At 74.3% G+C, this 56,519-nt stretch carries 46 protein-coding genes, 1 tRNA gene and 1 pseudogene (1 of these 48 only partly in view); 14 read left to right on the top strand and 34 right to left on the bottom strand.

What is annotated here, in order from left to right:
* Nucleotides 1-679, bottom strand: partial view of a MerR family transcriptional regulator gene (locus ACIF8T_RS29610; RefSeq protein WP_400039170.1) — the 5' portion only. The gene continues 86 nt to the left of window position 1, outside the view; 679 of the gene's 765 nt are visible here — the first part of the coding sequence; the start codon lies at nucleotides 677-679; its stop codon lies beyond the left edge, outside the window.
* A 119-nt stretch (nucleotides 680-798) separates the two neighbouring features.
* On the opposite strand from ACIF8T_RS29610, the gene ACIF8T_RS29605 reads away from it, so the two are divergent.
* Together ACIF8T_RS29605 and ACIF8T_RS29600 are read left to right on the top strand one after the other, a co-directional pair.
* Nucleotides 799-2,097 (top strand): ion channel protein, encoded by a 1,299-nt coding sequence (locus ACIF8T_RS29605; protein ID WP_400039169.1) that lies wholly within the window; start codon nucleotides 799-801, stop codon nucleotides 2,095-2,097.
* A gap of 83 nt (nucleotides 2,098-2,180) precedes the next feature.
* Nucleotides 2,181-3,584: a glutamate decarboxylase gene (locus ACIF8T_RS29600; protein ID WP_400039168.1), complete on the top strand. Its 1,404-nt coding sequence runs from the start codon at nucleotides 2,181-2,183 to the stop codon at nucleotides 3,582-3,584.
* Nucleotides 3,585-4,455: 871 nt separating this feature from the next.
* On the opposite strand, the gene ACIF8T_RS29595 is transcribed toward ACIF8T_RS29600, so the two are convergent.
* From ACIF8T_RS29595 to ACIF8T_RS29575, 5 genes are all read right to left on the bottom strand, one after another.
* Nucleotides 4,456-5,211 carry an ABC transporter permease gene (locus ACIF8T_RS29595; protein ID WP_400039235.1) on the bottom strand — a complete coding sequence of 252 codons (756 nt, stop codon included), beginning with the start codon at nucleotides 5,209-5,211 and terminating at the stop codon, nucleotides 4,456-4,458.
* Between the two features lie 5 nt (nucleotides 5,212-5,216).
* A complete protein-coding gene (locus tag ACIF8T_RS29590; protein ID WP_400039167.1) occupies nucleotides 5,217-6,182 on the bottom strand; it encodes an ATP-binding cassette domain-containing protein in 966 nt (321 codons plus the stop codon).
* A gap of 117 nt (nucleotides 6,183-6,299) precedes the next feature.
* Nucleotides 6,300-6,941 carry a PadR family transcriptional regulator gene (locus ACIF8T_RS29585; protein ID WP_400039166.1) on the bottom strand — a complete coding sequence of 214 codons (642 nt, stop codon included), beginning with the start codon at nucleotides 6,939-6,941 and terminating at the stop codon, nucleotides 6,300-6,302.
* A gap of 79 nt (nucleotides 6,942-7,020) precedes the next feature.
* The gene (locus tag ACIF8T_RS29580; protein ID WP_400039165.1) at nucleotides 7,021-8,481 is read right to left on the bottom strand and encodes an aldehyde dehydrogenase family protein; all 1,461 of its coding nucleotides are present in this window, start codon (nucleotides 8,479-8,481) and stop codon (nucleotides 7,021-7,023) included.
* Between the two features lie 118 nt (nucleotides 8,482-8,599).
* A complete protein-coding gene (locus ACIF8T_RS29575) occupies nucleotides 8,600-9,424 on the bottom strand; it encodes a helix-turn-helix domain-containing protein (RefSeq protein ID WP_400039234.1) in 825 nt (274 codons plus the stop codon).
* Nucleotides 9,425-9,806: 382 nt separating this feature from the next.
* Here ACIF8T_RS29575 and ACIF8T_RS29570 point away from each other — a divergent pair, with 382 nt between their 5' ends.
* Complete coding sequence (locus tag ACIF8T_RS29570; protein ID WP_400039164.1) at nucleotides 9,807-10,310, top strand: ATP-binding protein; 504 nt, start codon at nucleotides 9,807-9,809, stop codon at nucleotides 10,308-10,310.
* Nucleotides 10,311-10,397: 87 nt separating this feature from the next.
* Here the strand turns inward: ACIF8T_RS29570 and ACIF8T_RS29565 are convergent, their stop codons facing one another.
* From ACIF8T_RS29565 to rpmG, 5 genes are all read right to left on the bottom strand, one after another.
* Nucleotides 10,398-10,682, bottom strand: coding sequence for a DUF397 domain-containing protein (locus ACIF8T_RS29565; protein WP_400039163.1), 285 nt, complete (start codon nucleotides 10,680-10,682; stop codon nucleotides 10,398-10,400).
* A 507-nt stretch (nucleotides 10,683-11,189) separates the two neighbouring features.
* Nucleotides 11,190-11,423 (bottom strand): 30S ribosomal protein S18, encoded by a 234-nt coding sequence (gene rpsR / locus ACIF8T_RS29560; protein ID WP_400039162.1) that lies wholly within the window; start codon nucleotides 11,421-11,423, stop codon nucleotides 11,190-11,192.
* Between the two features lie 6 nt (nucleotides 11,424-11,429).
* Nucleotides 11,430-12,560 (bottom strand): CobW family GTP-binding protein, encoded by a 1,131-nt coding sequence (locus ACIF8T_RS29555; RefSeq protein ID WP_400039161.1) that lies wholly within the window; start codon nucleotides 12,558-12,560, stop codon nucleotides 11,430-11,432.
* Nucleotides 12,561-12,564: 4 nt separating this feature from the next.
* Nucleotides 12,565-12,813: a type B 50S ribosomal protein L31 gene (locus tag ACIF8T_RS29550; RefSeq protein ID WP_400039160.1), complete on the bottom strand. Its 249-nt coding sequence runs from the start codon at nucleotides 12,811-12,813 to the stop codon at nucleotides 12,565-12,567.
* An 8-nt stretch (nucleotides 12,814-12,821) separates the two neighbouring features.
* Nucleotides 12,822-12,986 carry a 50S ribosomal protein L33 gene (gene rpmG, locus ACIF8T_RS29545; RefSeq protein ID WP_030284084.1) on the bottom strand — a complete coding sequence of 55 codons (165 nt, stop codon included), beginning with the start codon at nucleotides 12,984-12,986 and terminating at the stop codon, nucleotides 12,822-12,824.
* Between the two features lie 62 nt (nucleotides 12,987-13,048).
* On the opposite strand from rpmG, the gene rpmB reads away from it, so the two are divergent.
* The 4 genes from rpmB to ACIF8T_RS29525 all read left to right on the top strand — a co-directional run bounded on the left by rpmB (nucleotide 13,049) and on the right by ACIF8T_RS29525 (nucleotide 15,069).
* Complete coding sequence (gene rpmB, locus ACIF8T_RS29540; RefSeq protein WP_400039159.1) at nucleotides 13,049-13,285, top strand: 50S ribosomal protein L28; 237 nt, start codon at nucleotides 13,049-13,051, stop codon at nucleotides 13,283-13,285.
* Nucleotides 13,286-13,420: 135 nt separating this feature from the next.
* Nucleotides 13,421-13,726: a 30S ribosomal protein S14 gene (gene rpsN, locus ACIF8T_RS29535; protein ID WP_400039158.1), complete on the top strand. Its 306-nt coding sequence runs from the start codon at nucleotides 13,421-13,423 to the stop codon at nucleotides 13,724-13,726.
* A 220-nt stretch (nucleotides 13,727-13,946) separates the two neighbouring features.
* Complete coding sequence (locus ACIF8T_RS29530) at nucleotides 13,947-14,444, top strand: hypothetical protein (RefSeq protein WP_400039157.1); 498 nt, start codon at nucleotides 13,947-13,949, stop codon at nucleotides 14,442-14,444.
* A gap of 97 nt (nucleotides 14,445-14,541) precedes the next feature.
* Nucleotides 14,542-15,069: a DUF4232 domain-containing protein gene (locus tag ACIF8T_RS29525; RefSeq protein WP_400039156.1), complete on the top strand. Its 528-nt coding sequence runs from the start codon at nucleotides 14,542-14,544 to the stop codon at nucleotides 15,067-15,069.
* A 6-nt stretch (nucleotides 15,070-15,075) separates the two neighbouring features.
* Here the strand turns inward: ACIF8T_RS29525 and ACIF8T_RS29520 are convergent, their stop codons facing one another.
* Complete coding sequence (locus tag ACIF8T_RS29520) at nucleotides 15,076-16,185, bottom strand: DUF2786 domain-containing protein (RefSeq protein WP_400039155.1); 1,110 nt, start codon at nucleotides 16,183-16,185, stop codon at nucleotides 15,076-15,078.
* A gap of 107 nt (nucleotides 16,186-16,292) precedes the next feature.
* Between ACIF8T_RS29520 and ACIF8T_RS29515 the strand changes: the two genes are divergently transcribed.
* Together ACIF8T_RS29515 and ACIF8T_RS29510 are read left to right on the top strand one after the other, a co-directional pair.
* Complete coding sequence (locus tag ACIF8T_RS29515) at nucleotides 16,293-17,063, top strand: Clp protease N-terminal domain-containing protein (RefSeq protein ID WP_400039154.1); 771 nt, start codon at nucleotides 16,293-16,295, stop codon at nucleotides 17,061-17,063.
* A gap of 39 nt (nucleotides 17,064-17,102) precedes the next feature.
* Nucleotides 17,103-18,794 carry a bifunctional 3'-5' exonuclease/DNA polymerase gene (locus ACIF8T_RS29510; protein ID WP_400039153.1) on the top strand — a complete coding sequence of 564 codons (1,692 nt, stop codon included), beginning with the start codon at nucleotides 17,103-17,105 and terminating at the stop codon, nucleotides 18,792-18,794.
* 47 nt (nucleotides 18,795-18,841) lie between these two features.
* On the opposite strand, the gene ACIF8T_RS29505 is transcribed toward ACIF8T_RS29510, so the two are convergent.
* Complete coding sequence (locus ACIF8T_RS29505; RefSeq protein WP_400039152.1) at nucleotides 18,842-22,141, bottom strand: BTAD domain-containing putative transcriptional regulator; 3,300 nt, start codon at nucleotides 22,139-22,141, stop codon at nucleotides 18,842-18,844.
* A 582-nt stretch (nucleotides 22,142-22,723) separates the two neighbouring features.
* On the bottom strand, nucleotides 22,724-23,620 hold the full coding sequence (locus ACIF8T_RS29500) for a glycosyltransferase family 2 protein (RefSeq protein WP_400039151.1): 897 nt from the start codon (nucleotides 23,618-23,620) through the stop codon (nucleotides 22,724-22,726).
* 204 nt (nucleotides 23,621-23,824) lie between these two features.
* Between ACIF8T_RS29500 and ACIF8T_RS29495 the strand changes: the two genes are divergently transcribed.
* Entirely contained in the window at nucleotides 23,825-24,406 is a 582-nt protein-coding gene (locus ACIF8T_RS29495) for a GNAT family N-acetyltransferase (RefSeq protein WP_400039150.1), read from the top strand.
* Nucleotides 24,407-24,450: 44 nt separating this feature from the next.
* Here ACIF8T_RS29495 and ACIF8T_RS29490 read toward each other — a convergent pair.
* From ACIF8T_RS29490 to bldG, 11 genes are all read right to left on the bottom strand, one after another.
* Nucleotides 24,451-24,524, bottom strand: a tRNA-Thr gene (locus tag ACIF8T_RS29490).
* A 108-nt stretch (nucleotides 24,525-24,632) separates the two neighbouring features.
* Nucleotides 24,633-26,222, bottom strand: a complete 1,590-nt coding sequence (locus ACIF8T_RS29485; RefSeq protein ID WP_400039149.1) for an alpha/beta hydrolase — start codon at nucleotides 26,220-26,222, stop codon at nucleotides 24,633-24,635.
* Nucleotides 26,223-26,392: 170 nt separating this feature from the next.
* Nucleotides 26,393-27,598 (bottom strand): DNA polymerase III subunit delta', encoded by a 1,206-nt coding sequence (locus ACIF8T_RS29480; protein ID WP_400039148.1) that lies wholly within the window; start codon nucleotides 27,596-27,598, stop codon nucleotides 26,393-26,395.
* Between the two features lie 165 nt (nucleotides 27,599-27,763).
* On the bottom strand, nucleotides 27,764-31,003 hold the full coding sequence (gene tmk / locus ACIF8T_RS29475) for a dTMP kinase (RefSeq protein WP_400039147.1): 3,240 nt from the start codon (nucleotides 31,001-31,003) through the stop codon (nucleotides 27,764-27,766).
* A gap of 112 nt (nucleotides 31,004-31,115) precedes the next feature.
* Nucleotides 31,116-33,947 (bottom strand): type I DNA topoisomerase, encoded by a 2,832-nt coding sequence (topA, locus tag ACIF8T_RS29470; protein WP_400039146.1) that lies wholly within the window; start codon nucleotides 33,945-33,947, stop codon nucleotides 31,116-31,118.
* Between the two features lie 247 nt (nucleotides 33,948-34,194).
* Nucleotides 34,195-34,392: a hypothetical protein gene (locus tag ACIF8T_RS29465; RefSeq protein WP_400039145.1), complete on the bottom strand. Its 198-nt coding sequence runs from the start codon at nucleotides 34,390-34,392 to the stop codon at nucleotides 34,195-34,197.
* Between the two features lie 216 nt (nucleotides 34,393-34,608).
* Nucleotides 34,609-36,138 (bottom strand): methyltransferase, encoded by a 1,530-nt coding sequence (locus tag ACIF8T_RS29460; protein WP_400039144.1) that lies wholly within the window; start codon nucleotides 36,136-36,138, stop codon nucleotides 34,609-34,611.
* Between the two features lie 278 nt (nucleotides 36,139-36,416).
* Nucleotides 36,417-37,007: a small secreted protein gene (locus ACIF8T_RS29455; RefSeq protein WP_400039143.1), complete on the bottom strand. Its 591-nt coding sequence runs from the start codon at nucleotides 37,005-37,007 to the stop codon at nucleotides 36,417-36,419.
* Between the two features lie 196 nt (nucleotides 37,008-37,203).
* Nucleotides 37,204-39,609: a sodium-translocating pyrophosphatase gene (locus ACIF8T_RS29450; protein ID WP_400039142.1), complete on the bottom strand. Its 2,406-nt coding sequence runs from the start codon at nucleotides 39,607-39,609 to the stop codon at nucleotides 37,204-37,206.
* 281 nt (nucleotides 39,610-39,890) lie between these two features.
* The gene (locus ACIF8T_RS29445; protein ID WP_400039141.1) at nucleotides 39,891-40,328 is read right to left on the bottom strand and encodes an ATP-binding protein; all 438 of its coding nucleotides are present in this window, start codon (nucleotides 40,326-40,328) and stop codon (nucleotides 39,891-39,893) included.
* 111 nt (nucleotides 40,329-40,439) lie between these two features.
* Entirely contained in the window at nucleotides 40,440-40,781 is a 342-nt protein-coding gene (gene bldG / locus ACIF8T_RS29440; RefSeq protein ID WP_400039140.1) for an anti-sigma factor antagonist BldG, read from the bottom strand.
* Nucleotides 40,782-40,860: 79 nt separating this feature from the next.
* On the opposite strand from bldG, the gene ACIF8T_RS29435 reads away from it, so the two are divergent.
* Nucleotides 40,861-43,473: a DEAD/DEAH box helicase gene (locus ACIF8T_RS29435; RefSeq protein ID WP_400039139.1), complete on the top strand. Its 2,613-nt coding sequence runs from the start codon at nucleotides 40,861-40,863 to the stop codon at nucleotides 43,471-43,473.
* On the opposite strand, the pseudogene ACIF8T_RS29430 reads toward ACIF8T_RS29435, so the two are convergent.
* The 7 genes and pseudogenes from ACIF8T_RS29430 to ssd all read right to left on the bottom strand — a co-directional run.
* Nucleotides 43,388-43,831, bottom strand: a pseudogene (locus ACIF8T_RS29430) (Rv3654c family TadE-like protein); the annotation flags it as partial. The gene ACIF8T_RS29435 and the pseudogene ACIF8T_RS29430 overlap by 86 nt on opposite strands.
* 8 nt (nucleotides 43,832-43,839) lie before the next feature.
* Entirely contained in the window at nucleotides 43,840-44,202 is a 363-nt protein-coding gene (locus ACIF8T_RS29425; protein WP_400039138.1) for a TadE family type IV pilus minor pilin, read from the bottom strand.
* The gene (locus ACIF8T_RS29420; RefSeq protein WP_400039137.1) at nucleotides 44,189-44,398 is read right to left on the bottom strand and encodes a DUF4244 domain-containing protein; all 210 of its coding nucleotides are present in this window, start codon (nucleotides 44,396-44,398) and stop codon (nucleotides 44,189-44,191) included. The genes ACIF8T_RS29425 and ACIF8T_RS29420 overlap by 14 nt, the downstream gene beginning before the upstream one ends.
* Before the next feature lie 111 nt (nucleotides 44,399-44,509).
* Nucleotides 44,510-45,307, bottom strand: a complete 798-nt coding sequence (locus tag ACIF8T_RS29415) for a type II secretion system F family protein (protein WP_400039136.1) — start codon at nucleotides 45,305-45,307, stop codon at nucleotides 44,510-44,512.
* Entirely contained in the window at nucleotides 45,304-46,176 is an 873-nt protein-coding gene (locus ACIF8T_RS29410) for a type II secretion system F family protein (protein ID WP_400039135.1), read from the bottom strand. Before ACIF8T_RS29410 ends, ACIF8T_RS29415 begins: the two co-directional genes overlap by 4 nt.
* Nucleotides 46,176-47,378 (bottom strand): TadA family conjugal transfer-associated ATPase, encoded by a 1,203-nt coding sequence (locus ACIF8T_RS29405; protein WP_400039134.1) that lies wholly within the window; start codon nucleotides 47,376-47,378, stop codon nucleotides 46,176-46,178. The genes ACIF8T_RS29410 and ACIF8T_RS29405 overlap by 1 nt, the downstream gene beginning before the upstream one ends.
* Nucleotides 47,375-48,478, bottom strand: coding sequence for a septum site-determining protein Ssd (gene ssd / locus ACIF8T_RS29400; RefSeq protein ID WP_400039133.1), 1,104 nt, complete (start codon nucleotides 48,476-48,478; stop codon nucleotides 47,375-47,377). Before ssd ends, ACIF8T_RS29405 begins: the two co-directional genes overlap by 4 nt.
* A gap of 583 nt (nucleotides 48,479-49,061) precedes the next feature.
* Here ssd and ACIF8T_RS29395 point away from each other — a divergent pair.
* Nucleotides 49,062-49,895, top strand: coding sequence for an HAD family hydrolase (locus tag ACIF8T_RS29395; protein WP_400039132.1), 834 nt, complete (start codon nucleotides 49,062-49,064; stop codon nucleotides 49,893-49,895).
* 460 nt (nucleotides 49,896-50,355) lie between these two features.
* On the opposite strand, the gene ACIF8T_RS29390 is transcribed toward ACIF8T_RS29395, so the two are convergent.
* Nucleotides 50,356-51,180: an oxidoreductase gene (locus ACIF8T_RS29390; RefSeq protein WP_400039131.1), complete on the bottom strand. Its 825-nt coding sequence runs from the start codon at nucleotides 51,178-51,180 to the stop codon at nucleotides 50,356-50,358.
* A 111-nt stretch (nucleotides 51,181-51,291) separates the two neighbouring features.
* On the opposite strand from ACIF8T_RS29390, the gene ACIF8T_RS29385 reads away from it, so the two are divergent.
* The gene (locus ACIF8T_RS29385; protein ID WP_400039130.1) at nucleotides 51,292-52,272 is read left to right on the top strand and encodes an ATP-binding protein; all 981 of its coding nucleotides are present in this window, start codon (nucleotides 51,292-51,294) and stop codon (nucleotides 52,270-52,272) included.
* Between the two features lie 74 nt (nucleotides 52,273-52,346).
* Here ACIF8T_RS29385 and ACIF8T_RS29380 read toward each other — a convergent pair whose 3' ends face one another.
* On the bottom strand, nucleotides 52,347-53,624 hold the full coding sequence (locus tag ACIF8T_RS29380) for a hypothetical protein (RefSeq protein ID WP_400039129.1): 1,278 nt from the start codon (nucleotides 53,622-53,624) through the stop codon (nucleotides 52,347-52,349).
* Nucleotides 53,625-53,915: 291 nt separating this feature from the next.
* Here ACIF8T_RS29380 and ACIF8T_RS29375 point away from each other — a divergent pair, with 291 nt between their 5' ends.
* The gene (locus tag ACIF8T_RS29375) at nucleotides 53,916-56,318 is read left to right on the top strand and encodes a SulP family inorganic anion transporter (RefSeq protein WP_400039128.1); all 2,403 of its coding nucleotides are present in this window, start codon (nucleotides 53,916-53,918) and stop codon (nucleotides 56,316-56,318) included.
* Nucleotides 56,319-56,519 lie beyond the last annotated feature (201 nt).

Here is a 56,519-nt window from a genome sequence, read left to right as displayed (position 1 = left end):
CCTTGAAGCGCTCGTCGGAGACGTACATCTCGCCCAGGCAGGTGTGCAGCTCGTACCCGCACGCGTAGAACCAGCGGCAGATGTGCTGCCGGTGCTCCTCGGCCAGGTCCATGGCCGCCCCGCCGGACGCGGGCTGCCCGGCGGCCATCAGGGCGCCGTAGCGCTCGCTCCAGTCGGCGGTCTCGGCCTGGATGCGCTTCCAGTCCTCCTTGGTGTAGCGGGCGGCCCGGCGCTGCGACTCGGCGTACGCCTCCGTGCCGCCCCAGCGCTGCTCGGCCTCCTCCGCGTACTGCTCGGGGTCCTTGTCCCCGAACACCTCGAACTTCTCCTCCGGCGTGAGGTTGATGCCCATCGTGCGTGCCTCCATGGCGTGCTCCACGGCCGCCGCCATCCTGCTCAGCTTCTCGATCCGGGCGGTCAGCAGCTCGTGCTGCCGGCGCAGGTGCGCGCGCGGGTCCGCGTCCGGGTCGTCGAGCAGTACGGCGACCTCGTCGAGCGGGAAGCCGAGCTCCCGGTAGAACAGGATCCGCTGCAGCCGGTCGAGGTCGGCGTCGCTGTAGCGCCGGTGGCCCGCGTGGCTGCGCTCGCTCGGGACGAGCAGGCCGATGCCGTCGTAGTGGTGCAGGGTGCGCACCGTGACCCCGGCGAACCCGGCGACCTGTCCCACGGAATAGCTCACTTCCGCTCCCTTCTCGTACGCGCTCCACGGTGGGCCCTGACGTGACGTGAGGTGCAAGCCGGTTCCCGCACACGGCCGTTCTGAGGGATTTGTCCGCTTCGTCCGTCTATCGTGTGCCCGTGGTCCAGGACAGCGCCCGGCAGACCCCCTCCTCGGCCCCGGCGACCCCCGCCCGGGCCCTGCTTCCGTCGATTCTCCCGGCGCTGGCCGTGGGCGTCGGCGCCGGCCTGCTCCTGCTGGGCGTGAGCGCGGCGGCCGAGGAGCTCCAGCACGTGCTGTGGCGGGACCTGCCCGACGCGCTCGGCGTCGGCCGGCACTCCGTGCTGTGGACGACCGCGGTGCTGGTGGCGACCGGGCTCGCGGTCGGGCTGGTGGTGTGGAAGGCGCCCGGGCACGCGGGCCCCGACCCGGCGACCACCGGGCTGGACGCGCCCGTGCTGCCGCCCGCGGTGCTGCCGGGGCTGCTGCTGGCGGCCGCCCTGACGCTGGCCGGCGGACCCAGCCTCGGCCCCGAGAACCCGGTCATCGCGGTGAACGTCGGCCTGGCGGTCTGGCTGGGCGGCCGGGCCGTGCCCCGGGCCCCCGCGCGCTCGTGGGCGGCGCTGGCGGAGGCGGGCACGATCGGGGCGCTGTTCGGGACGCCCGTGGCCGCCGCGCTCGTCATCTCCGAGGCGCTCACGGCACAGCGGGCGGCGGGGCCGCGCGGGGGCCTGCTGTGGGACCGGCTCTTCGCCCCGCTGACCGCGGCGGCGGCCGGGGCGCTGACGGCCACCCTGGTGGCCCGCCCGAGCTTCGACCTGGACCTGCCCGGCTTCGGCCGGCCGGGCTGGGGCGACCTGCTGGCGGCGCTCGTGGTCGCCTCGGCGGGCGCGCTGCTCGGCCTGTGCGCGGTCCGCGCCCTCCCGTACGTCCACGGGGCGTTCCGGCGGCTGCGGCACCCGATGCTGATGCTGCCGGCCGGCGGGCTCGTCCTGGCCGCCCTGGCGGCGCTGGGCGGGCCGCTGACGCTCTTCAAGGGGCTCGACGAGACCGCGGAGCTGGCGCGCGACCCCGAGGGCTGGTCGGCGGGCGGGTTCGCCGTGCTGGCGGTGGTGAAGCTGGCCGCGCTGCTCGTCGCCGCGTCCTGCGGGTTCCGCGGCGGGCGCATCTTCCCGGCCGTCTTCGTCGGCACCGCGCTCGGCCTGTGCGCCCACGCGCTGGTGCCCGGGGTGCATCCGGCGGTGGGCGTCTCGGCCGGGGTGCTCGGCGTGCTGCTGGCGGTCACCCGGCAGGGCTGGGTGAGCCTGTTCACCGCCGCCGTCCTCGTCGCCTCGCCGTCGGTCGTCGCCCTGCTGTGCTTCGCCTCGCTGCCCGCCTGGCTGCTGGTGACCGGGCGCCCGCAGATGCAGCTGCGCGCGGACGGCACGGCGGTCCGGTGACCGCCCCGCGCCCCCGCCCTCCCCGTCCCCCTCCCGCGAACCGACCCGCCGCCGATCCGTCCCCTCATGCCACGGAGGCACCCGTGCCGCTCCACGAAGGCCCGCAGGCCGGCGACCGCCGCCTGTCCGTCAACCCGTTCTACGGTCCCGCCAACCCGGTCGGCGACATGACCGAGGCCCCGCCCACGCACCGGCTGGCCGCCGGCCCGGTGGCGCCCTCGACGGCGTACCAGCTCGTGCACGACGAGCTGATGCTGGACGGCAACGCCCGGCTGAACCTGGCCACCTTCGTCACCACCTGGATGGAGCCGCAGGCGGGGGTCCTGATGGCGGAGTGCCGGGACAAGAACATGATCGACAAGGACGAGTACCCGCGCACCGCCGAACTGGAGCGGCGGTGCGTGGCGATGCTCGCCGACCTGTGGAACGCGCCCGACCCGTCCGCGGCCGTGGGCTGTTCGACGACCGGGTCGAGCGAGGCGTGCATGCTGGCCGGGATGGCGCTGAAGCGGCGGTGGGCGAAGCGCAACGCGGACCGGTATCCGGGCGCGCGCCCGAACCTGGTGATGGGCGTGAACGTCCAGGTGTGCTGGGAGAAGTTCTGCACCTTCTGGGAGGTGGAGGCCCGTCAGGTCCCCATGGAGGGCGACCGGTTCCACCTGGATCCGCAGGCCGCCGCCGAGCTGTGCGACGAGAACACCATCGGGGTCGTCGCCGTCCTCGGCTCCACCTTCGACGGGTCCTACGAGCCGGTCGCCGAACTGTGCGCGGCGCTGGACGCGTTGCGGGAGCGGACCGGACTCGACGTCCCCGTGCACGTCGACGGGGCGTCCGGCGCCATGGTCGCGCCGTTCCTCGACGAGGACGTGGTGTGGGACTTCCGGCTGCCGAGGGTGGCGTCCGTCAACACCTCCGGGCACAAGTACGGGCTGGTCTACCCGGGGGTCGGCTGGGCGCTGTGGCGGGACGCGGACGCCCTGCCGGAGGAGCTGGTGTTCCGGGTGAACTACCTGGGCGGTGACATGCCGACCTTCGCGCTGAACTTCTCGCGGCCGGGCGCGCAGGTCGTGGCGCAGTACTACACGTTCCTGCGGCTGGGCCGGGAGGGCTACCGGGCCGTGCAGCAGGCCGCGCGGGACGTGGCGCGGGGCCTGGCCGGACGCGTCGAGGCGCTCGGCGACTTCCGGCTGCTGACGCGGGGCGACCAGTTGCCCGTCTTCGCCTTCACCACCGCGCCGGACGTGACGGCGTACGACGTGTTCGACGTCTCGCGGCGGCTGCGGGAGCACGGCTGGCTGGTGCCCGCGTACACCTTCCCGCCGCACCGCGAGGACTTGTCCGTGCTGCGGGTGGTGTGCCGCAACGGCTTCTCCGCCGACCTCGCCGAACTCCTCGTCGAGGACCTGACCCGGCTGCTGCCGGAGCTGCGCCGCCAGCCGGGTCCCCTGACCCGGGACCGGAGCGCGGCGACCGGGTTCCACCACTAGGGGCTGTCTGACCATTCCCGTCCGTCGCCCGGAGGGCGGTCCCGCGGCGTCAGGTGCGTGCTCTCGGCGTGCCGGGCACAGAGCCTCGTACGGGACGTACTCGGCTCTGCGCCCGGTGCGGCGAGAGCGCGTGCAGGGCGTCGCGAGACAGGCGGGAATGGTCGGACAGACCCCAGGGCCCGTCCGCGCCTGCCCGCCGTCCGCCCCGGCCGGGGCGGCGGGACCCGGGCCCGGCGGGCGGGACGACGGCCGGCTCCTGCGCTCCGGGGCCGGCGGACAGGGTGCGTCGGGCGCCGCCCGGCCCCGCGGCGGCGCCCGGGCGGAACCGGTCGGTCGTGGCCGGGTCGCCCCTGGTTGGGGTGGGTCCGCCGGTCCGGGGAGGACCCGACGGTCCGGGGTGGGTCTGCCGGTCCGGGGAGAACCCGACGGCCCGGGGAGAACCCGACGGCCCTGAAGGACCCGACGGCCCGGGAAGGGCCCACCGCCCCGGGGAGTACCCGCGCGGTCCGGGGTGGGCCGCCCGGCCGTCCGTGGTGAGGGCCGTCCACGCCGCGCACCGGCGTGCCGGGGACCGGACGGCCCCGGGAGCTGCGGCGCATGCACGCGGACGTGGCGGGTCCGGCCGCCACGTCCGCGTGCGGGGCCCGCCGGGTGTGAGCGCGTCCCGGCGGGCCGCCCCGTGGCGGCCGGGGGCCGGGAAGGTCTCGCGGCCCGGCCGCACGCACCTCCGGCGCCTCGGGAGGCGGCCGCGGACGCGCAGGTCCAGTCGGACCCGGTCCCGGCAGACCATCAGCACCCGGCCCCCGACAGACCAGCAGACCGCCCCCGGCCCCCGGCAGACCATCAGGCCGTCCCCGGCCCCGCCGACCCCCTACCGGCTCAGCCGCGCGAACCTCCGGACCGCCAGGGGGAAGAACACCGCGAGCAGGGCCAGCGGCCACAGCACGGCGGGCCACACGTGGGCCGTTTCCCCGCCGGGGCCGAGCAGGTCCCGGACCGCCGTCGCCGTGCGGGACATCGGGTTCCACTGGACGGCCGTGCCGAGCCAGCCGGGCATCGACTCGGGTGCGGCCAGCGCGTTGGACAGGAAGCCGACCGGCCAGACGAGGATCTGCACGGCCGTCACCATCTCGGGCCTCCCCGCCACCAGCGCCAGGTGGATGCCGGCCCACAGCATCGCGAAACGGAACAGCAGGAGCAGCCCCATGGCGCCGAGGAAGGCCGCCGCACCGCCCTGGGCGCGCCAGCCGAGGGCGTGGCCGACGGCGGCCAGGACGGCCAGGACCAGCACCGACTGGAGCATGTCCGCGGCCGAACGGCCCACCAGTACCGCGCCGTCGGCCATGGGCATCGAGCGGAACCGGTCGATGACCCCTTTGTTGAGGTCCTGGGTGACGGCGATCATCGTGCCCTCCAGGCCGAAGGCCATGGTGAGCGCGAGCATGCCGGGCACCAGGTAGTCGATGTAGGCGCCGCTCACGCCGCGGCCGCCGCCGATCAGGTAGCCGAACATCAGCAGCAGCATGACCGGGAAGACCAGGCCGACGGCCACCTGGACGGGCTGCCTTCCCCAGCGGGCGAGTTCGCGGCGGGTCATGGTCCAGGAGTCGGTCAGGGCGTACGGCATCGTGCTCACGCGTGCTCCTCCACTCGGTGGCCGGTTCCCGTGAGGTGCAGGAACACCTCGTCCAGCGTCGGCCGCCGCAGCGCGACGTCCTCCGCCTCGATCCCGGCCTCCTCCAGGGCCCGCACCACCCCGAAGAGGGCCGTCATGCGCTCGGTGACCGGCCAGCTCAGCAGCCGGCGGTCGGGGTCCACGGCGACGGCGTCCGCCGGTACGGGCAGCAGGGCGACGGCCGCGCCGAGCTGCCCGGCGTCGCGCAGCACGACGTCGATGCGGTCGCCGCCGACGCGGGACTTCAGCTCGTCGGCGGTGCCCTCGGCGATCACGCGGCCGGCGTCCACGACCGAGACGCGGTCGGCGAGCTGGTCGGCCTCCTCCAGGTACTGGGTGGTGAGCAGGACCGTGGTGCCGCCGCCGACCAGCGAGCGGACCGACTCCCACACCTCGGCGCGCCCGCGCGGGTCGAGGCCGGTGGTCGGCTCGTCCAGGAAGAGCACCTCCGGTTCGACGATCAGCGAGGCGGCCAGGTCCAGGCGGCGCCGCATGCCGCCGCTGTAGGCGCGCACCGGCTTGCCCCCGGCGCCGGCGAGACCGAAGCGGTCCAGGAGTTCGCCGGCCCGCGCGCGTGCCCGCCGGGCGCCCAGGTGGTACAGGCGGCCGAACAGCTCCAGGTTCTGCCGGCCGCCGAGCTCCTCGTCGAGCGCCGCGTGCTGGCCGAGCAGGCCGATGCGCAGGCGTACCGCGTACGCCTCGCGCACCACGTCGTGCCCGGCGACCGTGATCCGGCCCGCGTCGGGCCGCAGCAGGGTGGACAGGACCCGCACCAGCGTGGTCTTGCCCGCGCCGTTGGGGCCGAGCACCCCGTGCACCGTGCCGCGCGCGACCGTCAGGTCGAGCCCGTCCAGCGCGTGGGTGCCGTCCTTGCCGCCGTACGTCTTGCGTGCGCCTTCGACGGTGATCGCCGCTTCGGCCACGGAAGCCCCCTCACCTCTAGTCAAATTTGAATAATCGCTCGCACGGTATCCCCGGCCCACCCATTGGTCAAACTTGATTACCCCGACCGCTCGGCGGTCAGCACGCACGCTCCGCGGTCAGCGCGCGTCCCCGGGATGCCGCTCCCCCGTCGCGTACGGGTTCTCCTCGCCCTCGGCCAGGACGCCGACGAACGGCTCGCCCTCACCGGCGAAGGTGTACGCGCCGGCGCGGATGCGCTCGATGAGGCCGCGGGTCCACTCGGCGCCGGTGTCGGCGGAGTGCACCCAGAAGTTCATGATCTCCCCGATGTGGCCGAGCTGCCCGGGACCGTCCTCCGGGGTGTAGTACTCGGTGACGGCCTTGCGCCACTGCCCGATCGTGCGCACCCGCTCCTCCAGCAGCGCCAGCGCCTCCGCGCGGTCGAGGTCGACCATGAAGCCGAGCGCCGCCGAGAGGACGTCCGGCTTCTGGTCGTAGGCGGTCAGGGACTCGCGCAGCAGCCGGAAGTACTCCTCGGTGCCCTGCTCGGTGACCTCGTACTCCGTGCGAGGCGGGCCGCCGGCCGTGGACGGGGCGATCTCGTGCGCGTGCAGCAGGCCCTGCTTCGCCATCTGCTTCAGCGCGTGGTAGATCGAGCCGGGCTTGGCGTTGGACCACTCGTGCGCGCCCCAGTACTCCAGGTCGTTGCGGACCTGGTAGCCGTGGGCCCGCCCGTGCTGGCGGACCGCGCCGAGCACGAGGAGACGGATCGCTGACATGGCCTCCAGCGTAGGGCCCCGGAGCCCGGCCCCCGGAGGTGCCCCGTCCCGTCCGCGCGGGCCCGCGGGAGGCGGAAGGTCAGAACGGGAAGCCGCTGCGGCCGTGCTGCACCGAGATCCACTTCACCGTGGTGAAGGCGTCCAGCATCGTGTCGCCGTTCAGGCGGCCGATGCCCGACTGCTTCTCGCCGCCGAAGGGGACGATCGGCTCGTCGTGCACGGTGCCGTCGTTCACGTGGAACATGCCGGTGTCGATCCGCTTGGCGAAGTTCACGCCCCGCTCGACGTCCGCGGTGTGCACCGCGCCGCTGAGGCCGTACGGGGTGTCGTTGACGAGGCGCACGGCCTCCTCCTCGCCGTCGAACGGGACGAGGAAGACGACCGGGCCGAAGACCTCCTGGCGCAGCAGGGCCGAGTCGGCGGGCAGGCCGGTCAGGACGGACGGCTCGACGAGGTTGTCGGTCCGGCCGCCGCGCACCAGGGCGGTGGCGCCCTCGGCGAGCGCCTGCTCCACCACGCCCGAGAGGGCCTCCGCCTGCGAGGAGTTGATGACCGGGCCGATCACGGTCTGCGGGTCGCGCGGGTCGCCGGCCTTGAGGGACCTGACCTTGGCGACGAACTTCTCGGTGAACTCCTCGGCGACCGAACGGTCCACGAGGACGCGGTTCGCGGCCATGCAGACCTGGCCCTGGTGGACGAAGCGGCTGAAGACGGCGGCGTCGACCGCGTAGTCGACGTCGGCGTCGTCGAGGACCACCAGGGCGCTGTTGCCGCCCAGTTCGAGGACGGAGCGCTTGAAGCGGGCCGCGCAGACGGTGGCGACGTGACGGCCGACCTTGTCGGAGCCGGTGAAGGAGATGACCTTCGGGACCGGGTGCTCCAGGAAGGCGTCGCCGATCTCGGCGATGTCCGTGATGACGACGTTCAGCAGGCCGCCGGGCAGCCCCGCGTCCTCGAAGATCTTCGCGACCAGGGAGCCGCCCACGACCGGGGTGTTCTGGTGCGGCTTGAGCACCACGGCGTTGCCGAGCGCGAGCGCCGGGGCGACCGACTTGAGCGACAGCAGGAAGGGGAAGTTGAAGGGGCTGATCACGCCCACCACCCCGACCGGCACCCGGTAGACGCGGTTCTCCTTGCCGTCGACCGGGGAGGGGATGATCCGCCCCTCGGGCCGCAGCGCCAGGTGGACCGCCTCGCGCAGGAACTCCTTGGCGAGGTGGAGCTCGAAGGCGGCCTTGAGACGGGTGCCGCCGAGCTCGGCGACGATCGCCTCGGTGATCTCCTCCTCGCGCTCCTCGACCAGGCGCAGCGCCTTCTCGAAGACCGCGCGGCGGGCGTACGGGTTGGTGTCCGCCCACTGCTTCTGCGCCCGCTCGGCGGCCCGGTACGCCTCGTCCACCTCGTCGACCGTGGCTATGGTGATCGACGCCAGCTTCTCGTCGTCGTACGGGTTGAAGTCGATGATGTCCCAGGAACCGGTGCCCGGGCGCCACTCACCGTCGATGTACTGCTGAGCCAGGTCGGTGAAGTAGGACGACATGTGATCCCTCAATCCCTCGCTGCCGGAGCAGGGCAGGCCGTGGCGGTCCGAGCCGTGGCAGTCGACGCGGGCTCCTGATCGACTTCACGGACTGATCACACGTCATCGTACTTGTTTATCAGGAGAGTTGGAGGAGACCCCGGAGAACGTCGCGGCTCTCGGAGGGGCCCGGGCTGTCCTGCTGGAGCTCCTTCAGCGCCCGCTCGTACTGGGCGACGTCCTCGGCCTTGTCGAGGTACAGGGCGCTGGTGAGCTGCTCCAGGTACACGACGTCCGACAGGTCGGACTCCGGGAAGCTGAGGATGGTGAACGCGCCGGACTCGCCGGCGTGCCCGCCGAAGCTGAACGGCATCACCTGGAGCCGGACGTTGGGCCGCTCGGAGATCTCGATCAGGTGCTGGAGCTGGCCGCGCATCACCGCGCGGTCCCCGTACGGGCGGCGCAGGGCGGCCTCGTCGAGGATGACGTGGAACTCGGGGGCGTTCTCCGCGACCAGGTACTTCTGCCGCTCCAGGCGCAGCGCCACGCGCTTGTCGACGTCCGCCTCGCTCGCGCCCTGCATGCCCCGCCGGACGACCGCGCGGGCGTACTCCTCGGTCTGGAGCAGGCCGTGCACGAACTGCACCTCGTACGCGCGGATCAGGGAGGCCGCGCCCTCCAGGCCCACGTAGGTCGGGAACCAGCTCGGCAGCACGTCCGAGTAACTGTGCCACCAGCCCGCGACGTTGGCCTCGCGGGCGAGCGACAGCAGCGAGGCGCGCTCCTGCTCGTCCGTGATGCCGTACAGCGTCAGCAGGTCCTCGACGTCCCTCGTCTTGAAGCTCACCCGGCCCAACTCCATCCGGCTGATCTTCGATTCGGAGGCGCGGATCGAATAGCCCGCCGCCTCGCGCGTGATCCCCCGCGCCTCACGCAGTCGCCTGAGTTGTGATCCGAGCAGCATGCGCCGCACCACCGATCCCGGCTCTCCCGCGCTCACGTTCGCCAGCCTCCCCAACGTCTTCAGGGGCCGAAGTCTGCCACTAAAACACTTCGAGCAGTACTCGCCCGGTTACGGAAACGGAATCGAGCCAAAGATTGCGTTCAGGAGCGGGCGCGGACGGGTCCGCCGGGAGCGCGGGCCGACGCGAAGGGGGCGAGAAAGGGACACGAAGATGACGGAAAAATTGACCAACAAGCGGTACGGGAAGGACCATTTCGGTCACGTGCACGTGCATCTGCCCTTGCATCTGCTGTACGCATCCGAAACCATGGTGCCCGCACCACCGCATCGCTTCGGCCGCGAACTCCCGGGAGTGCCTCGCATGGGGACGAATGGATCGACCATGCTCGAGCCTTTACGGCAGGGCCTTCCGCCGCTGGACCCCGCGGCCGTGTCCGACGCCGTCTCCTGTGCTCTGCCCGCCCGCTTCGACGCGGTGCGCGAGGCACGGCAGTTCACCCGCCGGACCCTCGACCAGTGGGAGCTCGGCGACCGCTTCGACGACGTCTGTCTGGTGGTCTCGGAACTGGTGACCAACGCCCTGCGCCACGCGCTGCCCGCGAGCTCCGCGCGGCGGACGGAGCTGGAACCGCCCGTGCGGCTGCACCTGATGCGCTGGACCGGGCGGCTGGTGTGCGCGGTGCGCGACCCCAGCCACGACAGCCCGGTCGCGCGGGACTCGGAGGACTTCTCCGCCGAGTCGGGGCGCGGGCTGTTCCTCGTCGAGTCCTTCAGCGACTGCTGGGGCTGGCACCCGCTCGCGGGCGCGCTCAGCGGCAAGGTGGTCTGGGCGCTGTTCCGGATCCAGCGGAGCGCGGGTCCCGAGCGGACCGCCCCGTCCGAGTGAGGATCCGCGGCACCTCTCGGCGCCGCGGATCTACGCGCGTCACGGCGGGGGGACCGCCGTCCTCCCGCGCTGCCGTCCGGCCGCGGGTCAGCCCGCGACCAGGTGGTCGAACTCGCCGTCCTTGACGCCGAGCAGCATCGCCTCGATCTCCGCGCGCGTGTAGACGAGCGCCGGGCCGTCGGGGAACCGCGAGTTGCGCACGGCCACGTCCCCGCCCGGCAGCCGGGCGAACTCCACGCAGGAGCCCTGCGAGTTGCTGTGCCGGCTCTTCTGCCAGGCGACACCGCGCAGCTCCGTGGCCGCCATGCCGTTGTACGCGCCGGACGCGTCGGCACCGTCGTACACGGCACCGTCGTACACGTCGTGGTCCACAGGTCGCTCCCCGGTGGTGCACTGGCTGATGTGGCCATTGATGCAGTGGTCAACTGACCCGGATCATAGCTCTGTTCATGTGCAGATGCATGGGCAGATGCACGTGCACGCGGGGTGGTCCCACGGTTACAGTTCCGTCGGCCGCCGCGTCGTCCCCTCTGTCAGCTTGGACGACCTGGTCGGCCCAGCCGTTCCAGGGCCGGCCCGAACAGGGGCGGGTGAGACGTTTGCGGCTGCGGATGCCCGCCGGGCGGGGACCGCAATTCCGGGGCCGGCGGGGCGCCCGTGGCGGGGGTGACGCTCCGCGCGGCGGGCGGGGTGGCCGGGTGTCGCACCTGCTCGGTCGGGGTGGGGCGGGGTGCGCCCGGGAAGGCGCCCCGGGCGGGGCGCTCCTCGGAACGGCGCGTTCCATTCTCTCACCGGCACACGGTGTTGACGCGCGGACGCCGGGGGGAAGGGCGGGTGCCCGCCTTCCCCCCGGCGTCCGGGACGGTGCCTTCCGCGGCCTCAGCGGCCGGCGTACGGCAGCAGCGCCATCTCCCGCGCGTTCTTGATCGCGCGGGCGAGCTGCCGCTGCTGCTGGGAGGTCACCCGCGTGACCCGGCGGCTGCGGATCTTGCCGCGGTCGGAGAGGAACCTCCGCAGCAGGTCGGTGTCCTTGTAGTCGACGTACGTGATCCCGGCCTGGTCCAGCGGGTTGGGCCGGGCTTTGACGGGCTTGCGTTCTGCCGTGCGGGGCATGGCGGGTCAGACCTCCAGGAGGGTGTCGAAGGCGTGCGGGAGGCGCTGCCAGGCGTCGCGCCCGGCGGCGTACTCGGCGTCGGTCAGCAGGCAGGACTCCAGCAGCCGCGCGAGTCCGTCCCGGTCGAGGCCGGGCGAGGTGAAGACGAGGTGCTGGCCGCGGTCGCCGTGCTCGGGGTGCCAGTCCAGCGCGGCGGCGGCGCGGCGCACCGGCGGGACCATCTCCCAGGCCGCGTCGGGCAGCGAGGCCAGCCAGGGGCCCGCGCCCTCCACGCACAGGGCGCCGCCCGCCGCGTCCCAGTGGAACAGCGTGTCGGGCTTGTCGGCGAGCCAGAACCGGCCCCGGCTGCGGGCGGCGGCGCAGGTCAGGTCCTCCAGGGCGGCGTAGAGGCGTTCCGGGTGGAAGGGGCGGCGGCGGTGCCAGACGAAGGTGGCGACGCCGTGCGCGTCGGCCTCGGCGGGCAGCAGGGCGCAGGCCGGGTGCTGGGCGGCCGCCGCGACCTCCACGTCGAAGCCGGCCAGCGCGGCGGCCGCCAGGTCACCGCTGCCGATCGGGACCCGGCGGGCCGTCGGGTGCAGCTGGACCAGCAGTTCGCGGTCCTCGTCGTCGGCCTCCGGGGAGTCGGCGACGGCCAGCACGGGGGCGTACTCCAGCTGCCGCGCGAAGGTGTCGGCGACCGTGCGCTGGTCGGTCGCGGCCGCGGCCAGCCCGCCCTCGGCGAGGTCGTCGCCGTTGCCGAGATACGGCAGGAGCAGGGCCGGGTCGACGGCGGTGAGCACGCCGGTGACGGTGAGCCCGCCGGCGGTGACGACCTCGGCCATCGCCTTGGGCTCGACCGAGTCCCACAGTTCGACGACGGCGAGCCGGGTGGTGCCCGCGTCCCGGATGCGGACGAGCTCCGGGACCAGGTCCTCGCGCAGCGCGCAGCAGGCGCAGTCGTTGACGAGCGGCGTCTCGCCGGCCGACACGACCCCGCGGGCGTCCCGGACCGTGCGTACGACCGTGCCGGCGGCGGCCGTCGCCAGGTCGTGGTGGAGGACGACGCTGCCGGGCACCTCGGCGAGCAGCCGCTCGACGGCCGCCCGGCGAGCGTCGGCGTGCAGCCCGCCGACGATCACGACGGAGAGGTCGGGCACGGCGTCAGCCCCGCTTCCCGTAGCGGCGCTCGAAGCGCTCCACGCGGCCCGCCGTGTCCAGGACGCGGGCGGTGCCGGTGTAGAAGGGGTGGCTGACGTCCGAGATCTCGACGTCGACGACCGGGTAGGTGACGCCGTCCTCCCACTCGATCGTCTTGTCGCTCGTCATGGTGGAACGGGTGAGGAAGGCGTGGTTCGCGGCGCGGTCGCGGAAGACGACGAGGCCGTAGTCCGGGTGGATTCCCTTGCGCATGGCGGTGGTCAGCGCTCCTCTCGGAAGTCGACGTGGCGCCCGGCGACCGGGTCGTACTTGCGCAGCACCAGGCGGTCGGGATCGTTGCGGCGGTTCTTGCGGGTGACGTACGTGTAGCCGGTCCCGGCGGTGGACCGGAGTTTGACGACCGGGCGGAGTTCGTTGCGTGCCATGCCGCTATGCTACTGAAAATGATTCCCATTTACATCACGGCTTCGAGAGAGGTGCCTCACCCGTGTCCGCGCACTGCATGCTGACCGGCGCCCGGCCCGGCTTCGGCAACACCGTTTCCCACTCGCACCGGCGGACCTCCCGCCGCTTCGACCCCAACGTCCAGACCAAGCGCTACTGGCTGCCGAGCGAGGGGCGGTACGTGCGGCTGAGGCTGAGCACCAAGGGGATCAAGACCGTCGACGTGATCGGCGTCGAGGCGGCCGTCGCCCGGATCCGGGCGCGGGGGGTGCGGGTCTGAGGGGTGCGGGTCCGGGGTGCGGGCCCGGGACTGAGCGGTTCCGGGACCCGGCGGTTCCGGGGCCGGGGACATCGGGGCCGGGGACATCGGGGCCGACCGGCGTCGGGGCCGGCGGCCGAGGAGCGAGGAGGAGACATGGCGAAGAAGAGCAAGATCGCGAAGAACGACAGGCGGCAGGAGGTCGTCGCGCGGTACGCCGCGCGCCGGGCCGAGCTGAAGGAGGTCATCCGCCGGCCGTCGTCGACGGAGGCCGAGCGGCTCGCCGCCCAGCGGGAACTGCGGCGACAGCCGCGTGACGCGAGCGCCACGCGCGTCCGCAACCGGGACCAGGTGGACGGCCGCCCGCGCGGGTACTTCCGGGCGTTCGGGCTGTCCCGGGTGAGCCTGCGGGAGCAGGCGCACGCCGGATATCTGCCGGGGGTGCGGAAGTCGTCCTGGTAGGGCCGCCGTCCGGACAGGGTCCGTCGTCCCGGCAGGCCCGCCGTCCGGACAGGGCCCGCCGTCCGGCAGGGCATCGGCGGCGACGGCGCAGGACGGGCCGGCGGGTCCGGCCGGGCGTGCGGGGCGGGCTGGTAGCTTGCTGCGGTCCTTTCGGTCCCGTGGGGTGACCGGTTCGCCCGGCCGCCCGGCCGGCCACAGCTTGGGGGCTCCAGTGACCTCGGTGATCTCCTCCCGTCCCGCGCGGACCCGGCGGACCCGGGGCGCGGCCGTCGTCGCCCTGGCGGGCGCGTGCCTCCTGGGCGCGTGCAGCGGTGCCGGCGACGGCCCGGCGGAGGGGCCCGGCGCGTCCGGCACGGCCTCCGCGGACACCGGCGGCGGCTCCGGCGCCCCGGCGTCGCCGGCCGGGCCGCTGGAGGGCACCTGGGTCGCCACGACCGGCGGCAAGGCCATGGCGCTGGTGGTCACCGGCGAGCGGGCGGGCCTCTTCGCGACCGGCGGGACCGTGTGCAGCGGGACCGCCGGCGAGCGGGCCGGGACGCGGACGATCCGGCTGACCTGCACGGACGGGAGCCAGGACCGGACGACCGGCACGGTCAGGGCGGTCACCGGCACCACCCTGGAGGTCGACTGGGGAGGCGGCCCCGGCACGGAGACCTACACCAAGGCCGAGGGCGGACGGCTGCCGTCCGGGCTGCCCACGGCGGGCCTCGGGTCGTAGGGCGGCACGGGGCGGGCAACTGCGGCGCGCCCGCGTGCGTGATGATCCTTCGAGGCCGAACCCGCGGCCTAGCCACGTCCCCCCCCAGAGGACTTCCATGCGTGCCCTTCCCGCCGCCACCGCCGCCCTCGCCGCGGCCCTGCTGCTGACCGCCTGCGACGAGGGCGGCGCCGAGAACAAGAGCAAGGAGAAGGAGAAGGCGGCCGGCACGGCCTGCGCGATCGACCGGATGGGCGTGGAGACGGCGGCGAACGCCGCACCGGCCGCCGGGGACACCGGCACCGTCACCGTCACCCTCACCAACCGGGGCGACCGGTGCACGCTGCGGGGCTTCCCCGGCGTCGACCTCGTCGGCGCCGGCGCCTCGGCCACCGTGCCCGTCGACGAGGCGGCGCCGGAGCAGCGCCTGACGCTCGCGGAGAACGCCACCGCGTCCTTCACCCTCACCTACGTCCGCGGCGCCGAGGGCGCGGCGGAGAGCCTCGCGGTGCGGAAGGTGACGTTCGCCCTGCCCGGCGCCACCGCCACGCGGAGCTTCGCGTGGTCCTACGGCGATGTCGCGCGCAAGGCGGAGGGGGACGCTCCGGACGCCTCGGTGAGCGGTTTCCAGACGGCCGGCGACTGACCGGCGTCAGTCGAGCGGGGGCCGGGCCCTGACCTGGGCGCGGTCCGCCGCCCGCGCGCCCTCGGTCCAGCCCGCGGCGTCGCGCGCACCGCGCAGCCGGGTCGTGGTCGTCTCCGGGAACATGCGGTCCAGGTGCCCGGTCACCGCCACCTCGCGGGAGGCGAGGACCGGGAGCAGGTCGTCGGTGACCTGGGTCTCGGCGGCCGTCTGCAGGCGGGTGCCGATGCGGTGCGCGTAGGCGGCGAGGAAGGACTGCCGGAAGGCCTTGGTGCGCTTGCGGCCCCCCGCGCGCTGGGCGGCCTCCGCCTTGGCCATCGCCGTCGTGGCCTGCACGAGGAGCGAGGTGTAGAGGAGTTCGACCGCCTCCAGGTCGGTCTCGAAGCCGACGACCGTGGAGAAGCCGAGGGGTTCGTTCCACACCGCCCGGCAGTGGTTGGCGGTGGCGACCGCGTCCAGCAGCACGGCCTTGGCCTGCTCGTACGGCGGCTCGACGCCGATGCGGCAGGCGCCCGGGGTCTCGGGCGACGGCGCCCGGGCGGCCAGCAGCGCCTCGTCGACGCTGTGCCGGGCCATCAGCTCCTGCGCCTTGGCGCTCAGCGCCTCCGCCTCCTCCGGGAACCCGGTCGCCTCCGCCTTGGCGAGCAGGGCGCGGATGCGGCCCAGCGTGCGGGACTCGGTCCGGGCGCCCGGGGCGTCCGGGGCGGCCTCCTCCAGGGGCTCGACGGCGGGCAGCCGCAGCAGCAGGCGGTACAGCTCCAGGACGGCCGTGGCGTGCGAGAAGCGGTCGGCGGGGGCCGGGGGCTCGGCCGTCAGCTCGCCGAGCTGGGCGGTCCAGCGGCGGCCGCGCGCGCGGTCGTGCGCCGCCTGGGAGCGGATCAGGGCCGCCACCAGGCGCACGTGCGCCTCGTCCAGCTCCCGCCGCACGATCCGCACGACGTCCGCCGGCTGCCAGCCGCGCCGCCAGGCCGCGGCCACGAACTCCTCGCCCCGCCGCGCCAGTTCGGCATCCGCCGCCGGGTCGGACGCGAGCAGGGACGCGCCCGCGTCGAGGGCGGTGTCGGCGGTGTCGTACAGGGCGGCCTCGAAGGCGCGGTCGACGGTGGGGGACGTACTCACGGTGCGATGGTGTCACGCCGTCCCCCGCGCACCCGCCGGGCAGGGACACCCCGGAACATTGTCAACCCGCGGTTGACACCTCCGAGGGTGCAACCTACGGTTGACACATGACGACGAACTCGACCATCACGTCATCCGTGCGGCTCGACGACCTCATCGCGGCCATCAAGAAGGTCCACGCCGAGCCCCTCGAACAGCTCCAGGACGCGGTCATCGCGGGCGAGCACCTCGGCGAGGTGGCCGACCACCTGATCGGCCACTTCGTGGACCAGGCCCGGCGCTCGGGCGCGTCCTGGACCGACATCGGCAAGAGCATGGGGGTCACCCGGCAGGCGGCGCAGAAGAGGTTCGTGCCGAAGGAGGGCGGCGGCGCCCTCGACGCGAGCCAGGGGTTCAGCCGCTACACCCCCAGGGCCCGCAACACGGTGATGGCCGCCCACAACGAGGCCAAGGCCGCGGGCAACACCGAGGGCCTGCCCGAGCACCTGGTGCTCGGCCTGCTGGCCGAGCCGGAGGGCATCGCCGTCAAGGCGATCGTCGCGCAGGGCGTCGCCCCGGCCGCGGTGCGCGAGGCGGCCGCCGCCGCGCTCCCGCCCGCCGCCGAGGAGGTCCCGGAACTGGTGCCCTACGGCGCGGCCGCCAAGAAGGTCCTGGAACTCACCTTCCGCGAGGCCCTGCGCCTCGGCCACAACTACGTCGGCACCGAGCACCTGCTGCTGGCCCTGCTGGAGCACGAGAACGGCACGGGCGTCCTCAGCGGCCTCGGCGTCGGCAAGGAACGGACCGAGCGGTACGTGGCCGAGGCGCTCGCGCAGTTCGTGCGGGAGGAGGGGCCGCAGGCGGCGCCGGAGGGACGGGAAGCGGCGCCGGAGGACTGATCCGGGGGCTCTGTCAGACCCTCCTGTCACACTCGCGGCATGACCGACCGATGGGCGCTCGCACCGGCCGAGGACGGTGGCGTGGACGTCGCCCCCCTCGGCCGGGACGGGCTGCCCGCCGGTCCGGTGCGCCGGGAGCCCGGACCGGCCGAGGCGGTGCGCGGCCGGCCGGAGGTCGCCCGGTGGGTGTGGCGGTCCACCGCGGAGATCTACCCGCGCCTGCTCGCCGCGGGCGTGCGCGTGGAGCGGTGCTACGACGTGGAGGACGCCGAGACGCTCCTGCTCGGCCACGAGGGCCGCTCGGGCGAGCCCCGTTCGGCCGCGGCCGCCCTGGCCCGGCTGCGCGGCGGCCCCGTACCGCCCGACCCTCCGCAGCGCTCCGCCGCACCCGGCGCGCAGTCCCCGCTCTTCGAGCCGCAGGGCGCGCCCCTGCCGCTGGCGGACCTCCTCGCGGTCTACGCCGAGCAGCAGCGGCGGCACGACCGCGCCGAGCACCCGGACCGGATGCGGCTGCTGACGGCCGCCGAGTCCGCGGGCATGCTGGTGGCCGCCGAGATGAACGCGGCCGGGCTGCCGTGGCGCGCGGACGTGCACCGCGCGGTCCTGCACGACCTGCTGGGCGAGCGGTACGCGGGCGGCGGCGAGCCGCGCCGGCTGGCCGAGCTCGCCGACGAGGTGTCCGCCGCGTTCGGCCGCCGGGTGCGGCCCGACCTGCCGGCGGACGTGGTGAAGGCGTTCGCGCAGGCCGGCGTCAAGATCAGGTCGACCCGCCGCTGGGAGATCCAGTCCGTCGACCACCCGGCCGTGAAACCGCTGATCGAGTACAAGAAGCTGTACCGGATCTGGGTGGCGCACGGCTGGTCCTGGCTGCAGGACTGGGTGCACGACGGGCGGTTCCGGCCCGAGTTCCAGGCGGGCGGGACCGTCACCGGGCGGTGGGTGACCAACGGCGGGGGCGCGCTGCAGATCCCGAAGGTCATCCGCCGGGCCGTGGTCGCCGACCCCGGGTGGCGGCTCGTCGTCGCCGACGCCGACCAGATGGAGCCGCGGGTGCTGGCGGCCGTCTCGCGCGACCCGGGCCTCATGGAGGTCGCGGGCCGGGAGACCGACCTGTACCAGTCGGTGTCCGACCGCGCCTTCGCCGGCGACCGCGCCCAGGCCAAGCTCGCCGTGCTCGGCGCGGTCTACGGGCAGACCTCCGGCGACGGCCTGAAGAACCTCGCCGCGCTGAGACGCCGCTTCCCCCGGGCGGTGGCGTACGTCGACGAGGCGGCCCGCGCGGGCGAGGAGGGCCGGCTCGTACGGACCTGGCTCGGGCGGACGTGCCCGCCGGCGACCCGGACGACCGACGACGCGACGCAGGAGGCCGGCCTGCCCCAGGACGAGCCGGCCGACTCCCCCGGCGCGCAGGACTGGGCGCCCGGCCACGCCTCCACCGACGCGCGCGCCCGCGGCCGCTTCGCCCGCAACTTCGTCGTGCAGGGCAGCGCCGCCGACTGGGCCCTGCTGATGCTCGCCGCCCTGCGGCGGGCCCTGGCGGACAAGGCGGCCGAGCTGGTCTTCTTCCAGCACGACGAGGTGATCGTGCACTGCCCGCGGGAGGAGGCCGAGGAGGTCGTCGCGGCGATCCGCCGGTCGGCGGACCTGGCCGGGCGGCTCACCTTCGGGGAGACGCCGGTGCGGTTCCCGTTCACGACGGCGGTGGTGGAGTGCTATGCCGACGCGAAGTGAACGGCCCGGGCGGGGGTTCAGTCCGGGCGGGGGTTCAGTCCGGGGATTCAGTCCGGGTGGGGGGTGCCGTGCGGCTCGCCTCGCGGGCTGTCGTGCGAGCGGCCGTGCGGGCTGTCGTGCGAGCTGTCGTGCGGACCGCCGTCCGGGCGGCCGTGCGGAGCGGTGTCCGGGCCGGCGTCCGGGCCGGTGTCCGGATCGGCACCCGGGCCGGCGTCGGTGTACGGATGCGCGCGTGCGCCGGCTCGCGGGTGGGCCAGCAGCTCCCTGAGTTCCGCCACCACCGCCTGCTCGTCCGTCCCGTCCAGCGCGGCGAGGGCCGACCGCCACTGCTCGTGCGCCTCCCGCAGCCGCCCCCGCTCCCGCAGCAGCAGCCCGTGCTGGTGGCGGGCGAGGGCGCCGGTGTAGCGGTCGGCGCGGGCGTCGGCGCGGACCAGCAGCTCGGCGCACTCGCCGAAGGCGCGTTCGGTCCGGCCCAGCAGGCGCAGCGCGCGGACCAGGCCGAGCCGGGTCTGGGACTCGCCGTGCCAGTCGCCGTGGCCGCCGAGGATGCGCAGGCTCTCCTCGAAGTGCGGCAGGGCGGCGGCCGGTTCACCGAGCCGGAGGTGGGCGTAGCCGATGTTGCAGTGCGCCGAGTGCTGCACGATGACGGCGCCGAGCTCGTCCCCGATGGCCAGTGAGCGCCGGTGCTGCTCGATGGCGGCCCGCGGGTCGGTGTGCTCGTACAGGTTGCCGAGGTGGCTGTAGGTGACGGCCTCGCCGTAGGGGTCGTCCAGCTGCCGCGAGTACGCGAGGCTCTGCCGCAGCGCCTCACCGGACTCGGCGTGCCGGCCGAGTCCTTCGAGCAGCAGGCCGCGGTTGTTCAGGCACCGGCGGATCCAGGAGACCGCGCCGAGCCGCCGCCAGATGTCCAGCGCCCGGTCGTTCAGGGCGAGGGCGTCGTTGTGCCGGCCGGTCAGGAAGTGCAGTCCGGCCAGGTCGCCCAGGGCGTACGCCTCCGCCGCCGCGTCGCCGAGCCGCCGCGCCACGCCCAGCGCGGCCCGCCCCAGGACCTCCATCTCGGCGAACCGGCCGCTGCGGTGCAGGTAGGGGAAGAGCAGGCGGACCAGGGCGGAGGCGTACGCCGCGCGGCGGGCGGGGCCGGCCGCGGCCCCGCTCCCGGGATCGCCCGCGGCGCTCCCCTCGTCCCCGGCGTACCGCCGCACCAGCGCCACCACGTTCTCCAGCTCCGCGTCCCCCCAGGCGAAGGCCTCCGCCGGGCTGCCGAAGGGTGGGACGGTGTCCACGTGGGCGGTGTGCCCGGCGGGCTGGCGGGAGGTCGGGCGGCGGCGGTCGTCCTGGTCGAGGCCGGGTTCGACGATCGCGGCGAGGGTGCGTTCGGCGACGGCGGCGTACCAGCGCAGCGCCGTCTCGGCCGCGTCCGCGGCGCGGTCGCCCTCCGCCAGTTCGCGGGCGAAGTCGCGGACCAGGTCGTGCGGTGCGTACCGGCCGTACGCGGTCTCCTCCAGCAGGGCGACGTCGACCAGCCGGTCGAGGGCGGCCTCGGCGCGGCGCTCGCCGGTACCGGCGAGGCGGGCCAGCAGGGGTGCCCCGTACGTCGGCAGGTCGAGGGCACCGATGCGGCGCAGGACCGCGGCCGCGTCCCGGTCGGCCTCGCGCTCGGAGGCGGCGAGCGCGTCGTGCGCGACGGCCAGGGAGCGGCGCACGCTCAGGTCGTCGTACTCCAAGTGGTGCAACCGGCTCTCCGTCGCGGCCAGTTGGCCGGCGAGGGCGTCGGGGGTGAGGGCCCGGCGCGCGGCGAGCCGGGCCGCGACGACGCGCAGGGCGAGCGGCAGGCGGCCGGTCAGTTCGACGAGGGGGTGGCCGGCGTCGAGGCCGTCGCGGTGGCCGCGCCCGGAGACCGCGCGCAGCAGCGCGGCGCTGTCCTCGCCGGACAGGGGCGCGAGCGGGAAGCGGGCCGCGCCGTCTAGGGCGGTGAGCGGCGACCGGCTGGTGACGATCACCGCGCAGCCGGCGCCGGCCGGCAGCAGCGGCCGCACCTGCGCGGCGTGCGCGGCGTCGTCCAGGACCAGGAGCGTGCGCGTGGGCGCCAGCAGGGAGCGCAGCAACGCGGCCGCCGCGTCCGGGTGTTCGGGGATGCTGCGGGGGTCGGCGCCCAGGTCGCGCAACAGGGCGGTGAGGGCCTGGGCGGGGGTCAGGGGGGTCATGCCCGGCGTGGCGCCGTGCAGGTTGACGTAGAGCTGCCCGTCGGGGAAGCGGTCCGCCAGCCCGTGCGCCGCGTGCAGTGCCAGCGCGCTCTTGCCGACGCCGGCCATGCCGCTGACGACGGCGACCGCCGGGGCCGCCGTGCGCGCGCCGGGCGTGAGGGCGCGGCGCAGCTCCTCGCGCACCGCCGCACGGCCCGTGAAGTGGGCGGGCGGCGGCGGAAGCTGCGCGGGACGCGGGGGCCGGCGGGGGGCGCGGGCGGGCGTGCCGGGAGCCTCGGGCGGCGGGCCGCCGTGGAGCGGGGCCGGGCCGGCGGTGCCCCGCAGCACCTCGACGTGGGCGTCGCGCATCGCCGGGCCCGGTTCGATGCCGAGTTCCTCGACGAGACGGGTGCGCAGGTCCTGGTGGACGGCGAGGGCCTCGGCCCGGCGGCCGGTGCGGTGCAGGGCGACCATCAGCTGGCGGTGGTACGCCTCCCGCAGCGGATGCTCGGCGGCCAGCGCCGCCAGCTCCGGCACGAGACGGCCGAGCCGTGTGCCGCCCAGGGCCAGTTCGGCGTCGTAGCGCCACTCCAGGAGCAGCAGCCGCGCCTCCCGCAGCCGCTGGGCGAAGGCGTACCCGCCCACCTCGGGCGGCAGCCCGGTGAACGGCGCGCCCCGCCACAGCGCGAGCGCGGCCGCGCACTCGCGCACCACCCGCTGCCAGTCGCCCCGGGTGTGCGCGGCACGCGCCGCGGTGACGTGGGCGTCGAACACGTCGACGTCCAGCTCGCCGTCGCCGACCCGCAGCAGGTACCCGGACGGCTCGGTCCGCAGCCGCTCGGGGTCGTCGAGCAGCCGCCGCAGCCGGGCCACGTGGTTGTGCAGCGAGGCGTGCGCGGAGGCGGGCGGAGCCCCGCCCCACAGCGTGTCCTTGAGCGACTCCACGGAGACGACCCGGCCGGCGTCGAGCAGGAGCACGGCCAGCAGGGTGCGCACCTTGGCGCCGCGCACCGCCCGGGGCTCGCAGGCGCGGGAGGGAGCGGTCCCGCCGTCGTGCGCACCGCGGTGGGCGTCGTACAGCACCGGCGGCCCCAGCAGTCCGAACCGCAGCTCGCACCGCTTCTCCGGGCTCTCGGCTCCGCTCGCGCAGGAAGGTGCCCCCATCGCCGTCCCACAGCCTTCCCGTGCGCCGCGCCCCGGCCCACTCCTCGCCTGAAGCCGACGCGGCGGCGCCCTGCCGGAGTTCCGCCCTCCGTACGGCGATTTTCCGCCACCTTCGTCACACCGCTCTCCGCCGGAACCCCCTGCCCTTCCGGCCGCCCCGCCGCCACCGAGTGCCTGTGTGTCAGGCGAACGACGGGAAGAAGGAGAAGCGTTGGCCACATGTTAGCGGTGTGTTGGCACGACCTGATGTGATCACTCCATCGGAGCTGGCCCGACGGCGCGCGCGTAGAACGCGTAACTCGGGGGAGTGTCGCCGCCGCGGCCGGATCCGGGACGCGACAGGGTCCCGGTCGTCGGAGGTGAACGACCGGGGCCCGCGTCCATCCCCACTGCCGGACGGGGCCCGCCGGCGACCCGGCGCCCACCGTGCCGCGGCCCGCCGGGCACGACCCGCCCCGCGATCCGGTCGGCCGCGCGCTCCGGCCCCTCTGTGATCCGGTCCGCCGCACGCTCCGGCCCGTCCCGTGATCCGGCCCGTCCCGTGATCCGGCCCGCCCCGGGCACGGCGGGAGACGCGCCCCGTCAGATGACGGGCGGCCGCCCCAGCCGCGTCAGCCGCCACACCGTCCGCCAGCGCATGGGCCGCCGCTCGCCCGCCGGCTCCCGCACGCCCTCCACGAACCCGCCGAACCACGCGCGCAGCCCGGCGGGCGACCGGCGGTTCCGGACGAGGGTGAGCAGCACCCACACCCCGAGGTGCACGGGGACGAGCGGCCAGGGCAGCCGGCGGCGGACCAGCCAGACCCGGTTGCGGGCGTTGACCCGGTAGTGGACGGCGTGCCGGGCGGGCGAGGTCCGCGGGTGCCGGAGGAGGAGTTCGGGCGCGTAGAGGATGCGCCGGCCGGCGTCGGCCGCGCGCCAGGCCAGGTCGGTCTCCTCGTGCGCGAAGAAGAACGCGGCGGGCCAGTCGCCGATCTCGTCGAGCATCGCCATCCGCAGCGCGTGCCCGCCGCCCAGGAACCCGGTGACGTAACCGCCGCGCAGCGGGTCGGCGGCGCCGACCCGGGGCACGTGCCGCTGCTGCGTCTCGCCGTGCTCGTCGGCGATGCGGAAGCCCGCGACGCCGAGCCGGCCGTCGGCGGCGAACAGGTCCCGGACCCGGCGCAGCACGTCGGCGTCGACGAGCCGGCCGTCGTCGTCCAGCTCGACGACGACGTCGACGTCCCCGAACTCCCGCAGCCGCGCGATCGCCGCGTTCCGGCCGCCCGGGCAGCCGAGGTTCTCGTCGAGCTCGACGGCCGTGACCTCGCCCGGCAGCGACAGCCGCGCGGCGAACTCGGGCAGCGCGCAGCCGTTGCCCACGATCACGGTCCGCGCGGGCGGCACGTCCTGCTCGGCCACGGACTCCAGCAGCGCGTCGGCCTCGGCGGGCCGGTTGCCCATGGTCACCACGGCGACCGCGATCCTCGGCGTCTCCATACGTCCTCACCCCGTCCCGGCCGTCGGCCGACCCGCGATGCCAGCCGTTCACGGCGGGGACCGCCGGTGTACGCCTGCCCGTCGGCGCGTTGGCCGCGCCGTTCGGCCCGGCGGCGGTCCGCCGGCGCGTGCGGGCCGGGCCACGTTCCTGCGTTCGAGCCGCCGTCCCCCGCCTCGCCCCGTGCGCCGTGGCATCGTGGCGCCATGACCATCGAAGTACGCCCGGCTGCGGTCTTCGAGGACGTCCGCACCCTGCTCGGCCCCAAGTCGCCCACGGCGAACGTCTGCTGGTGCCTGAGCTACCGCGTCCCGTCCAGGCTCAACAACGCACTGCGCGGCCCCGACCGCGGCGCGTACGTCGCCGGGCTCTGCCGCGCCGACCCGCCCCCCGGGGTACTCGCCTACGACGGCGACGAGCCGGTCGGCTGGGCCGCGGTGGCCCCGCGCTCGGCCACCTCCTTCGCCCGCAACCGCAAGATCCCGCACGTCGACGACCTGCCGGTCTGGTCGCTGTGGTGCGTCCGGGTCCGCCCGGGCCACCGCAGGAAGGGCATCTCGCACGCGCTCATCGCCGGCGCGGTCGACTTCGCCCGCGCGCACGGCGCACCGGCGGTCGAGGCGTACCCCCTCGACAACGGCGACGCCAGGGTCGACATGACGATGGCGTACGCCGGGATCCGCAAGAACTTCGAACGCGCCGGCTTCACCCACGCCGCCGACACCACCTCGGTCCTCGCCGGCCACCCGCGCGTCCTGATGCGCCTGGACCTGCGCACCCGACCATGACAGAAAACCCCAGGTCAAGGGATACGTGACCTGGGGTTCTTCAGAGCCGCTTTCGGGATTCGAACCCGAGACCTACGCATTACGAGTGCGTTGCTCTGGCCATCTGAGCTAAAGCGGCGCGCTGTCCGCACCATGGTGCGATCAGCAACGACGGTAAGTCTACACAGTTTCCGAGGGTGCTTCGCACCGGCCCCGGAGGCACCGCCTCCGGGGCCGGCGGGACCCGTCACGAGCAGCGCTTCCCGTCCGCCGGCGCGGTGCCCCGGAGGAGGTAGGCGTTGATCGCCGAGTCGATGCAGCTGCTGCCGCGGCCGTACGCGGTGTGGCCGTCGCCCTGGTAGGTGAGCAGGCGGGCCGAGGAGAGCTGCCGGGCCAGCGCCTGGGCCCAGCGGTACGGCGTCGCCGGGTCGCGGGTGGTGCCGACGACGACGATCGGGGCCGCGCCCCGGGCCTGGATGCGGTGCGGCTCGCCGGTGGCCGCGACCGGCCAGTACGCGCAGTTCAGCGACGCCCACGCGAGGCCCTCGCCGAAGACCGGCGACGCCTTCCGGAAGGCGGGCAGCGCCTCGCGGACCTCGTCGGGGCTCTCGAAGGCGGGCGGCAGGTCCAGGCAGTTCACGGCCGCGTTGGCGTACATCAGGTTGGAGTAGCGGCCGCCGGCCTCGCGCTCGTAGTAGCTGTCGGAGAGCAGGAGCAGGCCCGCGCCGTCGCCGTCCCGCATCGCCGACGCCAGCGCCTCGCGCAGCCGCGGCCAGGCGCCCTCGTCGTACATCGCCGCGATCACGCCGATGGTGGCGAGCGACTCGGTGAGCCGGCGGCCGTCGGCGTCACCGGTGGCCAGGGGCCGGGCGTCCAGCTTCCCGAAGAAGGCCTTCAGGTTCCTGCCGACCTGCGCCGGCTTCGTGCCCGGGCCGCCCAGGGGGCAGTCGGGCTGCCGCACGCAGTCCTTCGCGAACGACTGGAACGCCGTCTCGAAGCCCGCCGTCTGCTCCAGGTTCAGCCGCCGGGCGGGCAGCGACGGATCCATCGCCCCGTCCAGCACCAGCCGCCCCACCCGGTCCGGGAAGAGCCCCGCGTACGTCGCCCCGAGGAACGTGCCGTACGACGCGCCCACGTAGTGCAGCTTCCGGTCGCCGAGGACCGCCCGCAGGATGTCCATGTCCCGGGCCGCCTCGACGGTGGAGACGTGCCGCAGCAGCTCGGGCGCGTCCCGGCCGCACCCCTCGGCGAACGTCCGGTACGCCTCGACGAGCCGGTCGGTCTCCTTCCGGTCGTCGGGGGTGGTGTCGGTCCGCGTGTACGCGTCCATCTCCGGGCCGTCCAGGCACTCGACGGGCTCGCTGCGGGCCACGCCCCGCGGGTCGACGCCCACCATGTCGTAGCGGGCCCGCACCTGCGCCGGGTAGCCGACGCCCGCGTACGCCTGGAGGTAGTCGACCGCCGAGCCGCCCGGACCGCCCGGGTTCACCAGCAGCGAGCCGAGCCGCCCGCCCGGGCCGGTGGCCTTCTTCCGGGCGACGGCGAGCCGGACGTCGCCGGCGGAGGGGTCGGCGTAGTCCCGGGGCGCCTTGAGCGTGGCGCACTCGAAGCCGGGTGCGCCGCAGGCCCGCCAGGCCAGCTTCTGCCCGTAGTACGGCCGGAGCGCGGCGGGCGTGGCCTGCGGCAGCGCGGCCAGTGCCGCGCCCTCCGCGGCCGCCGCCGAACCGGCGGCGGTGCTCGTCGTGCTCCCCGACGAGCAGGCGGAGACGAGCAGGGCGGCGGTGGCGAGGAGGGTGGCCGCGGTACGGGTCCTGCGAAGGGTGCGCCTTGTGTGCATCCAGCGAGCGTAACTCTGCGCGACCGGACGGGCGCCCTGTGCACACGCCGTGCCTCGTACGAGTTACACGGTGCGTCGCGCGTGCGTGTGAGGAGTGCGTGTGCGGAACGCGTGCGGGGAGGCCGCCGGTGCCGTGCGCCGAGGGCGTGGGAGCGGTGGCCGCGGGCGGGTCAGCCGGCTCTCAGCGCCATGGTCATCGCCTCGACCGCGAGCAGCGGGGCGACGTTGCGGTCGAGGGCCTTGCGGCAGGCGGCGATCGCCTCGATGCGGCGCAGCGTGGCCTCGGGGGTGCTGCCGCGGGCGAGGCGCTCCAGCGCGTCCTCGGCGTCCGTGTTGGCGAGGGCGACGCGGGAGCCGAGCTGGAGGGCCAGGACGTCGCGGTAGAAGCCGGTGAGGTCGGTCAGGGCGAGGTCGAGGCTGTCGCGCTGCGTGCGCGTCCTGCGGCGCTTCTGCTTGTCCTCCAGGTCCTTCATCACGCCCGCCGTGCCGCGGGGCATCCGGCCGCCCTGCACCGCGCCGAGGGCGGCCTTCAGCTCCTCGGTCTCCTTGGCGTCGGTCTCCTCGGCGAGTTGCTTGGCGTCCTCGGTGGCCGCGTCGACGAGCTCCTGGGCGGCCCTGAGCGCGCCGCCGATGTCCTCCACCCGCAGCGGCAGCTTCAGCACGGCGGCGCGGCGCTCGCGGGCCGCCGGGTCCGTGGCCAGGCGGCGGGCCCGGTCGACGTGCCCCTGGGTGGCGCGGGCGGCTGCGGCGGCGACGTCCGGCTCGATGCCCTCGCGCCGGACGAGCATGTCGGCGACGGCGTCCACCGAGGGCGTGCGCAGGTTGAGGTGGCGGCAGCGGGACCGGATGGTCGGCAGCACGTCCTCGATGGAGGGCGCGCACAGCAGCCACACCGTGCGGGGGGCGGGCTCCTCGACGGCCTTGAGGACGGCGTTGGCGGACTTCTCGTTCAGCCGCTCGGCGTCCTCGACGAGGATGACCTGCCAGCGGCCGTTCGCCGGCGACGTGAAGGACTTGCGGACGGTGTCGCGCATGTCGTCGGCGAGGATCTGCGTGCCGACGGCGGCGACCGTCGTGACGTCGGCGTGGGTGCCGATCAGGGCGGTGTGGCAGCCGTCGCAGAAGCCGCAGCCGGGGGCGCCGCCCAGCGCCCGGTCGGGGCTGACGCACTGCAGCGCGGCGGCGAAGGCCCGCGCCGCCTGGGTGCGGCCCGCTCCCGGGGGGCCCGTGAACAGCCAGGCGTGGGTCATCTTCGACGCCTCGGGCACCGGCGCGTCGGTGGCGACCGCGGTGACCAGGGCGTCGGCGTCCCGGGCGGCGGCGCCGAGCACCTCGCTCACCTTCTCCTGCCCGACGAGGTCGTCCCACACGGTCATGGGTCACGCCGCCCTTCCGTCACGTCCACCTTGCGCCCCCCATTGTGCGGGCGGGCACTGACAACGGGCCGCCGCGCCCCGGGGCGCCGCACCGGCCCCGGTCCCGACGACCGGTCTCCGTACCGGTGCCTCAGCACCTCAGCGCCCGGTCCCCGGCCCGGCCCCTCAGCGGCGCCGCCCCCGGCCCCCCTCGTCACCGCGCTCGTCGTCGCGCGGTCCCAGGAGTTCGTCCGCCAGCGTCGGCAGATCGTCCAGCGGCGTCTCCTCGGCCCAGTCGGACCGCTGCCGGCGCCGCGGACCGCCGTCCGCGCCGACCTGGGGCAGTTCGCGGGTACGGTCCTCGGTCCCGTCCGGCCGGGCCCCGGCCCGCTCGTCCCGGAAGAAGCCCGGCGGCACCCGGTCCGCGGGGTCCTCCCCGGGCACGGGCCGCCGTACGGCCCTCTCCCCGGCGGCGTCCGGCCGCACCGGGGGCAGCACGGCCGTCTCGTCCGCGGCACCCGGCACCACCGGGGGCAGCACCGCCGTCTCGTCCTCCGCCGCGGGAGCCGGCGGCATCGGCAGCTCGGCCGTCACCTCGGCGTCGGACCCGCCGCCCGGCTTCCCGCCGGACCGCCCGGACGCCTGCCCGCCGGAGGGCGCGGCCCCCTCCCCCGGCACCCGGGGCAGCACCGCCGTCTCCTCCACGGGCCCGCCCGAGGCGTCGGCCGGCGTCACCACCGGCGTCGGGACGGTCACCGCGTCCGGCGGGGCCGGCCGGCCGGAGGGCGCGGGAGCCGCCGGCGCCGGCCCGGCCTCCGCCGCGGCCGCCGCCGCTTCCGCCAGCCGCCGGGCCTCCTCGGCCCGCAGCAGGGCCTCCTCGGCCTTGCGCTGCTTCTCCAGGCGCCGCGCCTCGGCCTCGGCGCGGATGCGCGCCTCCTCCTCGGCCTGCCTGCGGCGCCGCTCCTCCTCGGCCTTGCGGCGGGCCTCCTCCTCGGCCCGGGCCTTCTCCTCCGCGAGGAGCCGCGCCCGCTCCTCCTCGGCCTTGCGGCGCGCCTCCTCGGCCCGCTGCCGGGCCTCCTCCGCCTGCCGCTCGGCCTCGCGGCGCTGCGCCTCCTCCAGCTCGCGGCGCTTGCGCTCCTCCTCCTCGGCGCGCAGCCGGGCCAGCTGCTCCTGGCGCTCGCGCTCCAGGCGCTCCTCCTCGGCCTTGCGGCGGGCTTCCTCCTCCGCCTTCCTGCGGGCCTCCTCCTCGGCCTTGCGGCGCGCCTCCTCCCGGGCCTCGATCTCGGCCTCGGACAGCGGCAGCACCTGGTCGAGCCGGTGCCGGACGACCGTGGTCACGGCCTCGGGCTCCTGGCCAGCGTCGACCACCAGGTACCGCCCGGGGTCGGCCGCGGCCAGCGTCAGGAAACCGGCGCGCACGCGCGCGTGGAACTCGGCCGGCTCCGACTCCAGCCGGTCCGGCGCCTCCGTGAACCGCTCCCGGGCGGTCTCCGGCGCCACGTCCAGCAGCACGGTCAGGTGCGGCACGAGCCCGTTGGTCGCCCACCGGTTGATGCGCGCGATCTCGACCGGCGACAGGTCGCGGCCCGCGCCCTGGTAGGCCACCGAGGAGTCGGTGTACCGGTCGGAGATGACCACGGCGCCGCGCTCCAGCGCGGGCCGGACCACGGTGTCCACGTGCTCGGCGCGGTCCGCGGCGTACAGCAGGGCCTCCGCGCGGTGCGACAGGCCGGCGCTGGAGACGTCCAGCAGGATCGACCGCAGCCGCTTGCCGACCGGCGTCGCCCCCGGCTCACGGGTCAGCACGACCTCGTGGCCCTTGGCGCGGATCCACTCGGCGAGCGCCTCGGCCTGCGTGGACTTGCCGGCCCCGTCGCCGCCCTCCAGGGCGATGAAGAACCCGGTGGCGGCGGGCGCCTGCTCCGGGTCGTCGCCGCGCAGCAGGGCGTCGCGCAGGTCCTGGCGCAGCGGCACCCCGGACCGGTCGTCGGCCTTGGCCAGCACCAGCGCGGCCACCGGCAGCAGCAGCGCGCCGACGAGCATGAGGGTGAAGGCGGCGCCGCCGTGCGCGAAGACGAACTTGCCGTTCTCCAGGCGGTGCGGGCCGATCCCCGCCGCGACCAGCGGCGCGATCACCGCGGCGAGGGCGACGAAGACCCGGACGACCGCGTGCAGGTGCTCCGTGGTGCGGGTCCGCCGGAAGTCCTCGGTCTCCTGGTCGAGCAGCGTGTGCCCGAGGTTGGCGGCCATGCCGGCGCCGGCACCGGCCAGCAGCGCGACCAGCAGCACGCTGGTGACGTCGGGCACCAGTCCGGCGGCCAGCAGGGCGACGCCGGTGAAGGCGATCGCCATGGCGAGCAGCCGCCGCCGCGACAGGGCGGGCAGGACGGCGGGCGCCGTGCGGATGCCGACGACGACACCGCCGGTCAGTGCGCCGACCAGCAGCCCGAACAGCACCGGGCCGCCGCCCAGGTCCTTGGCGTGCAGCACCGACACGGCGACGGCCGCGGAGACCGCCGCGGCGACGGACGCGCACGCCAGCACCAGCAGCGGCATGGCGCCGGTGCGGCCCTTCTCGGCGCCCGTGCCGGTCTTCGGGCGGCGCAGCCCCTCCAGCGGCGACCGGGCGCGCGGGGTGCGCATGCCGGGCAGCTCCAGGAAGGTCAGCACGGACAGGGACGCGGCGAACAGCCCGGCCGCGACGTACGAGGCGAGGGCCGCCTGGTGCTGGGCGAACCAGTCGACGCCCGCGCCGAGCAGGTTGTTGAGCAGCCCGGCGGCGACCAGCGCGACGCCCGCGAGCGGGATCGCCACGAAGCCCGTGCGCAGCGACAGCCGGCGCAGCGCGTCCACGTGGTCCGGCAGCGGCCGGACCGACGCGCCCTCCGGCGGCGGTGCGGGCAGCAGCGCGGGCGCGGCGCTCTCGCGGCACACCGTCCAGAAGCGCTCGGCGACACCGATGACGAAGGCGGTGGCCAGCAGGGCGGGCAGCGCGTCGTCGGGCGTCCAGTCGATCCACAGCGGCGCGACGATGAGCAGCGCGGCGCGCAGCCCGTCGGCGCCGACCATGGTCCAGCGGCGGTCGAGCGGACCGTCCTGGGAGGTCAGCGAGGTGAGCGGACCGAGGAGCACGGCCCCGAAGAGGAGGGTGGCGAGGATGCGCACCCCGAAAACGGTCGCCACTGCGAACGCGGCGCCCCGGTAGCCCCCGCCGAAGGCGCCCTCGGCGACCGCCGCCTGGAGGGCGAGGAGGACCAGGACCAGGAGGGCGAGGGTGTCGCCCACGCCGCCCACGAGCTGGGCGCTCCACAGCCGCTTCAACTGCGGCTGGCGCAGCAGGGCGCGGACGGCGCGCTCGCGGGAGTCCGCGACCAGGGCGTCGTCGGGGGCCGGGTGGGAGGCCGTAGGCTGCTCGGCTCGCGTCATGCGTTCAGCCTATCGGGACGTGCCGGTATCACTGGAGTACCCCGTCCTGGCATGTTCACGCCCCGGTGCCGGGTGGCACCGGGGCGTTCGCATTCCGAACGGGAGACGGCCGTCAGTCCTCCGCGGCCCGCGACGCGGTCGCCTTCTTGGCGGCGGTCTTCTTCACCGCCGTCTTGGCCGTCGTCGTCTTCTTGGCGGTGGTGGTCTTCTTCGCCGCGGTCTTCTTGGCGGTCGTCGTCTTCTTCGCCGGCGCCTTCTTCGCGGGAGCCTTCTTCGCCGTCTTCTTGGCGGGCCCCTTCGCGCGCTTCTCGGCGAGCAGCTCGAAACCGCGCTCGGGCGTGATCGTCTCGACGCTGTCGCCGGAGCGCAGGGTCGCGTTGGTCTCGCCGTCGGTGACGTACGGCCCGAAGCGGCCGTCCTTCACCACGACCGGCCTGCCGCTGACCGGGTCGTCGCCCAGCTCCTTCAGCGGCGGCTTGGCGGCCGCCCGGCCACGCTGCTTGGGCTGGGCGTAGATCGCCAGCGCCTCCTCCAGCGTGATCGTGAACAGCTGGTCCTCGGACTGCAGGGACCGCGAGTCCGTGCCCTTCTTCAGGTACGGGCCGTAGCGGCCGTTCTGCGCGGTGATCTCCTGGCCCTCGGCGTCGGTGCCGACCACGCGCGGCAGCGACATCAGCCGCAGCGCGTCCTCGAGGGTCACCGTGTCCAGGGACATCGACTTGAACAGGGAGGCCGTGCGCGGCTTGACCGCGTTCTTGCCCGTCTTCGGGGTGCCCTCGGGGAGGATCTCCGTGACGTACGGGCCGTAGCGGCCGGCCTTGGCGACGATCGTGTGGCCGGTGGCCGGGTCGGTGCCCAGCTCGTAGTCGCCGCTCGGCTTGGCGAGCAGCTCCTCCGCGAGCTCGACGGTCAGCTCGTCCGGCGCCAGGTCGTCGGGGATGTCGGCGCGCTGGTGCTGCTCGGTGTCCTTCTCGCCCCGCTCGATGTACGGGCCGTAGCGGCCGACCCGCAGCACGATGTCGTTGCCCACCGGGAACGACGACACCTCGCGCGCGTCGATCGCGCCCAGGTCGGTCACCAGTTCCTTGAGGCCGCCGAGGTGGTCCCCGTCGCCGTTGCCGGCGTCGGCCGCGCCGCCGATGCCGTTGGCCTCGCCGAAGTAGAACCGCTTCAGCCACGGCACGGCCTGCGCCTCGCCGCGGGCGATGCGGTCGAGGTCGTCCTCCATCTTGGCGGTGAAGTCGTAGTCGACGAGCCGCCCGAAGTGCTTCTCCAGCAGGTTGACCACGGCGAAGGACAGGAAGGACGGCACCAGGGCCGTGCCCTTCTTGAACACGTAGCCGCGGTCCAGGATCGTGCCGATGATCGACGCGTACGTCGACGGGCGGCCGATCTCGCGCTCCTCCAGCTCCTTGACCAGGCTGGCCTCGGTGTAGCGGGCCGGGGGCTTGGTGGAGTGGCCGTCGGCGGTGATCTCCTCGGCGGTCAGGGCGTCGCCCTCGGCGACCTGCGGCAGCCGGCGCTCGCGGTCGTCGAGCTCGGCGTTCGGGTCGTCGGCACCCTCGACGTAGGCCTTCAGGAAGCCGTGGAAGGTGATCATCTTGCCGGACGCGCTGAACTCGACGTCCCGGCCGTCGGCGGCCGTGCCACCGATCCTCACGGTGACGCTGTTGCCGGTGGCGTCCTTCATCTGGGAGGCGACCGTCCGCTTCCAGATCAGCTCGTACAGCCTGAACTGGTCACCGGTCAGACCGGTCTCCGCGGGCGTCCGGAACCGGTCGCCCGAGGGCCGGATCGCCTCGTGCGCCTCCTGCGCGTTCTTGACCTTGGCGGCGTACGTCCGCGGCTGCGGCGGCAGGTAGTCGGCGCCGTACAGCTGCGTGACCTGGGCGCGGGCTGCGGCGACCGCCGTCTCGCTCAGGGTCGTGGAGTCCGTACGCATGTACGTGATGTAGCCGTTCTCGTACAGCTTCTGGGCGATCTGCATGGTCGCCTTCGCGCCGAAGCCGAGCTTGCGGCTGGCCTCCTGCTGCAGCGTCGTCGTACGGAACGGGGCGTACGGCGAGCGGCGGTAGGGCTTGGACTCGACGGACCGCACGGAGAAGCGGGTGTTCTCCAGGGCGGTGACCAGGGCGCGGGCGGTCGCCTCGTCGAGGTGGAGGATGTTCGCGCTCTTGAGCTGTCCCAGGGAGTCGAAGTCGCGGCCCTGCGCGACCCGCCTGCCGTCGACGGTCTGCAGGCGGGCGACCAGCGACGACGGGTCCGAGGGGTCCCCCGCGCGGCCGGTCGCGAAGGTGCCCGTCAGGTCCCAGTACTCAGCGGAACGGAACGCCATGCGCTCGCGTTCCCGCTCGACCACGAGCCGCGTGGCGACGGACTGGACGCGGCCCGCCGACAGGCGCGGCATGACCTTCTTCCACAGCACCGGCGAGACCTCGTAGCCGTAGAGGCGGTCGAGGATGCGGCGGGTCTCCTGGGCGTCGACCAGCTTCTGGTTGAGCTCGCGCGGGTTGGCCACGGCCGCCCGGATCGCGTCCTTGGTGATCTCGTGGAACACCATCCGCTTGACCGGGATCTTCGGCTTGAGGACTTCCTGGAGGTGCCAGGCGATGGCCTCGCCCTCGCGGTCCTCATCGGTGGCGAGGTAGAGCTCGTCGGAGTCCTTCAGCAGGTCCTTGAGCTTCTTGACCTGCGCCTTCTTGTCCGCGTTGACCACATAGATCGGCTGGAAGTCGTGTTCGACGTCCACACCGAGGCGGCGGACCTCACCGGTGTACTTCTCGGGCACCTCGGCGGCGCCGTTGGGGAGGTCGCGGATGTGCCCGACGCTCGCCTCGACGACGTATCCGGGCCCGAGATAGCCCTTGATCGTCTTCGCCTTGGCAGGCGACTCGACGATGACGAGTCGGCGGCCGCCCTTCGCGGTCTCGCTGGTCGGGGACAACTTCGCTCTTCTCTCCGGTCGACGCTGGGGCCTCCCCAGGCCTGTGCTCCCGGGGTCGGGTCGTGGGTGACGCTGCGGAGTGTGACGGTACATCCCGCCCCCGTGTCAAACGGGAAAAGCCCGCAACGGCCACTCGAACGGTAACCCGACTACCACCATTCCTGCCGCCCGGACCGCCCGGCATTCTGGGCGGCATATCCGGAGCGCGACATCCCGGTTACCGGGGGGCGCGCCCTGTTCAGCGCCCTCAGAGACGGGCGAGGCACCATGCGCCGAGGCCCAGCGCGAGCACCGCGGCGAGGCCCGCGACGACCACCGATGCGACGGGGCTCACACCGTGGGCGACGGGCCGGCGGTGCCGCGCGCAGGTCGCCGTCCACACCAGCAGCCCGCCTCCGAACAGGGAGAACACCATGCCCGCGAAGATCGCCGGTCCGCTCTCCATGGCTGCCCGCGCTCCTCTTCTTCCCGTCCGCGCCTGCCCCGCGCAGGGAGGCTGGCACGCGCGCGCGACGGCCGGGCGAATCCGGGGTGAACACGGGGCGGACAGGGCTGTGGATCACGGCCGCCGGGCCGCCGGACCGTCCGGGAACGGCCCGTCCACATCGGCTCGATCGTGTGGAAGCTCATTCCCGTCCGTCCCGCGGGGGCCCGTCCCGTCTCAGCCGGCCGGTTCCAGGAAGCCCTGCTCCACCAGCAGCCGGATCTGCGCCGGTGTGCGGTCGCGCAGCAGGACCGGGTCCTCGCCGAGCAGCTGGGCGATGGCGTCCAGGATGCGGCCCGCGCTCATCGTGCCGTCGCAGACGCCCGCGAAGCCCGCGCCGACCGTGTCCACCTTGGTGGCCCGGCGCATGCCGCGGTTCTGGCGCAGCACGACGTGCTCGGGGTCCTCGGCACCGGGCAGGCCGACCTGTTCCTGGACGACCTCGTCGGCGAGCCGGAAGCGCGCCGCGAGCAGGGCCGCGTCGTCGTGCGCGCGCAGGTAGTCGAGCCGGTCGAAGTGCGCGCGGACGGTGTCGCCGAGCGGCTGCTCGACCGGGTGCGGCCACTCCTCCGTGGTGACGGACGGCGCGGCGGAGTCCGTCCGGCGCAGTGTGATCCAGCCGAAGCCGACGGCCCGCACCCGCCGCGCCTCGAACTCGTCGAGCCACGCGTCGTACAGCGCCTGGTACGCGGCGGCGTCACCGCGGTGGTCGCCGGCGTCCCGCAGCCACAGCTCGGCGTACTGGGTGACGTCCTGCACCTCGCGCTGCACGATCCAGGCGTCGCATCCCTGCGGCACCCACGACCTGATCCTGTCCTGCCAGTCCTCCCCCTCGACGTGCTGCCAGTTGGCGAGGAACTGCGCGAACCCGCCCGCGTTCAGCCGTTCCCCCGCCTGCTGAACGAGCGAGCGGCACAGATCGTCCCCGCCCATGCCGCCGTCGCGGTAGGTGAGCCGGGCGCCGGGCGAGATGACGAACGGCGGGTTCGACACGATCAGGTCGTACGTCTCGTCCGCCCGGACCGGCTCGAACAGCGACCCCCGGCGCAGGTCGGCCGCCGGGACACCGGACAGGGCGAGGGTCAGCGCGGTGATGTGCAGCGCGCGCGGGTTGACGTCGGTCGCCGTCACGCGCGTGGCGTGCCGCGCGGCGTGCAGCGCCTGGATCCCGGAGCCGGTGCCCAGGTCGAGGGCGGCGGCGACGGGCGTGCGGACGGTGATGCCGGCCAGGGTGGTGGACGCGCCGCCGACGCCGAGGACGACGCCCTCGTCGCGGCCGCCGACGCCGCCGGCGCCGCCGACCGCGCACCCGAGGTCCGACACGATGTACCAGTCCTCGCCGCCGGGACCGCCGTACGGCCGGACGTCGACGGTCGCGGCCACGTCGTCCCCGCGGTCCCCTCCCACCCGCACCAGCCAGCCGCTGTCCAGGCAGGCGTCGACGGGCAGGACGTCCGCCACGCGCGCGTGCGGCACCGGCTGCTGGAGCAGGAACAGCCGGACGAGCGCCTCCAGCGGCGTGTCCCCGCGGGTCGCCCGCAGCGCGGGGACGGTCTCGCTGCGCGCCAGCGCCGCGTACGCGGGGGCGCCGAGCAGTTCGAGCAGTCCGTCGGCGGTGAAGGAGGCTCCGAGCAGCGCGTCCCGCAGCCGGGCGGCGACGTCGGGGCGGTCGGAGGAGGGCAGGGGGGACAGGGTGGCGTTACTCACGCCCCCATTGTGGCCGCCGGCACCGTCGCCCCGCGCCCCGCGCCACCCCTCGCCCGACCGGACGCGCACCGCCCTCACATGCCCCGCGCCACTCCACGCCCGGGCCGGACGCCGGCGCCCTCACATGCCCCGCGCCCACCGTCTTCGGGGCGTCGCACCACTCGGCACCAGGCCGGGCGCTCCCGCCCTCGCGCACCCGCGCACCGCTCCCGGCCCGGCCGGGCGTCCACCGCTCTCCCGTGCCGGAGCACCGCCCTCCCGCTCGCCGCGCCGGTCGCTCAGCCCGCCGTGGCCGGCGTCGAGCCGGAGGCCGCCTTGCAGCTGGGCTGCTGGGCCATCGCCTGGCCGACCTCGCCCTCCTCCAGCGTCCGCAGGGCGTCGTTGCCGCTCTTGCTCAGCTTGTCCAGCTCGGCGGCGATGTCCTTCAGGCCGTCGGCGAACTTGGCCTGGTCCTTGGTGTCCAGCCCGTCGACCTGCTTCTGCAGGGCCCCGTACGACGAGGAGATGCCGTCGAGTTCCTCGACCGCGTCCTTCTGCTTCTTCTCACCGTTCTCCACGTCCGGCGCCCCGGCCTTCCGGACGGCGTCGCCGATCGCCTTGTAGGCGTCGGACATGTCCTTGAAGGCCTGCGCGTCGGTCTTCTGGACCTCTTCCGGCGTGCTGTTGTCCGAGGTCTCCTTCTGGATCGCGGCGTTGGCGGCCTCGATCTTCTTGGCCTGCGGCTGCACCGCGTCGCAGACCTGCTTCGCCCAGGAGTTCAGCTGGTCGTTGTCGTCGTCGCCGCCGCATCCCGACAGCGCCAGTACCAGTACCGCACCGCCGGACAGTGCGGCCGCGAGCTTCTTGTTCACCGGATTGGTCCCTTCCATGGCTCTCTCGGCCCCGGAACATACACGCCGGACGAACGACCACCGCAGGCCGGAAGCCTTTTATGACCATTTTGTGACCATTTGCACCAAGCGAGAGAAGGCTCACGGTGAGGACCCGCACACCCACGGAACGGGCGGACGACGCGCCAACACGCGCCGCCCGCCCGCTCCTTGAGCCGGTTCTCCCGGTGATCCGCTACGAAACCACCGCCGCGTCGGCCGACTTGGGCTCGGGATCGGCGTCGCCTTCGTCGCCCACGGCGATGCCGCGCCGCTTGGAGACGTAGACCGCCCCGACGATCACGACGAACGCGACCGCCGCGATCAGCACCCGCACGCCGATGCTCTGGTCCGCGCCGTAGGAGAAGTTGATGACCGCGGGCGCGATGAGCAGCGACACCAGGTTCATCACCTTCAGCAGCGGGTTGATCGCGGGACCGGCGGTGTCCTTGAAGGGGTCGCCGACCGTGTCGCCGATGACGGTGGCGGCGTGGGCCTCGCTGCCCTTGCCCCCGTGGTGACCGTCCTCGACGAGCTTCTTCGCGTTGTCCCAGGCGCCACCGGAGTTGGCGAGGAACACCGCCATCAGCGTGCCCGCCCCGATCGCGCCCGCCAGGAAGGCGCCGAGCGCGCCGACGCCCAGGGTGAAACCGATGAAGACGGGCGCCATCACGGCGAGCAGACCGGGCGTGGCGAGTTCGCGCAGGGCGTCCCTGGTGCAGATGTCGACGACCTTGCCGTACTCCGGGGTCTGGCTGTAGTCCATGATCCCGGGCTTCTCGCGGAACTGCCGCCGCACCTCGTAGACCACCGAACCCGCCGACCGCGACACCGCGTTGATCGCCAGCCCCGAGAAGAGGAAGACGACCGCCGCGCCCGCGACCAGGCCGACGAGGTTGTTGGGCTGCGAGATGTCCATCATCAGGCTCATCGGGGCGCCCGGCCCGGACAGTTGCTCACCCACGTCCCGCGCCCCGGTGACGATCGCGTCGCGGTACGACCCGAACAGCGCCGCCGCCGCGAGCACGGCGGTGGCGATCGCGATGCCCTTGGTGATGGCCTTGGTGGTGTTGCCGACGGCGTCCAGGTTGGTCAGCACCTGTGCGCCGGCTCCCTCGACGTCGCCGGACATCTCGGCGATGCCCTGCGCGTTGTCGGAGACCGGCCCGAAGGTGTCCATGGCGACGATCACGCCGACCGTGGTGAGCAGGCCGGTGCCGGCCAGCGCCACCGCGAACAGCGCCAGCATGATCGACGTGCCGCCGAGCAGGAACGCCCCGTACACGCCGAGGCCGATCAGCAAGGCGGTGTAGACGGCCGATTCCAGGCCCACGGAGATGCCGGCGAGGACGACGGTGGCCGGGCCGGTCAGCGAGGTCTTGCCGATGTCCCGCACGGGCCGCCGGCTGGTCTCGGTGAAGTAACCGGTCAGCTGCTGGATCAGGGCCGCGAGCACGATCCCGATGGCCACCGCGACGAGCGCGAGGACCCGCGGGTCGCCGCTCTTGCCCAGGACCGCCTCGTCGGTCACGCCGTCGAGGTCGGCGTACTTCCCCGGCAGGTAGACGAAGACGGCCGCCGCCACCAGCACGAGCGAGACCACCGCGGAGACGAAGAACCCGCGGTTGATCGCGGTCATGCCGCTGCGGTCGGTGCGCCGCGGCGCCACCGCGAAGATGCCGATCATCGCGGTGATCACGCCGATCGCGGGCACGAGCAGCGGGAAGGCGAGCCCCAGGTCGCCGAAGGCCGCCTTGCCGAGGATCAGCGCGGCCACCAGCGTCACGGCGTACGACTCGAAGAGGTCGGCCGCCATGCCCGCGCAGTCGCCGACGTTGTCGCCCACGTTGTCGGCGATGGTCGCGGCATTGCGCGGATCGTCCTCCGGAATGCCCTGCTCGACCTTGCCGACCAGGTCGGCGCCGACGTCGGCGGCCTTGGTGAAGATGCCGCCGCCGACCCTCATGAACATCGCGATGAGCGCCGCGCCGAGACCGAAGCCCTCCAGCACCTTCGGCGCGTCGGCCGCGTACACCAGCACCACGCAGGAGGCGCCCAGCAGGCCGAGCCCCACCGTGAACATGCCGACGACGCCACCGGTACGAAATGCGATCTTCATCGCCTTGTGCGAGACGAGGGTCAGGTCCTTTTCCGGTTCTCCCGCCGCCGGAGTGGCCTCGCGCGCCGCCGCGGCGACGCGCACATTGCTGCGCACGGCGAGCCACATGCCGATATAGCCGGTGGCCGCCGAGAACGCCGCGCCGATCAGGAAGAACACCGACCGTCCGGCACGCTGGTTCCAGTCGTCCGCGGGCAGCAGCATGAGCAGGAAGAACACGACGACGGCGAATACGCCGAGCGTGCGCAACTGACGGGCCAGATAGGCGTTCGCGCCCTCCTGGACCGCCGCCGCGATCTTCTTCATGCTGTCGGTGCCCTCGCCGGCCGCGAGTACCTGACGGACCAGGACGCCCGCGACCACGAGCGCCGCCAGCGCGACGACCGCGACGACCGCCACGAGCACGCGGTTGTCGTCGGTCAGCACGGCGGCCGCGAGGTCGGTGGAACGAACCGGCTGCTGTGAGAGGGAAAGCTCCGCCATTCGTCCTCCTTGACGCTTGGACTGAGCTCAAGATGTGGACGGGATTGTAGGTACCGGAACCCGATCAAAACAGTGCGCGATAAATCGAATTGGCCGCCCCGGTAATGCCCTCGAAGCATTCCGCACGGCTGGTTGATCCATGGGTGAGCACGGCAACCTATCGTGAACGAATTCACGCTTTGCGTTACACGGACCACTGTAAACGCGGGCACTGACACCCGCACATGCCGAAGGGCCCCACGAGTGGGGCCCTTCGAAACAGGAGTGCGTGCGGTGAACGGTCAGACGAGCAGTGTCGTCGGAGGCGTGGTCGACCACGTCATACGGATCTGGCCGCCCCGCTCCCCCGTGGTGACCTCGACGTCGTCGACGAGTCCGCTGATGACCGCGAGGCCCATCTCGTCCTCGTCGGCCTCGACGTCGCCGTCACCGGGCGCGCCGCCGTTCGCCCGTGCGCCCGCCACGGCGTGCGGGGCCTCGTCGCCGACCTCGATGGAGAACTGCTTCTCCTCCTCGATCAGCAGCACCTGCACAGGCGCCGAGATTCCGCTGTTCCGGTGCAGTCCGACGGCCCGGCTGCAGGCCTCGCCGACAGCGAGCCTGACCTCGTCGAGGACGGCCTCGTCCACTCCGGCCCTGCGCGCCACCGCTGCCGCCACCAGCCGGGCGGTCCGGACGTGCTCGGGCAGCGCGCTGAAGCGGAGTTCAACGGTGGCCATGCATCCCCCTCGCAACTACGGGCGTGCTGTCGAGGGGCCCGGGCCGCCGAAAGCCCGGGCCCCCTGCGTTCTGCGCTTGTGCCGCCCCGGACGCGCGGCCCGGGCCGGCGGTCAGTCGTTGGCCGCCACCGCCTCCTCGACCGAGGTGTGGATCGGGAACACCTTGGTGAGGCCGGTGATACGGAAGATCTTCAGAATGCGCTCCTGGTTGCAGACCAGGCGCAGGGAGCCCTCATGGGCCCGCACGCGCTTGAGGCCGCCGACCAGCACGCCGAGGCCGGTGGAGTCGAGGAAGTCCACGCCTTCCATGTCGACGACAAGGTGGAAACTGCCGTCGTTCACCAGCTCGACCAGCTGCTCGCGCAGCTTGGGCGCGGTATATACGTCGATTTCGCCACCGACCCTGACGATCGTGCGATCGCCCATGGTCTCGGTCGACAGGGACAGGTCCACGGATCCTCCAGCACCTTGCTATCGAGCGGTCGCCCTTGGGGCATCTCGGCTTCGGCCCCTGGACGGTTCGCCAGCCGCGATGGCATTCAATCACTTACCGGCAGGCGTGCACGACGCCTTGGCCCCATTGTCCGTCACGCCAGTGACACACTCGGTGCCGATGGCCAAGAATCACCGATCCGATCGACCCTCGACGGACCCCGCCTCCCGGCCCGCGCCGAGCACGGTCCTGGACCGTCTCGCCTCCGGCCCGAGCCGGGCTACGCGCATTACCCATACGGAGCACTTGCCCCCGCGAGCGGGTCGCCATGCCGTCTGGCCTGACCGGATCCGCGCCGAGGTGATCGCCGCGGTGCAGGCCGCGGGTGTCGCCCACCCCTGGGCCCATCAGGCGCGCGCCGCCGAGCACGCCCTGGACGGCGAGTCGGTCGTCGTCGCCACCGGCACGGCCTCCGGCAAGTCCCTGGCCTACCTCGCGCCGGTCCTGTCGACGCTCCTGGACGGTGCCGAGGCCCCGAACGGCCGCGGCAGCACCGCCCTGTACCTGGCCCCCACGAAGGCGCTCGCGGCCGACCAGTGCCGATCGGTGAAGGAACTTTCACAGCCGTTGGGCCATTCGGTGCGTGTCGCGGTCTACGACGGCGACACCCCGGTCGAGGAACGCGAGTGGATCCGCCAGTACGCCAACTACGTGCTGACCAACCCGGACATGCTCCACCGCGGCATCCTGCCGTCCCACCCGCGCTGGTCCTCCTTCCTGAAGGCGCTGAAGTACGTCGTCATCGACGAGTGCCACACCTACCGCGGCGTGTTCGGTTCGCACGTCGCCCAGGTGCTGCGCCGGCTGCGCCGCCTGTGCGCCCGCTACGGCGCCTCCCCCGTGTTCCTGCTGGCCTCCGCGACGGCCGCGGAGCCCGCGGTCGCCGCGCGCCGCCTCACCGGCCTGCCGGTGGTGGAGGTCGCCGACGACGCCTCCCCGCGTGGTGAACTGGTGTTCGCCCTCTGGGAGCCCCCGCTGACCGAACTGGAGGGCGAGAAGGGCGCTCCGGTCCGCCGTACGGCCACCGCCGAGGCCGCCGACCTGCTGACCGACCTCACCGTGCAGGGCATGCGCTCGATCGCCTTCGTGCGCTCCCGGCGCGGTGCCGAACTGATCTCTGTCATCGCCCAGGAGCGCCTCGCCGAGGTGGACCGCTCACTGGCCCGGCGTGTCGCGGCGTACCGCGGCGGCTACCTCCCCGAGGAGCGCCGCGCCCTGGAACGCGCCCTGCACTCCGGCGAACTCCTCGGCCTCGCAGCGACCAACGCCCTGGAACTGGGCATCGACATCTCCGGCCTGGACGCGGTGGTCATCGCCGGCTATCCGGGCACCCGCGCCTCCCTGTGGCAGCAGGCGGGCCGGGCGGGACGGTCCGGGCAGGGGGCCCTCGCCGTCCTGGTCGCCCGCGACGACCCGCTGGACACCTTCCTCGTCCACCACCCCGAGGCTCTGTTCGACCGGCCGGTGGAGTCCACCGTCCTGGACCCGGACAACCCGTACGTCCTGGCCCCCCACCTGTGCGCCGCGGCCGCGGAACTCCCGCTGACGGAGGAGGACATCGGCCTCTTCGGCCCCGCGTGCGAAGGGCTCCTGCCCCAGCTGGAGGCGGCGAAGCTGCTGCGCCGCCGCACGAAGGCCTGGCACTGGACCCGCCGGGAGCGGGCCGCCGACCTCGCCGACATCCGCGGGGAGGGCGGCCGGCCGGTGCAGGTCGTCGAGGCCTCGACGGGCCGCCTGCTCGGCACGGTCGACGCCGGCGCCGCGCACTCCACGGTCCACGAGGGCGCGGTCCACCTGCACCAGGGCCGCACCTACCTGGTGCGCTCCCTGGATCTGGAGGACTCCGTGGCCCTGGTGGAGCAGGCCAGCCCGCCCTACTCGACCGTCGCCCGCGACACCACGGCGATCTCCGTCCTGGAGACGGACACCGAGGTCCCGTGGGGCGAGGGCCGCCTCTGTTACGGCTCCGTCGAGGTCACCAACCAGGTCGTCTCCTTCCTCCGCAGACGGCTGATCACCGGCGAGGTGCTCGGCGAGACCAAGCTCGACCTGCCTCCCCGCACCCTGCGCACCCGTGCCGTGTGGTGGACGGTCACCGAGGACCAGCTGGACCGGGCCCGCATCACCCCCGAGATCCTCGGCGGCGCCCTGCACGCCGCCGAGCACGCGTCGATCGGCATGCTGCCCCTCTTCGCGACCTGCGACCGCTGGGACATCGGCGGGGTGTCGATCCCGCTCCACCCCGATACCCTCCTGCCCACGGTCTTCGTCTACGACGGCCATCCCGGCGGCGCGGGCTTCGCGGAACGCGCCTTCCACACCGCCCGCGCCTGGCTCACGGCCACCCGCCAGGCCATCGCCTCCTGCGAGTGCGACGCCGGCTGCCCGTCCTGCATCCAGTCCCCCAAGTGCGGCAACGGCAACGATCCGCTGCACAAGAGGGGCGCCGTGCGGCTGCTCACGGTGCTCTTGGAGGGAGCGCCGGCGGAGCCGGCCGGGGCGGACCGGACTGGTGCGCCGGAGCCGGCGGAGGCAGGCCGGGGCGGGGCACCGGGGCCTCCGGAGACGGTCCCGGATGCGGTGGAGCCGCCCCCGGCGGCCCCTCCGTCCACCCAGGCTCCTCCACCCGCCCAGGACCCGCCCGCGCCCTGACCTCCGCCGTGAACGGCCCCCCTCCCGCCGTCGCCGTCACGTCGGAGACGTCTCCGCCGAGCGCGCACCGCACGAGCCGGGTGTTCTGCGCCCGGGCCACCCGTCCGGCCCAGGCGCAGGCCGCCGTCTCGCCCTGTGCCCAGCGGTCCGCCGCCGCGAGCGCCGCGAGGTCCGCCCCGCCGGCCGCGCGGTGCCGGACCACGACGGCCTGCCCCAGTGCCAGGACCACCCCGAACACCACGCACAGGACGGCGACCGCTCCGAGACTCCAGACGGTCGCGGAGCCCCGGTCGGCACCCCGGACGGACCCGGGCGCCCACCGGAAGCCCCGGACACCCGCCGGCCGGCGCCCACCCACACTGCCGCTCACGTTCCGGCCTCCACCGACGCCACGGCCTCTTCCCGCACGTCGAACGGCAGACCGCGCAGCACCGGCGGCCTGGCCACGACCACCACGCGGACCTGGTCGGCCTCCTTGCTGACGGTGATCTGCGCGCCGGGCGGCGCCACCTCGCGGGCCACCTCGACGACCGCGTCGGCCGGGTCCTGACGGGCCGCCGCCCGCGCGCCGGTCCGCGCCGCGTCGACGCACTGGATCTGCGCGGCCACCACGAGCAGGCACCACACCAGCACGGTCGCGAACATCACCAGCACGGGAAGCACCAGAGCCGATTCGGCCGTCACGAACCCCCGGTCGCCCCGGCCGGCGCCCCTCTCACATCCCCGCATGGAGCGCCTGCTTCACGATGCCCTGCAGCTCCTCGCTGACCGTGCCGCTCGTGACCACCTTGTAGAGCACCACGGCGAACGCCACCGCCGCCACGATGCCCATCGCGTACTCCGAGGTGACCATCCCCGCGTCCCTGCGCACCGCGCGCGCTCCGTTCACCAGGGCACGCAGCCGTGCCCGTACCGCCTGATACATCGCAACCCCCGTCTGAAACATCCTGAAAGTCCTGGTCGAGCCGGCAATCACTGTCGAATGGGTCCTGCCGCACCGCGCTGAACCCCCGTCACCTCGTCATCTCGTCCTCCGTCACCTCCCGCCTCCTCCCAGCACCCCGCCCGCCAGACCGATCACCACGGGCAGCACGCCGACCGCGATGAACGCGGGCAGGAAGCACAGCCCCACGGGTGCGCTGACGAGGACGGAGGCCCGCCGTGCCCGGGCCGTCGCGGTCCGCCCCCGGTCGGCGCGGGCCTGCGCGGCGAGTCCGGCGACCGGCGCGGCGGCGGGCAGACCGGACACGTCGGCCCTCTCCAGCAGCCGGGCCAGGGCACCGGCGCCCGGTGTCGCGGCCAGCCGCCGCCAGGCCGCGCCCGGTTCGCCGCCGAGCCGCACCTCCGCCGCGCCCCGGGCCAGCGCGTCGCCGGTCGGCCCGCCCAAGGCCTCGCCGACCGCCTGCGCCGCGACGACCGGTGCGGCGCCGGCCACGATGCAGGCCGCCAGCAGGTCGGCCGCGAGCGGCAGGTGCCGTGCCGCCTCCGCGGGATCGCCTCCGGGCACGTCCGCCCGGGTGGCCGTGGCCGCCTGCCGCCGTCGCCACCACCCCAGCGCGAGCGCCCCGGCCGCCCCGGCGGCCGCACCCGCGAAACCGCCGACCAGCACCCATCCGGCACACGCCACGCCGATCAGGGGCAGGGACCGCTGCACACCGCTCAGCACCGCGCGGCCCGTGACGGCCGCCGCGGCCGGCTCCCGGGCCAGCACCCCGGCCAGTCGCCGCCGTGCCCTCCGCTCGCGCCGCGCCCGCTCCAGCCACCGCACCGACCACCCGAGGACGAGCATCGTCCCCACCGCCGCCCCCAGCCTGTGGACAACGTCCCCGCTCATGCCGCCGCCTCCGCTCCCCGGACGATGCGCAGCACCCACCACAGCCCCAGACCCTCCAGCACGGCACCCGCCGCCAGACAGGCCAGGCCCGCCCCGGTGTGCAGCAGCACGTGCAGGGGATCGGCGCCGAGCGCGGTGCCGAGGAGGAGGCCGAGGACGGGCAGCCCGGCGAGCATCACCGCCGTCGAGCGGGCGCCGGCCAGCTGGGCACGCAGGTCGGCCCGCTGGTCGCGTTCGGCGCGCAGCGCCCCTTCGAGCCGGTCGAGACCGGCCGCGAGTCCGGCGCCCTGGTCCACCGCCACCCGCCAGCACGCCGCGAGCCCTCGCAGCCCTTCGGCGCCCGGCTGCTCCGCCGCGGACGCGAGCGCGCCGGGCACGTCCCCGCCGAACCGCGCCGCCGCCAGGACCGCCGCCTGCGCCTCGCCGAGCCCACCGGAGTCGCGCGCGGCCCGCAGCAGCGCCTCACCCGGCTGCCGTCCGGCCCGCACCTCCCCCGCGAGCGCCCCGCACAGCGCGATCACCGCGTCGCCCCGGCGCTCCCTGGCGCGCCCGGCCTGCCCGGCCAGCCGGACCCGCCGCAGCACCGGCACCCCGGCCGCCCCCGCGACGACCGGCAGCACGGACTCGCCGAGCACGGCCAGCACCAGTCCGGCCGCCACCGACCACCACTCGGTCCCCAGCCGGCCGTAGACCCGCCGCAGCCCGCCCACCGCCTGCCGCCACGTGGGCGGTCCGGTGGCGACCACGCCGCCGCCCGCGAGCAGCAACCGCGCCCGCCGGGCCCCCGGCTGCCCGCCGCCCAGCAGCCACACCGCCGCCCCCAGGCAGGCCACGGCCGCCACCACCGACACCTCAGCAGTCCCGTACATCACTCGGCTCCCCCACCGTCGGATCCACCGTCGTTCCGCAGCAGCCCCCGCAGCCGCTCCCATCCCCGCTCGTGCACGAACGCCGCGGCGCCCCAGCGCAGCGCCGGTACCGTCCGCACCAGTCCCGAGGCGTCCCGCTCCAGCACGTGCACCTCGGCGATCCGCCGCCGCCCGGACCGGTCCCGCACGAGATGCAGCACCACCGACAGGGCGGCCGCCAACTGGCTGTGCAGCGCGGCCCGGTCGAGCCCGGCCGCCGTGCCGAGCGCCTCCAGCCGGGCCGGTACGTCCGCCGCCGCGTTGGCGTGCACCGTGCCGCAGCCGCCCTCGTGGCCGGTGTTCAACGCCGCCAGCAGATGGACGACTTCCGGCCCGCGCACCTCGCCCACGACGAGCCGGTCCGGCCGCATCCGCAGCGCCTGCCGCACCAGGTCCTCCAGGGTGACCAGGCCCGCCCCCTCCTGGTTGGCGGGTCTGGTCTCCAGGCGCACGACGTGCGGATGGTCGGGCCGCAGTTCCGCCGAGTCCTCGGCGAGGACGATCCGTTCGTCCCGTCCGACCAGCCCCAGCAGGGCACTGAGCAGTGTCGTCTTGCCACTGCCGGTCCCGCCGCTGACCAGGAACGACAGCCGTGCCCGCAGCAACGCCCGGAGCACCCGGCCGCCGCCCGGCGGCACGGTGCCCGCCGCCGCCAGCTCGTCGAGCGTGAAGGCCCGCGGTCGTACGACCCGCAGCGACAGGCAGGTGCAGCCGACCGCGACCGGCGGCAGCACCGCGTGCAGCCGGGTCCCGTCGGGCAGCCGCGCGTCGGCCCACGGCCGGGCGTCGTCGAGCCGGCGTCCGGCCACGGCCGCCAGGCGCTGCGCGAGACGCCGTACGGCCGCCGCGTCCGGGAAGGAGACCCCGGTCAGCTCCAGACCGCCGCCCCGGTCCACCCAGACCCGGTCCGGCGCCGACACCAGCACGTCCGTCACCGACGGGTCGGCGAGCAGCGGCTCCAGCGGCCCGCTGCCGATCAGTTCGGACCGCAACCGCTCGGCCGCGCCCAGCACCTCGGCGTCACCGAGCACCCGTCCCTGCTCGCGCAGTGCCTGCGCCACTCGCGCGGGCGTCGGCTCGGCCCCGCTTTCGGCCAGCCACTGCCGCACCCCGTCCAGCAGCGCCGTGCCGCCCGTTCCCTCGAATCCGGAAAGCGCGCTCATGCCGTACCCGCCTCGACGATGGCCCGCTCCCAGAACTCCTTGCAGAAGCGCGCCAGCGGCCCCCGCGCGGCCGCTCCCGGTGGCTGCCCTCTGTCGGTCGCACGCGCCAGTCCGGTCTCGACGGGCACCTCGCCGGCCAGGGGCAGGTCGAGCAGCCGGGCCACCTCGCGGCCGTCGAGCCCGGGCGCGTACGGCCCCCGGACGGCCACCCGCAGGTCCCGCAGGACCATGCCGACGGCGGAGGCGACCCGCCCGGCCGCCGCCACCGCGCGCAGTTCGGCGGGCACCACCAGCAGCCCGAGGTCGAGCTGGGTGAGGACTTCGGCGACGCCGTCGTCGATGCGGCGCGGCAGGTCGACGACGACCGTGCCGCCCCGTCGGCGGGCCGCCGCGAGCACCGCGCGGACGGCCTGCGGCGGTACCGCGACGCAGTCGCCGCGGTCCCAGCTGAGCACGCGCAGCGCGTGCAGCTCCGGCAGCGACTCCTCCAGGGCGCCGCCGCCGACGCGTCCGCGCGAGGCGGCGAAGGCGGGCCAGCGCAGCCCTTCGGCCTTCTCGCCGCCGAGGAGGACGTCGAGTCCGCCGCCCAGCGGATCCGCGTCCACCAGGAGCGTGCGCAGCCCTTCTCGCGCGGAGGTGACGGCGAGCGCGCAGGCCAGCGTGGACGCCCCGGCCCCGCCGCGCCCGCCGATGACGCCGACGGTGAGCGCCGGGCGGCCGACGCCCTCGGCGACGTCGGCGATGCGGTCGACCAGCCACTGTTCGCCGTCGGGCAGCATCAGCACGTGGTCGGCGCCGATCTCGACGGCGCGCCGCCAGACCCCGGAATCGTCCTGGTCGCGGCCGACCAGCACCACTCCGCGTCTGCGCGCGGCCCCGCGCACCCGCCGCGCGGCGTCGTCGCCCACCAGGACCAGCGGCGCGGTCTCCCAGCTGCTGCGCTGCTCCGGCACCCCGTGGTGGACCTCGGGCGTGGCGCCGGCCGCCGCGCACAGGCGCAGCAGGTCGTCGAGGAGCTCGGCGTCCTCGGTGACGATCAGCGGCCGGCCCTGCCGCCCTCCGGCGGCGGGCGGTGGATCGTGTGTGACGGCTCCGGACATGGTCCGCGTCCCCCTTCGCTGCATCTCCCGCACGGCCCCTGCGGCCCCGCGATTCCCAAGCGTGTGGAGAAACGGCAAGCGGTCTCTCCATATGAGCGGCCGACGGAAACCGGCCAAACGCGCCCGACAAACGGAACCGGCCAGGAACTCGCCGCGAGCGGGCCGCGCTGGAAACACGGTGCAGCGATCCGGAAAATCGTGTGGATCTTGGTGGAAAACTGTGGACAACTCGACGGCTGTGAATATCGCCATCACCCATACCGGTGACCGCCGCACTGCCTGTGCGACTTCCGCAGAGCAGTCCGACGACTACCGAGCGTGATGGATCGCGAACACGGCGAAGGGGCGGCCGCAGCCGCCCGTGAGCGGCACCACGGCCGCGGAAAGAAGGAGAAAAAAGCATCCGGACATGCGACGACCCCCGCCGGGGGGGAGAGCGGGGGTCGTCCCCACGGCCGACTCGGGGGGGGAGGAGTCGGGCCGGGTTAGCACGGTCGCGAACGATCCGTGACTTCCATGGTGTACCCGAGAGCCCTCTCAGGCAAACCCACACGCCCCACCTTACGCCGAATGGGCTGCCCCTATGCTCAGGGTCGTGGAAAACCACTCGTTGCCCCGCACAGCCGCCTTCTTTGATCTGGACAAGACGGTCATTGCGAAGTCGAGCACGCTCACCTTCGGCAAGTCCTTCTACCAAGGCGGGCTGATCAACCGCAGGGCCGCCCTGCGCACCGCATACACCCAGTTCGTCTTCCTCGCCGGCGGCGCCGACCACGACCAGATGGAACGGATGCGCCAGTACCTGTCGGCGCTGTGCCGCGGCTGGAACGTGCAGCAGGTCAAGGAGATCGTCGCCGAGACGCTGCACGACCTGATCGACCCGATCATCTACGACGAGGCCGCCTCCCTCATCGAGGAGCACCACACCGCCGGCCGCGACGTGGTGATCGTGTCCACGTCCGGGGCCGAGGTGGTCGAGCCGATCGGGGAGCTGCTCGGCGCGGACCGGGTCGTGGCGACCCGCATGGTCGTGGGCGACGACGGCTGCTTCACCGGCGAGGTGGAGTACTACGCGTACGGCCCGACGAAGGCCGAGGCGGTCAGGGAGCTCGCCGAGTCGGAGGGGTACGACCTGTCGCGCTGCTACGCCTACAGCGACTCGGTGACCGACCTGCCGATGCTGGAGTGCGTCGGCCACCCGCACGCCGTGAACCCGGACCGCGCGCTGCGCCGCGAGGCACTCGCGCGGGGGTGGCCGATCCTGGACTTCCACCGGCCGGTCCGCCTCAAGCAGCGGATCCGCGGATTCTCCGTGCCGCCCCGCCCAGCCCTCGCGGTGGCCGCCGCCATAGGCGCCGCGGCGGCCACCGCGGGCCTGGTCTGGTACGCGAACCGGCGCCGGTCGACGGTTGCCTAGGCCCTGCCCAGGTCCCTTTTGGCCTTATACGTAAAGAAATGCGGCCAGGGCTTTCGCCCGCCCCGGTCCTGGAGTACAAAGGACTCAACGGCCCGCGAGACCAAGGGCATCCGAGAGGATCACCTTTAAAACGCAGTTGGCCCCACGGACCGAGCATGAACACCGGGCACCCACGCGACGTCGACCCGTCGATTACGGGCCAGCCGCACCAGGCACGGGCGAAGTTCCCGGCCTGATGGGCATCTATCGAGGACGCTTGGTAACCCGGTGAGCATGCCAGCGGCGGTACGAGCACTCGTACCGCCGCACTTCTGCCGGGCCTCCCGTGAGGGAGGCCTTTCTTCGTCCGGCCGCCGGCCGTCCCTCGATCGCGGCTAGGGGCTGTCGTTCGGATCACGCCGCGGACGCGGGGCCGACGACCTACAGTCGATTCCCCGCGACCTGATCCGAACGACAGCCCCTAGGCCGCGCCGCGCTGCAGCGCCTCGCACACCGCCGTCGACTCGCGGGCGCCCAGCTCGACCGCCCTGCCGCAGTGCGCGATCCAGGCGGCCATGCCCTCCGGGGTGCCGGAGACGTATCCGTCCAGGGCCGTCCGGTACGCCTCGCGCCCCAGCTCGGCGTGGCCGACCTCGGCCGGGCACACCGACTTCGGGTCGAGGCCGCTGCCGACCAGGACGATGCGCTCGGCGGCGCGCGCGACCAGGCCGTTGTGGGAGGTGAAGGGGCGCAGCGCGAGGAGTTCGCCGTGCACCACGGCGGCCGTCACCAGCGCGGGGGCGGAGCCGCCCGCGATGATCAGCTCCGCCAGCCCGTCCAGCCGGCCGTGCATCTCCGCCGCGTCCGGCAGCGGAAGCCCGACGAGCGGCTCGTCGACGGGCTCGCCCGCGTGCCGGGGGCGCCCCACGTGGTCGGCCTTGTCGGCGGCCGCCACCAGGTGGAGCCGGGCCAGCACCCTGAGGGGCGACTGCCGCCAGATGGACAGCAGCTGGCCCGCCTCGGCGGTCAGCCGCAGAGCCGCGCCCACGGTGCGCGCCTCGTCGTCGGCGCTGAAGTCGGTGCGCCGGCGCACCTCCTCCAGCGCCCAGTCCGCGCCGGACAGCGCGGCCGAGCCACGGGCGCCGCGCAGCGCCGCCTCGGAGGTGATCTCGTTGCTGCGCCGGCGCATGATCCGGTGGCCGTAGACACGGTCCACGGCCTTGCGCACGGACTCCACGGACTCGGCCACGCCGGGCAGGGAGCCCAGGGCGGCGAGAGGATCGGCGGTCGCGCCTGACGTACTCATGAGTACGACCCTACGCATCACCGGGGCCCGCCCCTCGATGGAGTGGTCTTCTTCACGCCCGTCCGCCACAGAGAGCCCTTGCTCCACCACCCTCCACTACGCTTACTGAACATGAAAATTGCTTTCGTCGGGAAGGGCGGCAGCGGGAAGACCACGCTCTCCGCCCTGTTCGTCCGCCACCTCGCCGCCGCCGGTGCACCCGTCATCGCGGTCGACGCCGACATCAACCAGCATCTGGGGGCCGCCCTCGGCCTCGACGAGGCTCAGGCGGCCGCCCTGCCCGCGATGGGCGACCACCTGCCGCTGATCAAGGACTACCTGCGCGGTTCCAACCCGCGCATCGCCTCGGCCGACGCGATGATCAAGACGACGCCTCCCGGCGAGGGTTCGCGGCTGCTGCGGGTGTGCGAGGACAACCCGGTCTACGAGGCCTGCGCCCGCCCGGTGGAACTCGACGGCGGGGCCGTCCGTTTGATGGTCACGGGCGCCTTCACGGACGCCGACCTGGGGGTCGCCTGCTACCACTCCAAGACGGGAGCGGTGGAGCTGTGCCTGAACCACCTGGTCGACGGACGCGACGAGTACGTCGTGGTCGACATGACGGCGGGCTCGGACTCCTTCGCCTCCGGCATGTTCACCCGCTTCGACATCACGTTCCTCGTCGCCGAGCCGACCCGGAGGGGAGTCTCCGTCTACCGCCAGTACAAGGAGTACGCCCGGGACTACGGCATCGCCCTCAAGGTCGTGGGCAACAAGGTGCAGAGCCGGGACGACCTCGACTACCTGCGCGCCGAGGTCGGGGACGACCTGCTCGTGACGGTCGGGCACTCGGACTGGGTGCGCGCCATGGAGAAGGGCCGGCCGTCCCGGTTCGACCTCCTGGAGGAGCCCAACCGCGACGCCCTGCGCCTGCTGCACACGACCGCCGACGCGGCCTACGAGCAGCGCGACCCGGAGCGCTACACGCGCCAGATGGTGCACTTCCACCTGAAGAACGCCGACGCCTGGGGCAACGAGCGCACCGGGGCCGACCTGGCAGCGCAGGTCGACCCAGGGTTCGTGCTCGGCGAGGCGGTGTCGGAACCGGCCTGACGGGACACCGCGCACCGGTCGGCCGGTCGCCGTCACGGCCTGCCCGCCACCGCCTGCCCGCCACGACCTGCCCGTCACGGCTTGGCGGCCGGCGCTCCGGGCACTCCCTTCGGAGCCGGGGCGGGGCGGTCCGACAGGAAGGCCGCCCAGCCCTGCTTCGGCGCCTGGCCGACCTTCAGGGTGCGCAGCTTCCGGAGCGTGTCGGGGTTCTGGGCGTCCAGCCAGTCCGCGAGCTGCCGGAAGGAGACGCAGCGCACCTCCGCCTTGGTGCACACCCGCTCGATGACCTCCTCGACGGCCCGCATGTAGGTGCCGCCGTTCCAGGACTCGAAGTGGTTGCCGATGATCAGCGGCGCGCGGTTGCCGTCGTAGGCCCGCTGGAAGCCCTGGAGCAGGCCGTCGCGCATCTGGTCGCCCCAGAAGTCGTACTTGGCGGGGTCGCCCTGGGTGGTCGTGCCGGACTGGTTGACCATGAAGTTGTAGTCCATGGTGAGCTGTTCGAACGTGTGGCCGGGGAACGGCACGAGCTGCATCGACAGGTCCCACAGGCCCTGCTTCTTCTCCGGCCAGACCTGGTCGTTGACGCCGCTGGTGTCGTAGCGGAAGCCCATCTCGCGGGCGGCCCGCATGAAGTTCTTCTGGCCCTCCAGACAGGGGGTGCGGGCGCCGATGAGCTCCTTGTCGTAGTCGAAGGGCAGCGGGTCCGCCTCCTTCAGGCCGGCATTGGTCCTCCAGGTCTTCACGAACCGCTTGGCCTGGTTGATCTCGTCCTTCCACTCCTCCACCGACCACTCGCCGACCCCGCCGCCGCTGCCGCAGAAGTGGCCGTTGAAGTGGGTGCCGATCTCGTTGCCCTCCAGCCAGGCCAGGCGCAGCTGCTTGACCGTCGCGGCGATGCCCTCCCGGTCGTTGAAGCCGATGTCGGAGCGGCCGGGGGAGTGCTGGGGCGGCCGGTACAGGTCGCGCTTCTCGTCCGGGAGCAGGTACACGCCGCTCAGGAAGTACGTCATCGTCGCGTTGTTCGCCTTGGCGACCTTGCGGAAGTGGGAGAACAGCCTCTGGCTGTCCTCCCCCGCGCCGTCCCAGGAGAACACCACGAACTGCGGGGGTTTCTGACCCGGCTTGAGGCGTTCGGCGCGCGGCAGGTGCGGCTGCGCTCCGGTGTAGGCGGTGGAGCCGTCGCCGATCAGCCGGACCGCGCTCCTGGGCGCCGGGGCCGCCGCGTTCGCCTCCTGCGCGCCCTGCCCTTCGCGCCGCGGGCCGTCGTCGGTGCCCGTCGCACAGCCGGCGAGTGACGCGGCGCAGACCGCGGTGACCAGGGAGCCCGCGGCGATCCTGTGGGTGGCGGTCATGGACGCCCACCTTCTTCCTTCTCTCGGAGCCGACAGCGCCGCCAAGGTCGCACGGAAGGAAGAAGGGATTAGTACGACAAGCCGATGAAATTCCCAGGTCACCCCACTGAGTGACTTATTAGTCCATTTGCCCGGGAATTCTATGCTTGGACTTTACTCTGCATTACGATCCGTTTACTGATTGTGATGCATCCCGCCGCTGTAAGCCGTGACCCACGGCCGCGACCGAACCCCGCCCCGAGCGGGAACCACACATTCCGCGACCGCGCAGCCCCGGAGGAGACGGGAACCATGTCAGCCTGCGTCCCCGCCCGCGCCGCCGACCCGACTCGGACCGAGCGCACCCAGCAACCCCCCAGCCCCCCACCGACCGGCCCCCGCCGCTTCCGCGTCGCGGGCGCCGACCTGTCCGCCTCGATCGCCGTCTTCCTGATCGCCCTGCCGCTGTCCCTGGGCATCGCCCTGGCCACCGGCGCGCCCCTGCAGGCCGGCCTCGTCGCCGCCGCCGTGGGCGGCCTGGTGGCCGGGCGGCTCGGCGGCTCACCGCTCCAGGTCAGCGGTCCGGCGGCGGGTCTCACCGTCGTCACCGCCGATCTCATCCAGCGCTACGGATGGCGCACCACCTGCGCCATCACGGTGCTGGCCGGCCTCGCCCAACTGGGCCTGGGCTGCCTGCGCGTGGCGCGGACCGCGCTCGCCGTCAGCCCCGCCATCGTGCACGGCATGCTCGCCGGCATCGGCGTCACCATCGCCGTGGCCCAGCTGCACATCGTCCTCGGCGGCACGCCTCAGAGCTCCGTCCCCGACAACCTACGGGCGCTGCCCGCCCAGTTGGCGGACCTGCACCCCGCCGCGGTGTCGGTCAGCGCGCTGACCCTGGTCCTGCTGCTGTTCTGGCCCCGGCTGCCCGGCCGGGCGGGAAGCGTCCTGGCCAGGATCCCGGCCGCGCTGGTCGCCGTCGCCGGGGCCACCGCGGCCGCCGCCCTGGCCGGCCTGCGCCTGCCCAAGGTCGACCTGCCGACCTGGAGCAACCATGCCCTGGCCGGCCTGCCCGAGGGCCCGGTCCTCGGCCTCGTCGCGGCCGTGCTCACCACCACGCTGGTGTGCAGCGTGCAGTCGCTGCTCGGCGCGGTCGCCGTCGACAAGCTGGCGGCGGCCCGGCCGGGCCCGCACGTCGCCCGCTCCGACCTGGACCGAGAGCTGCTCGGGCAGGGCGCCGCCAACATCGTCTCCGGCACGCTCGGCGGCCTGCCGGTGGCCGGTGTGGCCGTCCGCAGCACCGCCAACGTGCGCGCGGGTGCGGTGAGCCGGAACTCCACGATGCTGCACGGCGTTCTCGTAGTGGCCGCCACGCTGCTGATGGTCCCGCTCCTGGAGCTCATCCCGCTCGCCTCGCTCGCCGCCCTGGTGATGTCCGTCGGCATCCAGATGGTCTCCCTGCACCACATCCGCACGGTGACCCGCCACCGTGAGGTGCTGGTGTACGCCGTCACCACGCTGGGCGTCGTGACCTTCGGCGTCCTGGAGGGCGTCGCGCTGGGCGTCGCCGTCGCCGTCGGCGTCGCCCTGCACCGCCTCACCCGCACCCGCATCACGCACCACGAGAAGGAAGGAGTCCACCACGTCCACGTACGAGGCCAGCTGACGTTCCTCGCGGTGCCGCGGCTCAGCCGGGCCCTGCACCTCGTGCCCCAGGGGACGGACGTCGTCGTGGAGCTGGACGGCTCGTTCATGGACCACGCCGCGTACGAGACGCTGCAGGACTGGCAGAACACGCACACCGCGCGGGGCGGCACCGTCGAGATCACCGGCCGCCGCGCCGCCGTCCGGATCGCCGAGCCCGCGGCCCTGCACGGCACCGGACCGGAGGACGGGGCCGGCGAGGCTCCGGACCACGCCGCCGACTGCGGGTGCCGTCCCTGGACGGCGTGGCGCAACCACCAGTGCGAACTCCCCCAGTCCGCACCGTGCCCGGAGCGGCACCGGGGCGGGACGGACCGGCCCGCGCCCACCGGGGCCGGCACCAGCGGACACGAACTGGTACGGGGCATCAGCGCGTTCCAGCGCAACACCGCGCCGCTGGTGCGCGGAGAGCTGGCCCGGCTGGCGCGCGAGGGGCAGCAGCCCTCCCAGCTCTTCCTCACCTGCGCCGACTCGCGGCTCGTCACCTCGATGATCACCTCCAGCGGTCCGGGCGACCTGTTCGTGGTGCGCAACGTGGGCAACCTCGTGCCGCCGCCCGGCGAGGAGAGCGGTGACGACTCGGTCGCGGCGGCCATCGAGTACGCGGTGGACGTGCTGCGGGTGCGGTCCATCACGGTGTGCGGGCACTCCGGGTGCGGCGCCATGCAGGCGCTGCTCAGCTCCGAGCCTGAGGGTGCGCCCACGCCCTTGAAGCGGTGGCTGCGGCACGGGCTGCCGAGCCTGGAGCGCATGGCCGGCGCCGGCCGGCCGCAGGCCCGGCTGGCCGGGCGGGCGCCCGCCGACGCGGTCGAGCAGCTCTGCATGACCAACGTGGTCCAGCAGTTGGAACACCTGCGCGCCCACGACTCGGTGGCCCGCGCCCTGGCGGACGGCGCGCTGGAGCTGCACGGGATGTACTTCCACGTCGGCGAGGCCCAGGCGTACCTGCTCACCGAGACGGACGGGGAGCGGGTCTTCGACCGGGTGCGGGCGATGGAGCTGTCCGCGTGAGTCCTGGCGGGTGTGCGTCCCTCTGCGCCGGGGCGCACACCCGCCGGGGGGGGGGGGGGGGGGGCCCGCGCCGGGGGGGGGGCGCGCCCCCCCCCCCGGGGCGGGCGCCCCGCCGGGGCCCCCCCCCCCCCCCCCCCCCCCCCCCCCCGCCCCCCCCCCCCCGGCCCCCCCCCGCGGGCGCCCCCCCCCCCCGCCCCCCCC

Origin of the sequence: Streptomyces sp. NPDC085946, from assembly GCF_044540485.1 — a bacterium.
Taxonomy (GTDB): domain Bacteria; phylum Actinomycetota; class Actinomycetes; order Streptomycetales; family Streptomycetaceae; genus Streptomyces.
The sequence above is the reverse complement of the archived record's forward strand: the minus strand, read 5'-3'. Positions and strand labels throughout refer to the sequence as shown.

Bases quoted from the DNA above. Each gene is read 5' to 3' on its own strand.
- ACIF8T_RS29595 (WP_400039235.1), bottom strand. From the start codon at position 5,211: ATGCCGTACGCCCTGACCGACTCCTGGACCATGACCCGCCGCGAACTC.
- ACIF8T_RS29585 (WP_400039166.1), bottom strand. From the start codon at position 6,941: ATGTCAGCGATCCGTCTCCTCGTGCTCGGCGCGGTCCGCCAGCACGGG.
- ACIF8T_RS29580 (WP_400039165.1), bottom strand. From the start codon at position 8,481: ATGTCGTCCTACTTCACCGACCTGGCTCAGCAGTACATCGACGGTGAG.
- ACIF8T_RS29575 (WP_400039234.1), bottom strand. From the start codon at position 9,424: ATGCTGCTCGGATCACAACTCAGGCGACTGCGTGAGGCGCGGGGGATC.
- ACIF8T_RS29570 (WP_400039164.1), top strand. From the start codon at position 9,807: ATGCTCGAGCCTTTACGGCAGGGCCTTCCGCCGCTGGACCCCGCGGCC.
- rpsR (WP_400039162.1), bottom strand. From the start codon at position 11,423: ATGCCCCGCACGGCAGAACGCAAGCCCGTCAAAGCCCGGCCCAACCCG.
- ACIF8T_RS29550 (WP_400039160.1), bottom strand. From the start codon at position 12,813: ATGCGCAAGGGAATCCACCCGGACTACGGCCTCGTCGTCTTCCGCGAC.
- rpmG (WP_030284084.1), bottom strand. From the start codon at position 12,986: ATGGCACGCAACGAACTCCGCCCGGTCGTCAAACTCCGGTCCACCGCC.
- rpsN (WP_400039158.1), top strand. From the start codon at position 13,421: ATGGCGAAGAAGAGCAAGATCGCGAAGAACGACAGGCGGCAGGAGGTC.
- ACIF8T_RS29525 (WP_400039156.1), top strand. From the start codon at position 14,542: ATGCGTGCCCTTCCCGCCGCCACCGCCGCCCTCGCCGCGGCCCTGCTG.
- ACIF8T_RS29515 (WP_400039154.1), top strand. From the start codon at position 16,293: ATGACGACGAACTCGACCATCACGTCATCCGTGCGGCTCGACGACCTC.
- ACIF8T_RS29510 (WP_400039153.1), top strand. From the start codon at position 17,103: ATGACCGACCGATGGGCGCTCGCACCGGCCGAGGACGGTGGCGTGGAC.
- ACIF8T_RS29505 (WP_400039152.1), bottom strand. From the start codon at position 22,141: ATGGGGGCACCTTCCTGCGCGAGCGGAGCCGAGAGCCCGGAGAAGCGG.
- ACIF8T_RS29500 (WP_400039151.1), bottom strand. From the start codon at position 23,620: ATGGAGACGCCGAGGATCGCGGTCGCCGTGGTGACCATGGGCAACCGG.
- ACIF8T_RS29495 (WP_400039150.1), top strand. From the start codon at position 23,825: ATGACCATCGAAGTACGCCCGGCTGCGGTCTTCGAGGACGTCCGCACC.
- ACIF8T_RS29485 (WP_400039149.1), bottom strand. From the start codon at position 26,222: ATGCACACAAGGCGCACCCTTCGCAGGACCCGTACCGCGGCCACCCTC.
- ACIF8T_RS29480 (WP_400039148.1), bottom strand. From the start codon at position 27,598: ATGACCGTGTGGGACGACCTCGTCGGGCAGGAGAAGGTGAGCGAGGTG.
- tmk (WP_400039147.1), bottom strand. From the start codon at position 31,003: ATGACGCGAGCCGAGCAGCCTACGGCCTCCCACCCGGCCCCCGACGAC.
- ACIF8T_RS29465 (WP_400039145.1), bottom strand. From the start codon at position 34,392: ATGGAGAGCGGACCGGCGATCTTCGCGGGCATGGTGTTCTCCCTGTTC.
- ACIF8T_RS29455 (WP_400039143.1), bottom strand. From the start codon at position 37,007: ATGGAAGGGACCAATCCGGTGAACAAGAAGCTCGCGGCCGCACTGTCC.
- ACIF8T_RS29450 (WP_400039142.1), bottom strand. From the start codon at position 39,609: ATGGCGGAGCTTTCCCTCTCACAGCAGCCGGTTCGTTCCACCGACCTC.
- ACIF8T_RS29445 (WP_400039141.1), bottom strand. From the start codon at position 40,328: ATGGCCACCGTTGAACTCCGCTTCAGCGCGCTGCCCGAGCACGTCCGG.
- ACIF8T_RS29435 (WP_400039139.1), top strand. From the start codon at position 40,861: ATGGCATTCAATCACTTACCGGCAGGCGTGCACGACGCCTTGGCCCCA.
- ACIF8T_RS29425 (WP_400039138.1), bottom strand. From the start codon at position 44,202: ATGCGGGGATGTGAGAGGGGCGCCGGCCGGGGCGACCGGGGGTTCGTG.
- ACIF8T_RS29420 (WP_400039137.1), bottom strand. From the start codon at position 44,398: ATGTATCAGGCGGTACGGGCACGGCTGCGTGCCCTGGTGAACGGAGCG.
- ACIF8T_RS29415 (WP_400039136.1), bottom strand. From the start codon at position 45,307: ATGAGCGGGGACGTTGTCCACAGGCTGGGGGCGGCGGTGGGGACGATG.
- ACIF8T_RS29410 (WP_400039135.1), bottom strand. From the start codon at position 46,176: ATGTACGGGACTGCTGAGGTGTCGGTGGTGGCGGCCGTGGCCTGCCTG.
- ACIF8T_RS29405 (WP_400039134.1), bottom strand. From the start codon at position 47,378: ATGAGCGCGCTTTCCGGATTCGAGGGAACGGGCGGCACGGCGCTGCTG.
- ssd (WP_400039133.1), bottom strand. From the start codon at position 48,478: ATGTCCGGAGCCGTCACACACGATCCACCGCCCGCCGCCGGAGGGCGG.
- ACIF8T_RS29395 (WP_400039132.1), top strand. From the start codon at position 49,062: ATGCTCAGGGTCGTGGAAAACCACTCGTTGCCCCGCACAGCCGCCTTC.
- ACIF8T_RS29390 (WP_400039131.1), bottom strand. From the start codon at position 51,180: ATGAGTACGTCAGGCGCGACCGCCGATCCTCTCGCCGCCCTGGGCTCC.
- ACIF8T_RS29385 (WP_400039130.1), top strand. From the start codon at position 51,292: ATGAAAATTGCTTTCGTCGGGAAGGGCGGCAGCGGGAAGACCACGCTC.
- ACIF8T_RS29380 (WP_400039129.1), bottom strand. From the start codon at position 53,624: ATGACCGCCACCCACAGGATCGCCGCGGGCTCCCTGGTCACCGCGGTC.
- ACIF8T_RS29375 (WP_400039128.1), top strand. From the start codon at position 53,916: ATGTCAGCCTGCGTCCCCGCCCGCGCCGCCGACCCGACTCGGACCGAG.